We start from the raw sequence: 56,896 nt of genomic DNA on the forward strand, positions 1-56,896 counted from the left end.
CCGTCCGACCAACAATGCATGTACCGCCTCCTCCGCATGCACCGCGTTTGCGGCAGTGCGGCAAAACGCGAACGCCCGCGCAAGGCGGGCGTTCGCAAACACACCAGGCGTACCTCAGCCCGCGTCCAGCGCCTGCCGCAGCGGTGCCAGGAACGCCAGGGCCGCCTCGCGCGCGGCCTGCGGGCTGCCGGCCTCGGCCAGCGCCGCGACCAGTGCGCTGCCGACCACCACGCCGTCGGCATCGGTGGCCATGGCCTTGGCGCTGGCGGCGTCCTTGATGCCGAAGCCGGCCACCACCGGCACCGGGCAGCGCGCGCGCAACTGACGCAGGCGATCGCCGGCGGCGCGGGTATCCAGCCGGTCGGCGCCGGTGACGCCGGCGAAGCTGACGTAGTACAGATAGCCGCGCGCCGCCTCGCACAACAGGGCGATGCGCGTATCGCTGGTGGTCGGCGAGGCCAGCACGATCAGGTCCAGGCCGGCGTCGGCGAAGACCGTCAGCGTCTCGGCCGACTCCTCCGGCGGCAGGTCGACCAGCAGCACGCCGTCCACGCCGGCCGCCACCGCCTCTTCGGCGAAGCGCGCGGTGCCGTGGATCTCCACCGGGTTGAGGTAGCCCATCAGCACCACCGGGGTGTTGGCGTCGTCGCGGCGAAATGCGCTGACCGTCTCCAGCACGTAGCGCAGGCCGGCGCCACGCGCCAGCGCGCGCTCGGAACTGCGCTGGATGGTCGGGCCATCGGCCATCGGATCGGAGAACGGCACGCCCAGCTCGATCACGTCGGCACCGGCCTCGACCAGCGCATGCATCGCCGGCACGGTCGCCTCCAGCGATGGATCGCCGGCGGTGAGAAAGGGGATCAGGGCCTTGCGGCCTTGGGCATCGAGTCGGGCAAAGGTATCGGCGAGGCGGTTCATGGGGGACCTATGCGCCCCTCTCCCACCGGGAGAGGGGTTGGGGTGAGGGGAAGAGGCGAAGCGGTGCGGAATGTGAGTACGGGGGCTGCGCCCGCACCCTCATCCGGCGCTCCGCGCCACCTTCTCCCGAAGGAGAAGGACAAAGCGTTACAGCGTCAGCCCCTCGCGCGCAGCAATGGTGTGCACGTCCTTGTCGCCGCGGCCGGACAGGTTGCACAGCACCAGCGCGTCCTTGGGCAGTTCGCGCGCCAGCTTGATCGACTGCGCCACGGCGTGGCTGGACTCCAGCGCGGCGAGGATGCCCTCGGTATGCGCCAGCAGGTGGAACGCGGCCAGCGCCTCGTCGTCGGTGATGCCCTGGTAGGTGGCGCGGCCGCTGTCGGCCAGGAACGCGTGCTCCGGCCCCACGCCCGGGTAGTCCAGGCCGGCGGACACCGAATGGGTTTCGATGATCTGCCCATCGTCGTCGCAGATCACGTAGGTGCGGTTGCCGTGCAGCACGCCGGGACGGCCGGCGGCGATCGAGGCGGCATGGCGGCCGCTGCCGATGCCGTCGCCGGCGGCCTCGGCGCCGTAGATCTTCACCGAGGCGTCGTTGAGGAAGGCATGGAACAGGCCGATGGCGTTGCTGCCGCCGCCGACGCAGGCGCTGATCGCATCCGGCAGGCGGCCGTAGTCGGCCAGCATCTGCGCGCGCGCCTCGCGGCCGACGATGGCGTTGAAGTCGCGCACCATGCGCGGGTACGGATCGGGGCCGGCGACGGTGCCGATGATGTAGAAGGTGTCCTGCACGTTGGTCACCCAGTCGCGCATCGCCTCGTTGAGCGCGTCCTTGAGCGTGGCCGAACCGGAATGCACCGGCACCACCGTGGCGCCGAGCAGCTTCATCCGGTAGACGTTGATCTTCTGCCGCTCGATGTCGGTGGCGCCCATGTACACCACGCACTCCAGGCCCAGCCGCGCGGCCACGGTGGCGCTGGCCACGCCGTGCTGGCCGGCGCCGGTCTCGGCGATGATGCGGGTCTTGCCCATGCGGTTGGCCAGCAGCGCCTGACCGATGGTGTTGTTGATCTTGTGCGCGCCGGTGTGGTTCAGGTCCTCGCGCTTGAGCAGGATCTGCGCGCCGCCGACTTCGCGGCTGAGCCGCTCGGCGTGATAGATCGGGCTGGGCCGGCCGACGTAATGGGTCAGGTCCTTGTCGTAGGCGGCGATGAAGGCCGGATCCTGGCGCGCGGCGTCGTAGGCGGCCGCCAGCTCCTGCAGCGGGCCGATCAGGGTCTCGGCGACGAAACGGCCGCCGTAGCGGCCGAAGTGGCCGGCGGCGTCGGGATAGGCGTGGAAGTCGCTGACGGGAACAGAGGACATGGCGCAACCGGGGGCAACAGGACAGGCCTGCACTTTAGCGCACACGTCGGCGCACAAAAACCGATAAAGTCTGACGCGATCCGTCAGGAAAACTCACATGACCAGCCTGCGCCGCCTGCCCTCGCTCAACGCTCTGCGCGCGTTCGAGGCCGCCGCGCGGCTGCGCAGCGTCGGCGCCGCGGCGGCGGAACTGCACGTGACCCATGGCGCGGTCAGCCGCCAGGTGCGGCTGCTGGAACAGGAACTGGGGTTGCCGCTGCTGCAGCGCGACGGCCGCGGCATCCGCCCGACCGCGGCCGGCACGCGCCTGTGCGAGGCGGCCGGCGCGGCGTTCGCGCAGTTGCACGAGGCGGTGGCGGAACTGCGCCGCCCCGCGCGCCCGGCCGCGCTGGTGCTGGGCTGCCCCGGCAGCATCCTCGCCCGCTGGATGATCCCGCGGCTGCAGGTGCTGCAGCGGGACCTGCCGGCGCTGACCCTGCACCTGTCCGCGCACGAAGGCGACTTCGCCGCCGACCTGGACGGCCTGGACGCGGCGCTGCTGCTGGGCCAGGCGCCGTGGCCGGCGGACTGGCAGGTCCGCGTGCTGGCGCCGGAGCGGATCGGCCCGGTGCTCAGCCCCGCCCTGCCGCAGGCCCCGGCCCTGGCCACGGCCGCGCCGGCGGCGCTGCAAGGACTGCCGCTGCTGCATACGGTGTCGCGCCCACAGGCCTGGCCGGCCTGGGCCGAGGCGCAGGGGCTGGCGCCAGCGCAGTTGCGCTACGGCACCGGCTTCGAACATCTGTACTACCTGCTGGAGGCGGCGCTGGCCGGGATCGGCGTGGCGATCGCGCCGCAGCCGCTGGTCGCCGACGACCTGGCCAATGGCAGGCTGCTGGCGCCCTGGGGCTTCGTCGAAACCGGCGGGCAATGGGCGCTGTGCACGCGCCGCGATGTCCAGGATTCCCGAGTCGACGCGCTGGCGCAGTGGCTGACGCAGGAACTGCAGCGCTGACCGAGACGACGGCGACGCTGGTGCCGCATCGCACTCAGCAGTTGGTGTTCAACTCGTGGCAGTCGGCGCGGCGCACTTCCTCGACGAACTTGCGCATCTTGTGCCCGTCCTTGATCCCGGGCTGGCTCTCGATGCCGCTGGACACGTCCACGCCCCACGGCAGGGTGCCGATGATCGCGTCGAATACGTTGTCGCCATTGATGCCGCCGGCGAGCAGGAACGGCCGGTGCAGGCCGGTCGGCAGCCGCGACCAGTCGAAGGTCTTGCCCGAGCCACCGCTTTCGCCGGGGGCGTGGCTGTCGAACAGGAAGCCGGCGGCGTTGGGGAACTGCAGCTGCAGGGTGCGCGCGTTGATCTCGCCGCCCCCCATCGGCACCGCCTTTAGATATGGCAGGTTGAAGCTGCGGCAAAAGCCGTCGTCCTCGTCGCCGTGGAACTGCAGCAGGGTCGGACGCACCGTGCGCAACACCTCGCGCACCTCGTCCTTGGGGTTGTCGCGGAACAGCGCCACCACGTCCACCATCGGCGCGGCGGCCTGGCGCATGGCCCGCGCCTCGGCCGGCGCCACGCGCCGCGGGCTGCCGTGGGCGAACACGAACCCGATCGAGTCCACGCCCAACTCGCCTGCCAGGCGGATGTCGCCGGCGCGGGTCATGCCGCAGAACTTGATGCGGGTGCGATACAGCGTGCGATTCATAGCGTGACCTCGTCCGGAAGCGTCCAATGGGCGGGATAGAGGGGACCGACGAACACCAGGCCCTGCGGCGGCGCCGTCGGACCGGCGACGCGGCGGTCGCGTCCCGCGAGCAGTTCGCCAATCCAGGACACCGGCTTTTCGCCCGTTCCCACCATGACAAGGGAACCAACGATATTGCGCACCATGTGATGAAGGAATGCATTGGCCTGGACCTGGATCTCGACCAACTCGCCGCTGCGGCTCACCGCGATCGACTGCAGTTCGCGGCGCGCGTGCAGCGCCTGGCACTGCACGCTGCGGAAGGCACTGAAGTCCTGCTCGCCCAGCAGCGCCTGTGCAGCCGCGTGCATGGCCTCGGCCTGCAACGGCCGCCGCTCCCAGCTCAGGGTCTGCCGGTACAGCGCCGGGCGCACCTGGCGGTTGAGCAGGCGGTAGCGGTAGCGCCGTGCGCGGGCCGAGAAGCGCGCATGGAAGTCGTCGGCCACCGGCACGCACCAGCGCACGCACACCGAGGGCGGCAGCCGCGCGGTGGCGCCCAGCATCCAGCCGCGCGCCGGGCGCGGCGCGTCGCAATCGAAATGCACCACCTGGCATTCGCCGTGCACGCCGGCATCGGTGCGGCCGGCGCAGACCACGCTCACCGAGGCGTCGGCCACCGACGACAGCGCAGCCTGCAGCGTCGCCTGCACGCTGGGGCCGCCGCTCTCGCCGAGCTGCTGCCAGCCCTGGAACTCGCTGCCGTCGTACTCCACGCCTAGCGCGTAACGCATGCGGACCTCCGTCGCAGTGCGGCGTATCCCTCGGCGCGCGGTGCGGCCGACGCGCGCAGGGACCAACACGGGGCACCTGCAACGCCGCCGCGGCAGTGCTCCTGCCCGACCGGGAGCGCGCGCTCGGCGCGCGCCCGTCGCCGATGCGCGAGGTGCCGCGTGGCCGTCCCGAGCCAGGCCGGACGGCCGCGGCGAGCGCGCCGCGCGCCGCCTGCCGCCATCAGTCCAGCCGTCCCAGCAATTGCAGCGCCTCGGCGCGCGCGGCCGGGTCGCCGCTGGCCGCGACCTCGGTCAGCAAGGTGCGTGCGGTTTCGTTGTCGCCCAGATCCATGTACGCCGCCGCCAGTTCCAGGCGCTCGCGGCCCGCCGGTGGATACGGCGACGCTGCTTCGGCCGGTGCCGGTGCCGGTGCCGGCGCGACGGGCTGGTGCCAGGTCGGCTCCTGCCGGCCGCCGCCGGCGTCGCTGTCGGCACGGGCGTCGCTGGTCGCCACTGCGACCACCGGCGACGGCGGCCGCCAAGCCGCCTCGGCCGCGGAATCGGCGGCCGGGACGACCTCCGGATGGGCGTCGGACACGTCGGCGGAATGGACGTCGTCGTTGCCCGCGGACAGCGGCGCATCGGCCGGCGCCTGGCGCAGCGACTGCTGCGCCAGCACGCGCTCGAAGGCGGCGTCGTCGAGCGCGGCGTGGTGATCGGCGTGATCGGCGGCAGCGTGGTCGAGATGGTCGGCGCGCTCCCAGTCCTCCAGCGCCTCGTGGTCGCGGGCGACCGCCTCCTCCTCGGCCAGCGGCTCGGCCGGTTCCAGCGGCGGCAGTTCCGGCGCATCGACATCGCGGTGCGCGACCACCGGCACCGCGGCGCTCGCCGCCAGCGCCGCGTCGTCGTCGCGCGGCAACGGCGGCAGCGGCGAGGGCTTGCGCCGGCGCGACAGCAACCAGGCGCCGAGACCCAGCACCAGCAGGCTCAGCCCGCCCCACAGCCACAGCGGGAACCCGTCATTGGCCGGCACCTGGGTGGCCGCCGCCGCCGGCGCCGCCTGCCCGGCCTGGGCCAGGCGCTTCTGCGCCGCGGCCAGATCACTGTCCTTCAGCGCGATCAGTTGCTGCTGCTGGGCCTTGAGCTTTTCGAGCTGCTCCACCCGCGAGCGCAGTTCCTGGACCTCGGCATCGCGTGCCGCGAGATCTTCGCGCGCCTGCTGCAATTGTTGGGTCGCCACCATGTCTCCTTCGTCGCCGGCACCGGTGCCGGACTTCGTTCCCGCCTCGCGGCGCGTCGCCGGCACCGCCGGAGCGATTTCCAGGCGCGCGCCGGACGCCGCTGCCGGCGCTGCGGCGGCCGGCTTGGGTGCGGCCTGCGCCGTCGACGCATCCTGCTGCGCCTGGGCCGGCTGCGGCACCGGCGCGCGCGCCTGGCGCCATTGCGCCGCCTGCTCGCGCACCACTGCCTCGGCTGCGGCGGCATCCAGGCTGGCCAGGTCCTCCTCGCGCGGGGTGCGCAGTACCGCGCCCTGCTTGAGCAGGTTGAGATTGCCGCGGATGAAGGCGTCCGGATTGGCGCGCAGCAACGCGACCATGGTCTGGTCCAGCGAATGGCCGTTGCCGCGCGCCAGTTGCCCGGCGATCTGCGACAGAGTCTGCCCGGCGCGCACCGGCGCCAGCGCATCGCCGGGCGCTGCCGCGGGGGCCGGCGCCGGACGCGGCGCAGCGGCGGGCCTGGCGCTCGGCGCCGCCGGCGTGGCGGCGGCGGCCGGCGCTGGCGCCGCGGTGGACGTTTCGCGGGCGATGCGGTCGGACGGCTGCGCGGCGGCCGGCGCATCGATCGCCGGCGCGTCGATCGCCGCAGCGGTATTCGGTGCGTCGATCAGCGCGGAATATTCGCGAATCAGCCGGCCCTGGCCCCAATCGACCTCGATCAGGAAGCTCAGCGACGGCACGTCGACCGGCATGCGGCTGCTGACCTGGATCACCGCGCGGCCCTTGCGGGTCTGGGTGAAACGGAACTGCAGATCGCTAACCAGGCCCTGCGGGCGCTCCAGCCCGACCCGCGCGAAGGTCGCCGGCGAGGCCAGCGCCACCCGCGCCCGCTCCAGTTCGCCCGGCTCGTTGGAGATCACCGGGATCTCGGCAAGGAACGGCTCGCCCGGCTTGGACAGCACGCGGATATCGCCCAGGCCCAGCGCCAGCGCGGCCTGGCTGCAAGCCAGCAACAGCAGCGCCGCGGCGGCGCGACAGACATGGCGCAGCCCGCGCGCAGCGGACACCGCAGCGTCGCTGCGGCGATGGAACACACGTGGTTGTAGGCGCATCCCGCCCCTGCCCCTTGGAGTCATGTCCATCAATATATATGAAGCGGGGAGTGGGGATTTGGGATTGGGGATTCGTTGCGGGCATTGCAGCGGCGGGGCGTGCGCTCGCGGGTACGCGAGCGGCTTGCGGGATCAGTGACCGACAAGTACTGCAACGCCCCTTGTCCTGTAGGAGCGGCTTCAGCCGCGATGGCGTTCCCGGGAATGCTTCGTCGCGGCTGAAGCCGCTCCTACGGGGGTGCACCGGTCATCATCGCGCCCGCAGGGGCTGTCTTCGCAGCACGACGCGGACGTCGGACACGACAACGGCCAGGGCATGCGCCACTGGCCGTTGCGTGGTTGCCTGGAGATACCGCGCTCCGCAGCGCCGAAACGGCGCTGCGCGGCTCTTACGAATCCCCAATCCCGACTCCCGAATCCCGGCCCCTCAGCCCTCCTGGGCCACCAGCTCGGCCAACTGCACCGCATTGAGCGCGGCGCCCTTGCGGATGTTGTCGGCCACCACCCACAGGTTGAGGCCGCGCGGGTGCGAGAAGTCCTCGCGGATGCGGCCGACGAACACCGGATCCTTGCCGGAGGCATGGGTGACCGGGGTCGGATAGCCGCCGGCCTTGTGCTCGTCGACCACTTCCACGCCGGGCGCCTGACCCAGCAGGGCGCGCGCCTGCTCGACGGTGATCTTGCGCTTGGTCTCGATGTTGACCGCCTCCGAGTGCCCGAAGAACACCGGCACGCGCACCGCGGTGGGGTTCACCAGGATGCTGCTGTCCTCGAGGATCTTCTGCGTTTCCCACACCAGCTTCATCTCTTCCTTGGTGTAGCCGTTGGGCTGGAAGTCGTCGATGTGCGGGATCAGGTTGAAGGCGATCTGCGCCTGGAACTTCTGCGGCTCGATGTCCTGGAACGCCAGCAGCTGCGCGGTCTGCTTGCCCAGTTCCTCCATGCCCGAGCGGCCGGCGCCGGACACCGACTGGTAGGTGGCCACGTTGATGCGCTCGATGCCGTATTCCTTGTGGATCGGCGCCAGCACCGGCATCAGCTGCATGGTCGAGCAATTGGGATTGGCGACGATGCCGCGCGGGCGGTGCTTCAACGCGTGCGGATTGACCTCCGACACCACCAGCGGCACGTCGTCGTCGTAGCGGAAGGTCGAGGAGTTGTCGATCACCACCGCCCCGGCCGCGGCGAACTTCGGCGCGTATTCCTTGGAAATGCCGCCGCCGGCGGAGAACAGCGCGATGTCCACGCCGCTCGGATCGAAGGTCGCCAGGTCGAGCACGGTGACCTTCTGGCCCTTGAACTCGACCTGGCCGCCGGCCGAGCGCTCGGAGGCCAGCGGGTACAGCGTGGCGACGGGGAAATCGCGCTCGGCGAGGATGCTCAACATGGTTTCGCCGACGGCACCGGTGGCGCCGACGACAGCGACGTTGAAACGACGGGTTGCATTGCTCATGGAAGATTAGATCCGCAGAAAAAGAAGGGGAGGAACAGCCGCACTGCCACGTGGATTCGGGGAACCTGCCGTGCGCGTCGCGCGCGGCGCCGCAGGCTCCCTATCGTTTTTTGTCCGCGATCGCCCGCGCGCCGCCACCGGCCGCGGCGATCGCGTCCAGGTTCAGCGCATTGGGCGGGCGTCCGGCGTCGGCGCCGACGCCCAGCGCGGCGAGCAGGTTGTCCACCGCCAGCGCCACCATCGCGCGGCGCGTGGCCACGCTGGCGCTGCCGATATGCGGGGTCAGCACCACGTTGCGCAACGCCAGCAGCTCGGGACGGATCGCCGGCTCGCCTTCGAACACGTCCAGTCCGGCCGCGGCCAGGCGCCCGTTGGCCAGCGCGTCGGCCAGCGCGACTTCATCGACCAGGCCGCCGCGGGCGATGTTCACCAGGGTGGCGGTCGGCCGCATCTTCGCCAGTGCGGCGGCGTCGACGATGTGGTGCGACTGCGCGCTGTACGGCAGCACCAGCAACAGGTGGTCGGCGCGTGCCAGCAGTGCATCGAAACCGACGTACTCGGCGCGATGCGCACGCTCCACCTCGGCCGGCAGGCGGCTGCGGTTGTGGTACAGCACGCGCATCGAAAAGCCGGCGGCGCGGCGCGCGATGGCCTGGCCGATGCGGCCCATGCCGAGGATGCCGAGGGTGCTGCCGTGGACATCGGCGCCGAGCATGGTCTGGAACGACCACTGCTGCCACTGGCCCGCGCGCAGCCAGCGCTCGGCCTCGCCGACGCGCCGCGCGGCGGCCATTAGCAGGGCGAAGCCGAGATCGGCGGTGGTCTCGGTGAGCACGTCGGGGGTGTTGGTGGCGACGACGCCGGCCGCGCTGAGCGCGTCCAGGTCCAGATTGTTGTAGCCGACGCCGACGTTGGCGATGGCGCGCAACCGCGGCGCGCCGGCGATTTCGGCGGCGCCGATGCGTTCGTTGAGGGTGACCAGGGCGCCGTCCAGCGGCGCCAGTGCCGCGGCCAGGTCCTGCGGCGAATACCTGGTCACGTCCGCGGTGGTGGTCAGCGCGCAATACTCGCCGAGCCGTGCGACGACGTCGTCGAACAGCGGCTGGCTGACCCACACCCGCGGCCGCGACTCAGCCATCGCCACCGCCGGGGATGCGCGGGGTCACCGTGCCGACATCGCCGCATTGCGCGCGGTGGCGCAGCGCCTGGTCCATCAGCACCAGCGCCATCATCGCCTCGGCGATCGGGGTGGCGCGGATGCCGACGCAGGGGTCGTGGCGGCCGGTGGTGATCACGTCCACCGCCTGCCCGTCCACGTCCACCGTGGCGCCAGGCAGGCGCAGGCTGGAGGTGGGCTTGAACGCCACCGAGACGACGATGGGCTGGCCGGTGGCGATGCCGCCGAGCACGCCGCCGGCGTGGTTGGACTGGAAGCCGTCCGGCGCGATCAGGTCGCGGTGCTGGGTGCCCTTCTGGGTCACCGCGGCGAAGCCGTCGCCGATCTCCACGCCCTTGACCGCGTTGATGCTCATCATCGCTGCGGCCAGTTCGCCGTCGAGCTTGCCGTAGATCGGCTCGCCCCAGCCTGCCGGCACGCCATCGGCGACCACGGTCACGCGCGCGCCGATCGAATCGCCGGACTTGCGCAGTGCATCCATGTACGCCTCCAGCTCCGGCACCTGCGGCGCGTGAGGCCAGAAGAACGCGTTGTCCTCCACCGCGTCCCAGGCGAAGCCCTGCGGCAGCAGCGGCCCGAGCTGCGACAGGTAGCCGCGCACGCGCACGCCGTAGCGCTGTGCTAGCCACTTCTTGGCGATGACGCCGGCGGCCACGCGCATGGTGGTCTCGCGCGCCGACGAACGCCCGCCGCCGCGCGGATCGCGGATGCCGTACTTCTGCCAGTAGCTGTAGTCGGCATGGCCCGGGCGGAACTGCCGGGCGATGTCGGTGTAGTCCTTGCTGCGCTGGTCGGTGTTGCGGATCAGCAGGCCGATCGGGGTACCGGTGGTGCGGCCTTCGTAGACCCCGGACAGGATCTCGATGGCGTCGGCCTCGCGCCGCGCCGAGGTGTGCCGGCTCTTGCCGGTGGCGCGGCGCTGCAGGTCGTGGGCGAATTCGCTGGCGTCCAGTTCCAGCCCGGGCGGGCAGCCATCGACCACGCAGCCGATCGCCGGCCCGTGCGATTCGCCGAAGGTGGTGACGGTCAGCAGCTTGCCGAAACTGTTCGCGCTCATATCGCTTGCGTCACCGGTCCGCAGCCAGCGCGGCGATGCGTGCGTGGTGCGCGAGCAGTTCGCTGCGCTCCACCGCGAAGATGCCCATCTGCCCGACCTTGAACTCGACCCAGGCGAAATCCACTTCCGGCAGCAGCTGCGCCAGCGCGCGCTCGGACTCGCCGACCTCGCAGATCAGCAGGCCGTCCTCGCTCAGGTGCGCCGGCGCGTCGCGCAGGATCTTCAGCGCCAGGTCCAGGCCGTCGTCGCCCGCGCGCAGGCCCAGCTCCGGCTCGTGCGCGTATTCCGGCGGCAGCGCGTCGGTCTCGGCATGGGTGACGTAGGGCGGATTGGTCACGATCAATTCGTAGCGACGCCCGCCCAGCCCGGCGAACAGGTCGGACTTGACCAGTTCGACGTTGTCGGCCAGCAGCCGTTCCTTGTTCTCGGCGGCCAGGCTCAGCGCGTCGTCGCTGATGTCGACCGCGTCCACCTGCCAGTTCGGGTTGTAGTGGGCCATGGCGATGGCGATGCAGCCCGAGCCGGTGCACAGGTCCAGCGCGCGCTCGACCGGGCGCCCGGCCAGCCACGGCTCGAAGCCGGCCTCGATCAGCTCGGCGATCGGCGAACGCGGCACCAGCGCGCGCGCATCGCTCTTGAAGCTGAGCCCGGCAAACCAGGCCTCGCCGGTGAGGTAGGCGGCGGGGATGCGCTCGGCGATGCGGCGCTCGAACAGCGCCAGCACCTGCGCCTTCTCCGGCGTGGTGACCCGCGCGCTGCCATAGGCCGGGCCGAGGTCGTGCGGCAGGTGCAGCGCGTGCAGCACCAGTTGCGTGGCCTCGTCCAGGGCGTTGTCGTAGCTGTGGCCGAAGCTCAGCCCGGCGGCGTTGAAACGGCTGGTGCCGTAGCGGATCAGGTCGATGATCGTGTGGAGTTCGGCGGCCGCGTCGGCAGTCATGGCAACAGGCAAGGCAATTCGGCCCCCGATTATAGAGGCCCGGCCGCTATGATGAGCGTTCGTTGCATGGGAAATCAGTATGTTCAACCGCACCTTCGGCATCGTCCTGGTGGTTGCCCTGGCCGCCGGCCTGGGGCTGCTACTGGCCCAGAAGTACTTCGGCGGCAGCGCCGCCCCGGCCTGGCCGGAGACCCGCACGGTGCGCATGTACCCGCAGCCGCGCCCCCTGCCCGACTTCCACCTGCGCCAGACCGACGGCACGCCGCTGGTGCCCGGTGAGCTCAAGGGCCACTGGACCCTGGTGTTCCTGGGCTTCACCGCCTGCCCGGACGTGTGCCCGACCACCCTGGCCGACCTGGCGCGCGCGCAGAAGCAATGGGAAACGCTGCCGGACACGCTGCGCCCGCGCGTGCTGTTCGTCTCGGTCGACCCGCAGCGCGACACCCTGCCGCGGCTGGGCGAGTACGCGCACGCCTTCCACAAGGACACCATCGCCGCTACCGCCGACGTGCCCGAGCTGGAGCGCTTCGCTACCGCGCTGGGCTTCGTGTTCCAGAAGGTGCCGGGCAAGCATTACGCCGAGAACCCGAACGACTACAGCATGGACCACTCCGCCGCGATCGCGGTGCTCGACCCGCAGGGCCGCCAGGCCGGGCTGATCCGCCCGCCGTTCGACGCCGCGGCGATCGCCGCCGACCTGCAGGCGCTGACCAAGGCCACCGCCCCATGAGCCTGACCACCCGTTTGACTTACGTGTTGCCGCACCGGCTGCTGTCCTCGCTGGCGCGACGCCTGGCCTATTCGTCGCGGCCGGGGCTCAAGCAGTGGCTGATCGACACGGTGGTGCGCCGCTTCGGCGTGGACCTGAGCGAGGCCGCGCAGCCGGATGCGACCGCCTACCCGACCTTCAATGCCTTCTTCACCCGTGCGCTGAAGCCGGGCGCGCGCGTCGCCGATCCCGATTCGCAGGCGCTGCTGATGCCGGCCGACGGCCGCATCAGCCAGCTCGGCCGGATCGAGGATGGGCGCATCTTCCAGGCCAAGGGGCAGTCGTTCACCGCCGCCGAGCTGCTCGGCGACGACGCGGCGGCGGCGCCGTTCGCCAATGGTCTGTATGCCACCGTGTACCTGTCACCGCGCGACTACCACCGCGTGCACATGCCGTGGACCGGCACCCTGCGCGAAACCGTGCACGTGCCGGGGCGGCTGTTCAGCGTCGGCACCGACGCGGTGCGCACCGTGCCGCGCCTGTTCGCGCGCAACGAGCGCCTGGTCTGCCATTTCGACACCGACTTCGGCCCGATGGTGTCGGTGATGGTCGGCGCGCTGCTGGTGTCCGGCGTGGAAACCGTGTGGAGCGGCGTGGAGATCCCACGCTACGCCGATCGCATCACCCGCAAGGATTGGCGCGGCAAGGGCATCACCCTGCAGCGGTTTGAGGAAATGGCGCGCTTCAACTACGGCTCCACGGTGATCGTGCTGCTGCCGCCGGGCGTGGCCGCGTTCGATCCGGCGCTGAAGGCGGAATCGCCGGTGCGGCTGGGGCAGGCGCTGGCGCGGTTGGTGCGCTGAGGTGCGGGGGCCGCGCTGCGGCCCTTTCTTTTGAGGAGCGCCTTGTTGGAGGGACTTCACTCCCGACGCGCTGGCGGTGAGAAAACCCGGGCTTGAAATGGGTGCTGAAAAGCCACACGCGCCAGCACTGCGGTCGCCGTACCCTCATCCGGCGCTTCGCGCCACCTTCTCCCGAGGGGAGAAGGGATTGGTCAGCGCTTGTCCCTAACAGCCAGTGCTGCGGCGACCACTACTGTGGGAGGGACTTCAGTCCCGACGCATTGCCGCTGAAAGACAGCGAGCTCGCGATGGATGGCTGAAAAAAGCCGCGCGCGCTGGCACTGCGGCTGCCGCACCCTCATCCGGCGCTACGCGCCACCTTCTCCCGAGGGGAGAAGGTATTGGTCAGCGCTTGTCCTAACAGCCAGTGCTGCGGCGACCACTACTGTGGGAGGGACTTCAGTCCCGACGCATTGGCGGTGGACGGGCCACCTACCTGCAATGGATGACGGTAAAACCACACGCCTAAGACTGCGAGTGGCCCCACGCGCATCCGGCACTGCGCGCCACTTTCCCCCGAAAAGGGGGCCATGGTCCCGGCGGGAGAAGGAACAGCCTACTTCTCGCAGCCCACCAGCTTCAACGACTGCCCCGGCTTCAGCGCATAACCCGGCGCACGCAAGCCGTTGGCCTTGGCCAGTTCCTTCAGGTCGCAATCGTGGCGGTCGGAAATCCGCCCCAGGGTGTCGCCCTTGGCCACGCGATAGTTGCGCACCTGCTTCTGCTTGGGTTTGGCCGGCGCGGGACGGCCGGTGGCCACCGTGGTCGGCACGCCGGCGACCGGGCTGACGTCGCCCACCGCCACGTTGCCGGTGAGGTCGGCGGCCGGCGCCGGGCCGCCGCTGCGCACCGCGGCGGTGACATCGGCGGTGATCAGCGCCCGCGCCAGGTCGGCGCGCGGGCCGCTGACGCAGTAGCGGTTGTACAGGCCGACGATCTTGGTGGTGGCGTTGATGGTCACCCCGGCCGGGATCCAGCCGTCCGGCTCGTAGCGCGGGTTGAGGTTGCGCAGCGCGCGCATGTAGCCGTCGCGGGTGCCGTCGCTGCCCAGGCAGATGGTCAGTTCGTAGATGGTGGTGGACTTGGCCAGGCGCAGCGTGGCCGGCTGCGCATTGATCTTGGGGAAGGCCACGCCGTACTGCTGCGGGTGCAGGAAAATCCACGCCGCGGCGATCACCATCGGCACGTAGTCCTTGGTCTCGGCCGGGAACTGGTTGTACACCGAGGCGTCCCAGAAGCTGCGCCCGGGCATCTGGTTGAACACGCGCGCGGCGCGGCCTTCGCCGCCGTTGTAGCCGGCCAGGGCCAGTTCGACGCTGCGGTTGAGCTCGGCCATGCGCTCGTTGATGTAGACCGCACTCGCCTCGGCGGCGCTGCGCGCGTCGTAGCGGGTGTCGAAGCCGGTGCCGTCCGGGCCCAGGCCGAAGCGGCGCCCGGTGGCCGGCATGAACTGCATCAGCCCGGCGGCGCCCACCCGCGAATTGGCGTGCACGCGGCCGTTGGATTCCTTGGCGATGATGCCGAACAGCAGCGCTTCCGGCAGGCCGCGCTTCTCCCATTCCGGCCACATGACCGCGCGCAGGTTCTGGTAGTTCTCGTAGCTGCTCATCAGCGCCGGGCGCATGTCGGTGAGCCAGCGGCGGATGCCGGCCTGCACCGCCGGGTTGTACTCCACCATCGAATCGAAGGCGTGGCGCTTGTCGTTGAGCAGGCGCGCCGCACGCGCGGCTTCCGGCACGTCCGCGGCCAGCGGGCTGATGTGGTCGGGGTCGGCCTGCAGCGGCGCGGAATCGTCGTCGGCGGCATCGGTGTCGCTGGCCTGGCCCTGCGCATCGGCCTTGGCCTTGAGCAGGCGCTTGTACGCGCCCAGGTAGGTGCCGACCTCGCAGCCGCGCTGCTTGATGCAGGCCTGGATCACGTCCTCGATGTCCTCCAGCGCGGCGTCGCTTTCCTGGGTGCCCTTGGGGTCGCTGTTGCCGACCAGCACCATGGCGTCGTTGTAGCGCTTCTCGGCGGCGGCCAGGCGCTGGTCGAGGACGGCGATGGCGGCCTGGTCGCGGGCGGACACGCGGGCATGGGCGGCAGGAGCGGTGCAGGTCAGCGCCACGGCAGCCGCGACGGGCCACGCGTGGGTGAAGCGGAACGGAAGGGGCATGGTGGGACGCGGCGACGGAAAGGCCGCAGGGTAGCCCCCGCCGTCGCGTCGCGGCAAGGTCGCCGCGGCCGCGACCCGGCCCGCGGCGGGCCGACGTTCATGGCCGGCGGGCATCCCGCGCTGCAGCACGGGCATCGCGTGCGAACCCGGGCAACGCTGTTTGCGGCGGCACGCGCCGGCGCTGCCGCCGCGAACGGCCGGACACGGCAAAGGCCGCTTTTCGCGGCGCTGCCGGCCGCTGTACGGCGGCGCGGGCGCGCCCAGGACAACGCGGACGCGTTCGGCCTTCCGCGAACGCTCTAGAATCCAGCCATCTCATTGCGGACCCCGATATGGACCCGATCCTGCTAGGCAAAGGCGTGACCGACGACATCGCGGTGCTGCTGCAACCGCGCCTGGGCAACCGCCACGGCCTGGTCGCCGGCGCCACCGGCACCGGCAAGACCGTGACCCTGATGACCCTGGCCGAAGGCTTCTCGCGGATCGGCGTGCCGGTGTTCCTGGCCGACGTGAAGGGCGACGTGGCCGGCCTGGCGATGCCCGGCGACGGCAGCGAGAAGGTGCTGCAGCGCGCCAGGGACATCGGCGTGACCGACTACGCGCCGGCCGCCAACCCGGTGGTGTTCTGGGATCTGTACGGCCAGCTCGGCCACCCGGTGCGCACCACCGTCAGCGAGATGGGCCCCACCCTGCTGGCGCGCGTGCTGGAACTGAACGACACCCAGGCCGGCGTGCTCGACATCGTGTTCAAGCTGGCCGACGACCGCGGCCTGCTGCTGCTCGACCTGGACGACCTGCGCGCGCTGCTGGCGCTGGTGGTGGAAGAGCGCAAGGACATCTCCACCGAATACGGCCTGGTCAGCGCGCAGTCGGTGGCGGCGATCCAGCGCGCGCTGCTGCGCCTGGCCCAGGACGGCGGCGAAGGTTTCTTCGGCGAGCCGGCACTGGACCTGGCCGAACTGATGCGGGTCGACCACGACGGCCGCGGCGTGATCGGCATCCTCGCCGCCGCGCAACTGGTGCTCAAGCCGCGGCTGTACTCGACCTTCCTGCTGTGGCTGCTGTCTGAACTGTTCGAGCGGTTGCCCGAAGTGGGCGACCTGGACAAGCCCAAGCTGGTGTTCGTGTTCGACGAGGCGCACCTGCTGTTCGACGACGCGCCGCCGGCGCTGGTGCAGCGCATCGAGCAGGTGGTGCGACTGATCCGTTCCAAGGGCGTGGGCGTGTACTTCTGCTCGCAGTTCCCCGACGACGTGCCCGACAGCATCCTCGGCCAGCTCGGCAACCGCGTGCAGCACGCGCTGCGCGCCTACACGCCGCGCGACCAGAAGGCGGTGCGCACCGCCGCCGAGACCTTCGTGGCCAATCCCAAGCTGGACGTGGCCAAGGCCATCTCCCAGCTCGGCACCGGCGAGGCGCTGGTGTCCACGCTGCAGGACAAGGGCGTGCCATCGCCGGTGCAGCAGACCCTGATCGCGCCACCGCGCTGCCGCATGGGCGCGATCACCGAGGCCGAGCGCGCGCAGGTGCGCGCCGGCAGCCCGGTCGGCGCGCGCTACGACACGCCGGTCAATCGCGAATCGGCGGCGGAACTGCTGGCGCGCCGCGTCGAGCAGAGCGCCGACCGCAGCGCCGCGCCGCCGGCACGCACCCGCGAACAGGACGAGGCGCAGGACAGCGGCTTCGGCCAGGCGGTCAAGGACGCGGTGTTCGGCACCAAGCGCCGCCAGGGCATGCTGGAGGCGATGGCCAAGCAGACCTCGCGCACCATCGGCAACCGCATCGGCCAGCAGATCGTGCGCGGCATCTTCGGCAGCATCTTCGGCGGAAAGCGCTGAGCGCGGCCGACGCCAAAGCAGGCTCCAGCATGGACAGGAACGCGATGAGCGCCTTGCAATGATGTCGCGGCCAGACAAGCCGACAACGCTCCAGGGAAGCTGCCACTGCGGCTGCCTGACCGTCGCGTTCTCGACGGATCAAGCGGCCGGGGACATCCATCCGCGCGCGTGCGACTGCAGCTTCTGCCAGAAGCATGGTGCGGCATACGTTTCCGATCCCGCCGGCACACTGCGGCTGACGGCCACGCATGCCGAGGCCGTGCATCGTTATCGCCAGGGCGCAGAGGCCGCCCAATTCCAGCTGTGCCGCCAGTGCGGGGTGCTGGTCGCGGTCACGTTCGAGCATCAGGGGCGGCTTTACGGTGCCGTCAATGCCGGCTGTCTGAACAAGACGCCGGCGCTGGGGGCTGCAGTGCCGGTGTCCCCGCAATGGCTGGATGCTGAAGCAAAAATGGCCCGATGGCGGCAGGCGTGGGTGCCGGACGTGCAATGGGTCATCGCTGACACCTGAGCATGCCTGGCGCACACGGTCGCCACCAGTGATCGACAGGCCCGGCGTGTAGAACACTGGATACGCGGTTAGGCGCGGCCTTCGATCCTGGCGATGCCACGCGCAGAGACAAGGAACCGACAACGCCACGCTAGGCCAGCAGCCCGTGCAGCTTGGCGTACTGCAACAGCATGATGGTCTTGGCGTCGGCGATCTCGCCGCTGTCGATCATCGCCAGCGCGGCATCGAGCGCCAGCTCCAGTACCTCGATCTCCTCGCCCTCGGCAGCAATGCCGCCGCCGGCGCCGACCTTGTCGCGGTCGACGTATTCGCCGACGAAGAAGTACAGCCGCTCGGTCACCGAACCCGGACTCATGAACGCCTCGAACACCTTGCGCACGTTAAGGAAGAATCCAAGCGAAGCTCCAAGGGGGAATGGGGGAATGCGCAGCGCGTGTGCACGACCATCGGCATGGCATTGCGCTGTCCACGCTCGGGCGCAGTGTAGCGAGCCGGCGCACGGCGACGGCGGCGTGGAACGCGCGTTGCGCAGTCGACCACACAATGGCTGCAGGCAACCCAAGGGCCCCACCAGAGGTTTGCCCGGCGGCCCACGATTGCGCGCGCCGCGGCCGACCCGCACAATCGTCGCACTTCGTAGACAGGGGGCGTCATGGAAGACCGTCGTCGCGCGGGCGCACGCCGCGCACATCGCAGCACACCCGAGCCGTTCTGGGCGCGCACCCGCGCCATCGCGCTGTATCCGTTGCACGGCGGCGCCCTGTACGCGCTGATCGCGCTGACCCTGTGCAGCCTGCTGGGCCTGCTGCCGGGCATCGGCTGGATCCTGGGCATCGTCACCACCCTGGCGATCTACAAGTACGCCTTCGAGATCCTGCGCCACACTGCCGACGGCTACCTGGACGCGCCGGAACGCGGGTTCGACATCGGCGACGGCGTGGTCGTGCGGCTGTTTGCGCTGATGATCTTGCTTGGCGTGGCCGTGTTCGCGGCGCTGCTGCTGACCGGGCCGGTCGGCGGCCTGCTGATGCTGCTGGCGGTGGTGCTGCTGCAGCCGGGCTTCCTGATTTCCCTGGCGATGGACGGCAGCCTGCGCCGTGCGCTGAACCCGGCCGTGTCGATTGGCCTGGCGCTGCGCATCGGCTGGCCGTACCTGGCCGCGTTCGGCCTGCTGTTCGTGATCCAGGCCAGCGCGCTGGGCGCCGCCGCCTGGCTGCAGCGCGCCCTGCCGCCGCTGGTCGCCGACCTGGCGGTCACCGTGGTGACGATCTGGGGCCTGTTCGCGGCCTTCCACCTGATGGGCCATCTGGTCTACCAGTATCACGCGGTGCTGGGCTACGAACCGGCCGCCGACGCGGCAGGTGCGTTCGGCCGGCACGATCCGGACCAGCGCGTGCTCGACGAGGCCGAACACCTGGTGCGCGACGGCCATACCGAGGACGCCCTGCAGGTGCTGCGCAGCGAAGTGCGCAGCCGCGCGGTGAACCTGGGCGTGCACGAGCTGTACCAGCGCCTGCTGCGCGGCAGTGCGCGTCACGACGAACGCCGCGAGCATACCCGCCAGTACATCCACCGGCTGCTGCAGGAAAAGCAGGAACGGCGCGCCCTGGCGCTGCAGCGCGAAGCGCTGGACACCGATTCCGATTTCGCGCCGCTGCTGCCGGAACAGGCCACACTGCTGGCCGAACGCGCGCAGCTGGCCGGACAGTTCCGGCTCGCCGCCGACGGCCTGCAGGCCGCGCTGCGTGCCTGGCCGAAAGCGCCGGAACGCAGCGCCTGGTCGCTGCAGGCGGCGTTGCTGCTGGCCGAACGCTTCGGCGAAGACGCGCAGGCCCGCGAGCTGCTGGAGGACGCGCTGAACCGCTGCGACGACGAGGTACAACGCGGCAAGCTGCAGGCGGCGTTGCGCGCGGTGACGATCGCGCCGGTCTAGCGCCGGTCGCGCGGGGCGCGCCACCATGCTCCGCTTCCGTGCCGGGCCGCACCCTCACGCGTTGGCAAGCAGGAACCGCGCCTTGTCCGCCTGCGGCAGGTCCGGATAACGCGCGACCAGCGCCTGCAGCACGCGCCGCCACTCCGCCGTGGCCTGGCGTTCGCCATGGCCCAGCGCCAGCCGGAACCAGGCCTGCGCCTGCTGCTCGCGTGGCGAGACCGCATCCTGCGCCAGCAATGCCTCCACCTCGGCCAGCATCCCCAGCGCCATCCAGCGCGCGAACACCGCCGCACGCGTCGACGCATCCAGATCGCCGGCCGCGGCAAGCACTGCCGCCTGCTGCTGCGCCTCCTGCACGGACGGCGCCGCCAGGCGCAGCACGTCCAACGCGCGCAGCCGCGCCGTCGCGACCTGGCCGGCGTTGGCGGCCAGGCGATAGCGCGCCAGCGCCACATCGAAGCGCTGCGGCGCTTCGGCAGCCAGCGCGTCCAGCAGCGCGCCGGCCTGGAGGTGTTCCATCCGCCCCAGATGCGCCTGCGCGCGGTCCCAGCGGTCGTCGGCCGGCATCCCGTCATCGTCGCGCAGAAACGCCTCGCGCGTCTGCCCGGTGGCCACCAGCACCGCGCCGAGCAGTGCGCCGACCACCAGCCCGCCGGCATGCGCGTCGAAGCCGATGCCGGCATCGCCGTTGCACAGCAGGTTGTACAGCTCCCAGCCCAGCCACAGCGGCAGCAGCACGATGGCCGGCGCCCGCACATAGTCGAACAGCACCGCCACCCAGTAGAAGAAGCGCACCGGACGCCGCCCCCACACCACGCAGAATGCGCCCATCAGCGCGGCGATGGCGCCGGACGCGCCGAGACCGGCGCCGGCCTCGCCCCAGCGCCACCACAGGCTGGCCGCGCTGGCGCCGAACGCACCGAGCAGGTACACCGCCAGGAACCGCCAGCCGCCGATCGCGCCTTCCAGCAGCGTGCCCAGCGCCAGCAGGAACAGCATGTTGCCGATCAGGTGCATGGCGTCGGCATGCAGGAACGCAGCACTGAGCATGCGCGCCGGCGCCCATTCCGAGCTGCGCTGCACATGGCGCAGGGTGAACACGCGCTGCAGCAGCGCGTCGTAGTGCGCGCGCAGCGGCGCCCAGGCTTGCTGCGCATCGGCGTCCGCGAAGACGCTGCCATCGCGCATGGCCTGCACGAAGCGCACATCGTGCAGGGTGGCGGTGCCGACGAAGGCCGTCCGCTCTGCCGCTGGCATCTGCTGCAATTGCGCGAGCGGCGCGCGCTGACCGCTGCGTTCCAGGTAGCGCGCATAGGCCGGCGTTTCCAGCGCGCCGAGTCCGGAGTCCGTGTAGTAGTGCTGCGCCTGCCGCAACGGCGTCGCGTCCTGGCGCTGCCAGCCGACGTAGACCGCGACATTGAGCAGGATCAGCAGCAGCGTGACCAGCGGAAGGTTGTCCCGCGACAGCGGCTTGTGCAGCGGCAGGATCAACATCGGGCGACGTCCATGTGCGGGGCGGCGCCAGCTTCGGCCATCGCCTGCGGGTGCGCAAGCCGCAGCCACGCGCTAGCATCGCCACCCCGCTCCACCGCAGTCGTACCGATGAGCCGTTGGCGTCCCCCTGCCGAAAAAAGCACCGCCCTGATCACCCCGGAAGGCCATGCCCGGCTCAAGGCCGAGCTGGACGAACTGTGGCGGGTGCGCCGCCCCGAGGTGGTCAAGGCGCTGGCTGCGGCGGCGGCCGAGGGCGATCGCTCGGAGAACGCCGAGTACACCTACCGCAAGAAGCAACTGGGCGAGATCGACCGCCGCGTGCGCTACCTGAGCAAGCGCCTGGAAGCGCTGCGCGTGGTCGCCGAGGCGCCGTCCGACCCGCAGGCGGTGTTCTTCGGCGCGCACATCGAGCTGGAGGATGCCGACAGCGGCGAACTGCGCCGCTATCGCATCGTCGGCCCGGACGAGACCGACGCGGCGCGCGGCTGGATCAGCATCGATTCGCCGCTGGCGCGGGCGCTGCTGAAGAAGCGCGTCGACGACGAAGTGGAAGCGCAGCTACCCGGCGGCCGCCACAGCTTCGTGGTGGTGGCGGTGGACTACGCCACGCCGTGAGCGCGCGGCGCCAGGGCGCCACGCGTGCCGCCGTCTGCGACCTCAGAGCACCCGCAGATCGAGCGGCTTTGCCGACGACGCCTGCGCCGGCAGCCCATCGCCGAACAGGTCGTGCTCGTCGCTATCGATGATTTCGACCTGCACCAGGTCGCCCGGCTTCAGCCCGAGTTCGCCGCCGTTCTGGATATGCACCAGGCCGTCGATCTCCGGCGCATCGGCCTTGGAGCGCGCCACCGCGATGCCGTCTTCCAGCAGGTCGACCAAGCATTCCTGCACGCTGCCGATCTTGGCTTCCAAGCGCGCGGCGGAAATCGCCGCCTGCCGTTCCATGAAGCGCGCCAGCCGCTCCTGCTTGAGTTCTTCCGGCACCGGATCCGGCAGCGCGTTGGCGCTGGCGCCTTCCACCGGCGAATAGGCGAAGGCACCGACGCGATCGAGCTGCGCCTCGTCGAGAAAATCCAGCAACTGCTCGAACTCGGCGTCGGTCTCGCCGGGGAAGCCGACGATGAAGGTCGAACGCAGGGTGATCTCCGGGCACAGCGCACGCCAGCGCTGCACGCGCTCCAGGGTGCGCTCGACCGCGCCCGGCCGCTTCATCAGCTTGAGGATGCGCGGGCTGGCATGCTGGAACGGGATGTCCAGGTACGGCAGCAGCTTGCCCTCGGCCATCAGCGGGATCACGTCGTCCACGTGCGGGTACGGATACACGTAGTGCAGGCGCGCCCACGCGCCCAGTTCCGACAGACCCTCGCACAGCGCCTTCATCCGCGTCTGGTAGCTGCGGCCGCGCCACTCGCGCTCGGCGTACTTCAGGTCCACGCCATAGGCCGAGGTGTCCTGCGACACCACCAGCAACTCGCGCACCCCACCCTTCACCAACCGCTCGGCCTCGCGCAGCACCTCGTCGACCGGGCGCGACACCAGGTCGCCGCGCATCGACGGAATGATGCAGAAGCTGCAGCGGTGATTGCAGCCTTCGGAGATCTTCAGGTAGGCGTAATGCCGCGGCGTCAGCTTGACCCCGATGTCGTCCTCGCTGCCGCGCGCGCGCGGCAACAGGTCCACGAACGGATCGTGGCGCGGCGGCAGCGCCGCATGCACCGCTTCCATCACGCTCTGGTAGTCCTGCGGACCGGAGACCGCCAGCACGTCCGGATAGGCCGCGCGGATCTGCTCCGAACGCTTGCCCAGGCAGCCGGTGACGATGACCTTGCCGTTCTCGGCCATGGCCTCGCCGATCGCCTCCATCGACTCGGCCACGGCCGAATCGATGAAGCCGCAGGTATTGACCACCACCACGTCGGCCGCGTCGTAGCTGGGCACGATCGCATAGCCCTCCACGCGCAGTTGGGTGAGGATGCGTTCGGAATCGACAAGGGCCTTCGGGCAGCCGAGGCTGACGAAGCCGACTTTGGGGGTCGCGAGAGACATTGGGGCCGGGGTCCGGGGGCCTGGGAGAAAAACAGCGCGCGAAGTATACCGGGCCGGGGCCGCCGGCGCGGCCCGGCCCCGGTGTGCGCCCGCTCACCCCGGCTTAGCCTGGGCCATGGATAATCCGCCGCTTCCCCCACGCCACAGGAACGCCGCTATGGGTCACTGGACCACCCTCGACACCGCTCACGGCCAGGTCTCCGCCTGGCATGCCCTGCCCGAGGGCACGCCGCGCGGCGGCCTGGTCGTCATCCAGGAAATCTTCGGGGTGACCGACTACATCCGCGAGGTCGCCGACCGCTACGCCGCCCACGGCTATGAGGTGCTGGCGCCGGCACTGTTCGATCCGGTCGAGAAGGACGCGCAGCTGGCCTATGACCAGGACGGCGTGCGCAAGGGCCTGGAGCTGGTCGGCGCGCTCGGCTTCGACCGCGCCCTGGACATCGTGCAGGCGGCCGCGCAGGCGCTGGCGCCGGCCGGCAAGGTCGGCACCCTGGGCTACTGCTGGGGCGGCAGCGTCGCGCTGCTGTCGGCGCTGCGCCTGGGCCTGCCGTCGGTGAGCTACTACGGCGGCCGCAACACCCAGTTCCTGGACGAGACGCCGAAGGCGCCGGTGCTGTTCCACTTCGGCGCGCAGGACGGCAGCATCCCGGCCGAGTCGATCCAGCAGCACCGCGAGAAGCTGCCGCAGATGCAGACCTTCGTGTACCCGGCCGGGCATGGCTTCGACCGCCATGTTGATCCGAACCACTACGACGCCGACAGCGCCGAACTCGCCCGCGAACGCAGCCTGGCGTTCCTCGCCGAGCACGTGGGCTGAGCCGCGGCATGACCGACTTCGTCCTCGACCCGCGGCTGCAGGCCGACAGCGCGTTCGTCGCCGACGGACCGCTGTCGCAGGTGCGACTGATGGACGACGCGCGCTTCCCATGGCTGCTTCTGGTGCCGCGAGTGCCCGAGGCCAGCGAGTGGATCGACCTCGACGGCGGCCAGCAGCGCCTGCTGCTGGCTGAGATCAACCAGCTCTCGCAGCTGCTGCGGCAGGAGCCGGGCGTGCACAAGCTCAACATCGGCGCACTCGGCAACGTGGTGCGGCAACTGCACGTGCACGTACTGGGGCGGCATCCGGGCGATGCCGCCTGGCCCGGCCCGGTGTGGGGCAGCGGCACCGCACAGCGGCTGCCCGCCGAAGAACTACAGGCGCGTGTTGCGGCGTGGCGCCAGCGGCTACGATAGGCGCCCTTTTTACGGAAGCCGCGCCTCCATGAAATCCAATGTGATCGCCGCCATCGTGCTGATCGTGATCGGCCTGGTGTTCCTGGCCAACAACCTGGGCTGGACCAACCTGAGCCTGGGCCGGCTGATCGCCACCTGGTGGCCGGCGATCCTAGTCGCGGTCGGCGTCGGCATGCTGTTCGGCCGCGGCAAGTAGGTGGAGCCGGGATTGGGGATTTGGGAGTGGGGATTCGCGAAAGCGATCCCCCAATCTTAGCTGCTACGTCGCGCTAGCTGCTTTCGGGAGCGGCCCCTGCAAACGCGGGGGCGCCGTGTTGCGACTGCGGACTCAGCGGCGGACGTTGACCACGCGGGTGCCGGCGATCAGGTCGTGCAGGCAGCGCTTGTCCTGGCGGAAGATGAACAGCGTGTCCACCAGCACATAGATGCTGCCCAAGATCGGCACCAGCGACAGCAGCTGGGTCGGCAGATACCGCAACGCGATCAGACGCCAGAACGGCGGCTGCCCGCCGTCCAGGTCGGCGATGCGGATCCACAGCAGCTTCTTGCCCCAGGTCTGGCCGCTCTTGGCCAGCGGGTAGCCCTGCACCAGCAGGAAGATCACCATGCCCAGCACGCCGTAGCCGAACGTGGTCAGGAACGGCAGCTGCACGCCGCTGCGCGCGGCCTCCATGATCTTGCCGAAGTAGCCGGTCAGCGCCGCGACCGGCAGGAACGTCGCCAGCGAAATCACGCCGTCGATCAGTGCCGCACCGAGGCGCTCGCCACGGCCAGCGAGGACCTCGCCGCCGGCGGTGCCCGGCAGCGCTGGCGGCAATGCCGCGTCGGGGGCCTGGTAGGGATTGGGGTCGTTCATTGCGCGCTCCTTGTGCGGCCGGAAGGAAGGGGATGGAAAGTCAGGTCCTGGGCAGGGTCACGCCGGTCTGTCCCTGGTACTTGCCGCCGCGATCCTTGTAGCTGGTCTCGCAGACGTCGTCGGCATCGGACTGGAAGAACAACATCTGCGCCACGCCTTCGTTGGCGTAGATGCGCGCCGGCAACGGCGTGGTGTTGCTGAACTCCAGGGTCACGTGGCCTTCCCACTCCGGCTCCAGCGGGGTCACGTTGACGATGATGCCGCAGCGCGCATAGGTGCTCTTGCCCAGGCACACCACCAGGGTGTCGCGCGGGATGCGGAAGAACTCCACCGTGCGCGCCAGCGCGAAGCTGTTGGGCGGGATGATGCACTCGTCGGCCTCGATGTCGACGAAGCTCTTGGGGTCGAAATGTTTGGGGTCGACGATGGTCGAGTTGATGTTGGTGAACACCTTGAACTCGCGCGAGCAGCGCACGTCGTAGCCGTAGCTGGAGGTGCCGTAGCTGACGATGCGCTGGCCGTCGACCTGCTTGACCTGACCCGGCTCGTAGGGCGCGATCATGCCGTGCTGTTCGGACATGCGGCGGATCCAGCGGTCGCTCTTGATGCTCATGGGGCTTTCCTGATGCGGTGGCGGCGGCCGCAGCCTGCACGCCGGGAACGCAGCCGGCAAAGGGGCCGGCCGCAATGACCGGCGATTCTACCGGTCGCGGGGCGTTCGCGGCAGGCGCCGCGTGCCGCTCAGCGCAGGGCCGCGGAGATCGGGATGGCCGCGCGCGGGCGCTTGCGCAGTTCTTCGGTCAGCCGCTGCGCGGTGGCCAGGTAGGCCTGCGTCGCGGCCGAGTCCGGTGCCGCGGCCACCACCGGGGTGCCGGCGTCGCCCTGCTCGCGGATCGCGATCGCCAGCGGCAGCGACCCCAGCAGCGGCACACCGTACTGCTGCGCCATGCGCTGGCCGCCGCCCTCGCCGAACAGGTGCTCGACATGGCCGCACTGGCTGCAGGTATGCACCGCCATGTTCTCGACGATGCCCAGCACCGGCACCTCGACCTTCTCGAACATCTTCAGCGCCTTCTTCGCGTCCAGCGTGGCGATGTCCTGCGGGGTGGTGACGATCACCGCACCGGCCACCGGGATCTTCTGCGCCAGGGTCAGCTGGATGTCGCCGGTGCCGGGCGGCAGGTCGATCAGCAGGTAGTCCAAGTCGTCCCACAGGGTATCGGCGAACAGCTGGGTCAGCGCCGAGGTCGCCATCGGGCCGCGCCAGATCATCGGCGTGTCCTGGTCCACCAGCAGCCCGATCGACATCGCCTCGATGCCGAAGGCGCGCATCGGCTCGATGCTCTTGTCGTCCGGACTGTCCGGGCGCCCACTCAGGCCGAGCATGGCCGGCACGCTGGGGCCGTAGACGTCGGCATCCAGCACGCCCACGCGCGCGCCCTGGCGCTGCAGGGCCAGGGCCAGGTTCACGGCGGTGGTGGACTTGCCCACCCCGCCCTTGCCGGAGCCGACGGCGATGACGTTGCGGATGCGCGGGTGCGGGGCGAGCTTGGGCTGGACGGCGTGGGCGGGGAGACGCGGGCGTTCGGTCATCGGAAAACTCAACAGGAAGCGTCGGCAGCGCACACGGGCATGCGCAGGACAGAAAGGAACATGGACCGCGGCAGGAATGCCGCTGGCAGCGGCAGCGGCGCGGGCCGCACAGACATGACTATACAAGTGCCTCGCCACACGGTCCCGCGCTGCCGCCGCCGCTGGCGCGCGCGCCGGCCGATCTTGCGCAAATGGCGCCTGGCACCGACGGCCGTCGGGCGTTTCGCCCCTGACCATGCGCGCCACGAACACCGGCCCACACAGGCACAGGATCGCCTTGCACGATGCCGGCGTCCCCAGTGCGCCCACCCAACGCCCCACGATGGCGAATCGCACTCACCGAAATGGTGCGTCAGCGGCATCGCCTCCCTGGCGACGATGCCGACGCGCGCCAGTCGGCGCGGGCCTTCCGGGGCACAGCCGGCTCCGAGACGTCCATGTTCAGCAACCTGCACAACAAACGCCCCGTAATGGTGCATAGCAGCGCGAAATTTGTCTACACAGGTGCCAGTACCCGGCGTTCGCCGACATTTCCCGCCTGATCGCGGCACTTTTCGTCCGTAGACGAAAAAAGTGACACCCATGTACAAACGGTGTTAAGTCCGTGTTACGTTTGGGTTGGTCGCAGGATGCGATCCCACTTTCAAGGCACATGTCGCGGCACGAGGCCCCTCGCCTTATCGATTGATTTTCGGGGATAGAGAAAGATGACTGCTCGTCATACTCGTAGTTTCAAGCACAGCCACCTGAGTGCCGCACTGGCCTCCGCCATGCTTGTCCCGGCCGCGTTCGCCGCCTTCGCGCAGGACGCCACGACCGACGGCAAGACCGACAAGGCGACGGATCTGGAAAAGATCACCGTCACCGGCTCGCTGATTCCGCAGACCGAGATCGAGACCGCCACCCCGGTCACCACGATCAATGCCGAAGAGATCAAGGCGCGCGGCTTCAGCACCGTCGCCGACGTGCTGCAGAAGAGCTCGTTCGCCACCGGCGGCGTGCAGGGCGGTCAGAGTTCGGGCACCTTCACCCAGGGCGCGAAGACCGTCAGCCTGTTCGGCCTGCCGCCGGGCTACGTGAAGTACCTGATCGACGGCCGCCCGATGTCGAACTATCCGGCCCTGTACAACGGCAGCGACACCTTCAACAACATCAGCGGCATTCCGATCGACCTGGTCGACCGCATCGAAATCCTGCCGGGCGGCCAGTCGTCGCTGTACGGTTCCGACGCGATCGCCGGCGTGATCAACGTCATCCTCAAGAAGAAGATGGACGGCGCGGTGTTCAGCATCCGCGGCGGCGGCTTCTCCGAGGGCGGCGGCAGCAACTTCCGCGCCACCTTCGCCGACGGCTGGACCTCGGCCGACGGCCGCACCAGCATCCTGGGCGGCGTGCAGTACGAAGAGAAGGATCCGATCTGGGCCTACCAGCGCGACGAAACCAAGCAGTTCAACACGCAGGGCTACACCGCCCAACTGCCGAGCCGCGACTTCCTGGTCTACAGCCCGTTCACCAGCTACAAGTTCCTCGACCCGAACAACTGCAACAACGTGTCCGGCCTGTTCGGCGGCACCATCGCCAAGCAGCAGCGCCGCGGCTTCGGCGACGAGTACTACTGCGGCTCCAAGTACACCCCGGGCTACCGCACCCTGGATGCCGGCAACAAGTCGCTGCAGGCCTACATCCACGGCACCCATGACCTGAACGACAACGTGCAGCTGTATGGCGACGTGCTCTACAGCCACGACGAGGTCAAGTACAACGCCGGCTCCAACTACATCTGGTGGGGCACCGCCGCCGACTTCGGCTACTACTACGATCCGAACGTGGGCGACCTGCTGAACCTGCAGCGTTCGTTCGCCCCGGAAGAAATGGGCATCAACGGCATCAAGGACACGATGAGCCGCGACAAGAGCGACTCGGTGCGCGTGACCTTCGGCGCCCAGGGCCAGCTCGGCCAGTCGAGCTGGGACTACGATGCCGGTGTCACCTACACCCAGTACAAGCTGGAAGAGCGCCAGTTGGTCCGCTACAAGAACGCGATCGACCAGTTCTTCGTCAACCGCGTGCTGGGCCCGCAGCTCGGCCTGGATCCACTGTACGGCGCCTATCCGGTGTACTCGCCGAACTACGCGGCGTTCTACTCGCCGATCAGCCAGGCGGACTTCGCCAGCTTCACCGGCCAGGCCACCAACAAGAGCAAGACCTCCGACGGCATGATTCGCCTGCAAGCCACCAACGCCAAGCTGTTCAGCCTGCCCGGCGGCGATGCGGGCCTGGCCGTGGTCGGCGAGTACGGCAAGCAGAAGTGGGACTACGATCCGGATCCGGTGATCCTCAACGGCGAAGTCTGGGGCCTGACCTCGGTGGCCGGCGGCGGCCAGCGCGACCGCTACGCGCTGACCTCGGAACTGCGCATGCCGGTGTTCGACCCGCTGACCATCACCCTGGCCGGTCGTTACGACGCGTTCAAGGCCAGCGGCCGCACCATCGACAAGCCGACCTACAGCATCTCGCTGGAGTACCGTCCGTTCGAGACCCTGCTGCTGCGCGGCAAGTACGGCACCGCGTTCCGCGCGCCGACCCTGTCCGACCTGTACCAGGGCCAGAGCGGCTACTACAACAGCGTCATCGACTACTACCAGTGCGCGCGGCGCGGCTACCTGCCGGGCAACACCGACAACTGCCCGGCCGCCTACTCGAGCCGTCAGTTCCGCGGTACGCAGTCCGGCAACCTGGACCTGAAGCCGATCAACGCCGACGTGTGGAGCGCGGGCTTCGTGTGGTCGCCGGTGGACCGCATGGCGCTGACCGTCGACTACCTCAACTGGGACATCAGCGATGAGGTCACCCAGCAGAGCGCCAATGCTCTGAGCCTGCAGGATTACCGCTGCCGCGCCGGCATCGACGATGCCAACTCCGCGCTGTGCCAGGCCACGTTCGCCCAGGTCACCCGCAACACGGCCGGCCAGATCACCAACATCTACACGCCGAAGGTCAACGTCTCCAACCAGAAGCTTGAAGCGGTCACCGCCTCGTTCCGCTATGGCTACGACTTCGGCCGCTGGGGCGACCTGAGCACCATCGCCAGCTACAGCGAGAACCTGCGCCACAAGTACGTGCGCTACGCGGGCGACACGCCGGTCGACCTGCTGAACGATCCGTACTGGAGCACCGACCCGAAGCGCAAGGCCGACGCGTCGCTGACCTGGGACATCGGCAAGTTCTCGACCACCTGGTACGCGAGCTGGTTCGACAAGACCCCGAACTACGCCGCCACGATCAGCGCCGATGGTTATGCGGCTCCGCGCGCCGGCAAGCTGCCGTCGCACATCACCCACAACGCCAGCGTGACCTACAAGGCGTTCGAGGGCCTGGAGCTGTCGCTGATGGTGACCAACGTGTTCAACAAGATGCCGCCGTTCGACGCGTCCTACCCGGGCAGCGCGCAGTGGGCGTACAACGAATACAACTTCGATGTGTACGGCCGTGCGTACTACCTGGAAATGCGTTACTCGTTCGGCAAGTAAGAACGCGCGCATGCAATGAAAGAACCCACCCGCAAGGGTGGGTTTTTTTATGCACGATGGATCGTGGACCGGCGGTCCTGCCCTCGCATGTCGCAGCCGGCAGGCAGCGCGATCGTCGGGATCGTCACGCCGCGGCATCACTCCGGCGCGTCGGCGCCATGGATTGGACGCGGCCCCGCTCATCCAACCGCATGCGTGACGGACGAGTCACGCGCCCCGTGCGCGCGTCAGCGCCGGTGCGCGACAAGGCACGCGCAGGCATCGCGATGCGCGGCCAGGACCGTGGCGAGCAACCGCGCGCCGGGCCGCCGCGACGCTACGGATAGAACCCCGACAACAGCGCCTTCAGCTCGTCCAGATCCTCGCCGTAGCGCTGCCAGCGCCCCATGTAGGAACGCGTCATCGACGTGCGCACCTGCACCACGCTGGCGGTGGCCACCGGCGCCTGGTTCTGCTCGAAATGCAGGCAGGCGTCGTCCCAAGGCAGGCCGCAGAACTCCAGCAGGCGGCGCGTGGTCGGCTCCTGCGCGGTCACCAGGTCCTCGTAGTCGACCTGCAGGATGCGCTGCGGCAGCACCGCGTTCCAGTGCGCCATCAACCGGTCGAACATCAGGAAGTAGCGGCCGACGTCCATCAGGTCGAAGGAATAGTCGTAGTACGGCGATGACAGCGCGAACAACTGGCGGAAGTTGCTCAGACAGGTATCCATCGGGTCGCGCCGCAGGCACACGATCTTCGCCCTCGGCAAGGCTCGCGCGATGTGGCCGGCGTAGAGGAAGTTGTGCGGCAGCTTGTCCACGAAGCGTGGCTTCAGCGCGGTGCCGGGGCGCGTGGATTCGACATAGCCACGGCCGAGCGCGCGCCAGTCCAGTCCCTGCACCTGGCTCAGTGTGGCGACGTCGAGGATCTCGGGCGACGGCGTGCCGGTCAGGCGCTTGAGCACCACCGAGAAGTTCTGCAGTTCGCCCGCCGAGTGCACCTGCGGATGGCTGGACAGGATCCGGTCCACCAGGGTGGTGCCGCTGCGCGGCATGCCGATCACGAAGATCGGCTCCTCACTCTCGAAGCCCGCCACCGGCGCATCGTCGGCGCGGAAGGTCCGCTCCAGCGCATCGAACAGGCGCGCATCGCGCTCGGAGGTGTAGCCGCGCGCCCGCTTGTGCACCGACTTGCCCTGCACATAGCCACGGAAGGCCGCGCGGTAGTCGCCCAGATCCTCGTGCTCCTTGGCCAGCGCCAGGTTCAGGTACAGCACCGCGTCCGGATCGTCGCCGGCCGACGCCAGCGCGGCCTCGAGCAGGGCCAGGTTGTTCTCTTCCGGCGTCCACTTGCGCAGCTGCGACAGCGACAGATACACCTTCCAGTAGCGCGGCTCCAGCGCCAGGCAGGCGCGGTACTCGGCCTCGGCCTCCTGCAGCCGGCCGGAGAACAGCAACGAGGTGCCCAGGTTGTAGCGGAAGCTGGCCTGCTGCGGTGCCGCCTGCACCGCACGCGTGAATGCCTGCAGCGACGCAGCGTGTTCGTTGACCTGGCTGTAGACCACACCCAGCGTGTCCAGGGTATGCGCATCGGTGGGTTGCAGCGCCATCGCATGATCGGCGAAACGGTGCGCATCCTGCAGGAACCGACCCATCGCCAGCACCCGCGCCAGTTGCGCCGCGTAGTCGGCGCGCTCGGGATTGAGGGTCGCGGCCTGGTGCAGGTGCATGGCCGCGACCTGCATCTGCTGCAGCTCCAGCGCCGCCACGCCGGCGACGAAATGCACGCCCGGATGCTGCGGCAAGGCCTGCAGCAGATGTTGCGCGATCCGCTGCGCCTGCGGCCAGTCGCTGCGATTGAGCGCGGCGATGGCCTGGTTGTAGAGCTGAACCTGTTCGCTCATGGATGCGCCCGATCTCCCCTGGAAGGCTGGCCGCGTCGGCACGCAGGCACGCGCGGCGGTCTCCGATTATGACTGCAGCGCAGCATTCGCGTGCATGCGCAGCGGTCGCTGCCGACCGCCTGTGCGCAGCCGAAGCGCTGGCGAACAGGACGCGAGCCGGCGCCGAGCAAGCCGAAACAGCAGCGCGACAAGGAGTTACGTGAGGGAGCGCCGCAGCGAAGGCCACCCGGACGCGCCTCTACAGCAAGTCAGCTGCACCCACATGTCATGTAACGAAAATTTTTCGTTACTTTTCCGATTTGTTCATGCTACGGTCAAGAAACGTGAAACGGACCTCACGCTCTCTACACGTACCTGTCCAGGAAGGGACCTGGGTACTGCACATGCATCTAGGGGAAATTTGTCAATGTCAGTCAAAGCACCGACTCCCAAGCGGAGTCTTCTGGTCGTTGCTGTGTCCGCCATTCTGGCCCTGCCCGCCGCATCGGCGCTGGCGCAAAGCCAGCCCGCGAGCGAGGAATCGGAGACGGAACAACTGACCGAGGCCACCGGCGCCAAGGCGCGCACCCTCGAGAAGGTGACGGTGACCGGCTCGCGCATCCAGCGCACCGAGGTCGAGGGCCCCTCGCCCGTCACCATCATCTCCGCCACCCAGATCGAGCGCGAAGGCTTCAACACCGTCTTCGACGCGCTGAGCACGCTCACCCAGGCCTCCGGCTCCACCCAGAACGAGCTGTTCCAGGGCGGCTTCACCCCCAACGCCAGCGTGATCAACCTGCGCGGTCTCGGCCCCGGCCGCACCCTGCTGCTGATCAACGGCCGCCGCGCCGCGGACTACCCGCTGCCCTACAACGGCCAGAGCAACTTCGCCAACTTCGGCAACATCCCGGCCGCGGCGGTCGACCGCATCGAGATCCTCGCCGGCGGCGCCTCGGCCATCTACGGCTCCGACGCGGTCGCCGGCGTGGTCAACGTCATCCTCAAGACCAACTACGAGGGCGACCTGGTCAAGCTGCGCGGCAGCACCCTGACCCGCGGCGGCGGCGACACCGGCGACTTCCAGTGGATCGGCGGCAAGACCGGCGACCGCTGGAGCCTGACCTATGCCTTCGAGTACACCGCCGGCGAGCCGCTGTTCGCCTACCAGCGCGACTTCATGGATTCGTCGCTGGACAACCCGTTCCCGCCGGCCTTCGTCGGCATCCAGCCGACCGGCACCATGCGCGTGCGCCGCCGTACCGGCTCGACCACCAACTCCTACTTCGCGCCGCCGGCCGGCGCCTGCGAGCAGTTGGGCGACGAGTGGGTGCGCTGGAACTACCGCACCGCCAGCGCCAGTGGCGCCATCACCAACCTCGGCCAGGCCTGCGGCACCTTCAAGGACCCGGCCTACCAGACCATCCGCAACCAGAACAACGACCTGTCCGGCTACGCGTACGGCACCTTCGATTTCGAAGGCGGCCTACAGGGCTGGGCCAGCCTGCAGGCCTGGTCCTCCGAGTCCAAGTACACCGCGGGCACCCAGTTCTGGTCCGGCCGCACCAATGGCGCGCTGTGGTTCGATCCCGGTTTCAATGCACTGGTCGACGCGCAGCGCGTGTTCGCCCCGCAGGAAGCCGGCGGCGTCGAGCATCTGATGGCGCGCAACAAGGAGAAGTCCTACGACTTCGCCGCCGGCCTGCGCGGCAAGCTGGGCGAGCGCTTCGACTGGGACCTGACGCTGTCGCGCGCCGAGTACAAGGTGAAGGTCGATCGTCCGCGCCTGATGGCCTCGGCGGTCAACGATTACTTCCTCGGCCAGCAGTTGGGCACCCGCGTGGTGGGCGGCGTCACCTATCCGGTGTATCGCCTGAACCAGCAGCGCTACTACAGCGCACTGACCCCGGACCAGTTCGCGGCGCTGAGCACCACGGTCAAGACCGACGCCAACTCGCACGTCAACCAGGGCAGCTTCGTGCTCTCCGGCGACCTGTTCGAACTGCCGGCCGGCGCGCTGGGCTTCGCCGGTATCGTCGAAGCCTCGCAGCAGGAGTACAAGCTCAACGCCGACCCGCGCATCCTGCCCGACTACACCGGCACCGACCGTCCGTACAACCTCACCGGCACTGGCGGCGGCGGCAAGCGCGACCGCTACGCACTGGGCGTGGAACTGTCGATTCCGATCCTCAGTTCGCTGAAGGCGCACCTGGCCGGACGCCTGGACAAGTACGACGACGTCACCGCGGTAGACGACGCCAAGACCTGGAACGCCGGCCTGGAGTGGCGCCCGCTGGACAGCCTGCTGCTGCGCGGCTCCTACTCCACCAGCTTCCGCGCGCCGGACCTGCACTACGTGTTCGCCGATCGCAGCGGCTCGTTCACCAGCATCTTCGACACCCGTCGCTGCCTGGAAAGCGGCCGCGCCGCGGCGCAGTGCCCGACCTCGGACACCACGGTGAACTACACCGCGTACGGCGTGCGCCAGGGCACCACCGACCTGTCCGAGGAAACCGGCACATCGTGGACCGCCGGCTTCGTGTGGGACGTGCTCGACGGCCTGTCGGTCACCGCCGACTACTACGACATCCGCCTGAAGAACGTGGTGGCCGACATCACCTCCACCTACATCCTCGACGGCGAAGCCGGCTGCGTGACCGGGCTGACCCGCAACCGCAACCCGTTCACCCTGGGTGCGCCGGGCTCGGCGTTCTGCAACGACATGCTGTCGCGGGTGACCCGCCTCAGCGCGCCGGGCACGCCGAACGACGGCCAGATCACCGAGATCCGCCGCGGTCCGATCAACCGCGCCTTCCTCGGCACCAAGGGCATCGACGCGTCGCTGGACTACCGCCTGGACACCGACCGACTGGGCGACTTCCGCTTCCAGGTGGGCTACTCGCACACCCTCGAGCAGAAGTCGGCCGAGTTCAAGGGCGACCCGGTCCTCGACTACCGCGACGACCTGAGCAACTTCGACTTCCGCAGCCGCATCCGCACCACCGCGACCTGGCAGCGGAACGACTGGCAGGCGGCGGTGTTCATGCTCCGCTACGGCAGCCTGCCGAATTGGCAGGAGACCGGCCGCATCGCGCCGTACTTCATCTGGAACGCCAACGTGGGCAAGAAGCTGACCGACAAGCTGACGGTCAACTTCTACGTCAACAACGTGTTCGACAAGACGCATCCGAAGGACAGCGGCTACAACACGTATCCGTACTTCTGGCGCGCCTACAGCCCGTACGGCCGCGAAGTGGCGGCGGAGTTCCAGTACCGCTTCCGCTGAGCCGCGGCACGCGCACTGGAGATCAGCGAGAGCCCGGCATCGGGCTCTCGCTGTGTGCAATCACGCAAAAAGGATGCTCGTGAAACGACTCGTTGCTTTCTGCGCGCTGGGGCTGTGCCTGCACGGCAGTGCCGCCGCGGCCGCGCCCCCGCCCATTGCGGATTTCGTCAAGCGCCCCACCTACAGCGCGGTCAAGATCTCGCCGGACGGCGAGTACCTGGCCCTGACCGTGGACCGCGGCGAACAGGACGTGCTGACCGTGCTCGGCACGCGCGACCTCAAACCGATCAAAATCAATGTACTGCCCGACGGCAAGAGCGTCGGCGCGTTCTACTGGACCGGCCGCAAGCGGCTGCTGTTCACCGCGGTCAAGAAGGTCGGCGCGTTCGAGCGGCCGATGGGCACCGGCGAATGGTTCGCGGTCGACGCCGACGGCGGCCAGCCGCGCACCCTGATCGAATACGGCACGCAAGGCGTGACCCAGCGCGGCAAGAGCGTGGGCCGCGAATCCTTCGCCCTGCTCGATACGCTGCGCGACGACGAACAGAACGTGGTCATGCAGGTGCGCTACCCGCGCTCCTCGGAGGGCGCCGGCACCGAGGTGGTGCTGATCGAGACCCTCAGCGGGCGGCGCAAGTCGCTGGGCCGCGCGCCCAAGGCGAACTGCTCCATCGCCCTGGACGCCGCCAAGCAGCCCGCCTTCGCCACGTGCCAGAGCGACAAGGATGAGGACACCGGCTACGACAGCCACAGCGAGGTGTATGCGCTGAAGGACGGCAAGTGGGAACTGATCAACGCCAGCAAGGCCGATGGCGCGCGTCTGGACATCGCCTGGTCCACTGCCGACGGCCGCGTCTACGCCACCCGCGACGACGGCAAGGCGCCCGGTGCGTTCGGCTATCTGGATCCGCAGAGCGGGCGTTTCGTTTCGTTGTTTCAGGATTCCACCAGCGAGGTCGCGCGCACCATCACCGCCACCGACGGCTCGGACACCGCACTGGCCGTCGTCACCGAGGCCGGCGCGCCGCAGGTCAGGCTGATCGACGAGGCGCATCCGGACGCGGCGCTGTACGCCAGCCTGGCCGCGGCCTTTCCGGGCCAGTACGTCGACTTCGCCAGCGCCACCCGCAGCGGCGACACCGTCGTGGTCAGCGTGCGCAGCGACCAGAATCCGGGCGAGCTGTACCTGTACGAACGCGCCACCGGCAAGGCGCGTTTCCTGATGAAGAGCCGGCCGTGGATCGATGCGGCGAAGATGGCCACGGTCATGCCGATCCAGTTCACCGCCCGCGACGGCCTGCGCATCCACGGCTACCTCACCGTGCCGGCCGGGGCGCAGGCGAAGAACCTTCCGCTGATCGTCAACGTGCACGGCGGGCCGATGGGGCCGCGCGACAGCTGGGGCTTCCATTCCGAGGCGCAACTGTTCGCCAGCCGCGGCTATGCCACATTGCAACTCAACTACCGCGGCTCCGGCGGCTTCGGCAAGGCGTTCATGGACCGCGCCTACGGGCAGTGGGACGGCGGCATCATGAACGACATCGTCGACGGTACGCAGTACGCCATCCAGCAGGGCCTGGTCGACAAATCGCGCATCTGCATCTACGGCGGCAGCTTCGGCGGCTACGCGGCGATGATGGCGCCGGTGCGCGCGCCGGGCCTGTTCCAGTGCGCGTTCGGCTATGTCGGCATGTACGACGCCAAGATCCAGTTGCGGCTCAGCGACACCAGCAAGAGCGAGAGCGGCAGGCGCTATCTGCTGCGTGCCTTCGGCAGCAGCAGTGCCGAGCAGGAGCGGATGTCGCCGATCAACCACGTGCAGGCGCTGACGTTGCCGATCTACCTCGCCGCCGGCGCCCGCGACGACCGCTGCCCGCCGGAGCACACCGAAGCGCTGGCCAAGGCGCTGCAGGCGGCCGGCAACCCACCCGAGGGCATGATCGTGCAGTCCGGCGAAGGCCACGGCTTCTACAAGGAAGACAACAACCTCAACCTCTACACCAGGATGCTGGGGTTCTTCGACGCACATCTGGGCGCTTCCGCGCCGCAGGCCGGCGCGCCCTGACCCGCCACGCAGACAACGCCACGGCGCGCCGCCGTGGCACGCGCGGCGCACTGCACGCACCGCGCCTTTCCCTCGCCCTGGTCGTCATGCCAGGGCTTTTTTTGCCACTACCGTCCGCCGCCGCGCAACAGTGCCATCGCCGCATTGTGACCGGGCGCGCCGGTCACGCCGCCGCCGGGATGGGTGCCGGAGCCGCACAGGAACAGACCAGGAATCGCACCGCGGTACGCCGCCTGGCCGAGCATGGGGCGTGCGCTGAACAGCTGGTTGAGGCTCAACGCGCCATGGAAGATGTCGCCGCCGATCAACCCGAAGGTGCGCTCCAGGTCCAACGGGCTCAGCACCTGCCGGCCCAGCACCGAAGCGGCGAAGCCCGGCGCGTAGCGCTCGACGGTGGCGATCATCAGGTCGGCGACCTCCTCGCGGTGCGCGTCCCAGCTGCGCCCGTCCGGCAACTGCGGCGCCACGTGCTGGCAGAACAGGCTGGCCACGTGCTGGCCCGGCGGCGCCAGGCTGTCGTCCAGGGTGCTGGGAATCAGCAGTTCGACGATCGGTTCGCGCGACCAGCCATGTCGGCGCGCGTCCTGGTAGGCGCGATCCATGTAGTCCAGGCTCGGCGCCAGCACGATGCCGGCGGTGAGATGGTCGCCCGGCCCCGGCAGCGCGCTGAAGCTGGGCAGGCGCGACAGCGCCACGTTCATGCGAAACGTGCCCGACCCGCAGCGCCAGTGCGCCATGCGCGCACGCGTGGCGGCCGGCACCTGCGCCGGATCGAGCAGGCGTTCGTACAGCAGTTTGGGGTTGACGTTGGCGACCACGTGCCGCGCCCGCAGCCGCTCGCCCTGCTCGGTGACCACGCCGACCGCGCGCCCATCCTCGACCAGGATCTCGCGCACGCCGGCATCGGTGCGGATCTGCGCGCCGGCGGCGGTCGCGGCGCGCGCCATCGCCTGGGTGATCGCGCCCATGCCGCCCAGCGCATGGCCCCAGGCGCCCTTGACCCCATTGCTCTCGCCGAACACGTGGTGCAGCAGCACGTAGGCCGATCCCGGGGTGTACGGGCTGGCGTAGTTGCCGACGATGCCGTCGAAGCCGAACAGCGCCTGCGCCGCATCGCTCTCGAACCAGCGCTGCAGATACTCGGCGGCGGAGATGGTGAACAGGTCCAGCAGGTCCTGGCGCAGTTCCGCGTCCAGCGCGTGCAGGCGGCGGCCGAGGCGGCCGGCGCGCAGCAGTTCGGGCAGCGCCTGCAGCCAGCCGCCGTCGGTGACGTTCGGCGGCGGCTGCAGCGCCAGCGCGCGCAGCACGTCGGCGATGCCCTCCAGCCGCGCCTCGTAGGCCGGCAGGCGCGCGGCGTCGCGCGCGGAGAACTTGGCCAGTTCGGCCTGGGTGTGGCCGGCGCCGGTCAGCAGATAACGTCCATCCGGCAACGGCAGGAAGTTGTTGCGTCGGCGCGGCACGATGTGCAGGCCGTGGCCGGCCAGATCCAGGTCGGCGATCACCTTGGGCTGCAGCAGCGACACCGTGTAGGACGCCACCGAGTTGCGGAACCCGGGATGAAACTCCTCGGTCACCGCGGCGCCGCCGACCACGCCGCGCCGCTCCAGCACGGTCACCTTCCAGCCGGCCCGCGCCAGGTAGGCGGCGCAGACCAGGCCGTTGTGGCCGGCGCCCACGATCAGGGCATCGCATGGCGATTCACGGGTCATGGCCGCATGGTAAGCCAGCGCCGGCGCCCTGCCGACCGGCAGGCAATGCGGCCGTCCCACGGCCCAACGCGCGCGGCCGTCCATGACCTTCGACACCCCTGAAACCTCCCGCGGCGGCGTAGAGTCTCGCCACGGCCCGGACGGGCCACCTTTTTATCCACGTCGGCCTGGAGCCTGCCTGTGACCCTTCGCAATCCCAAGATGTTGCTGTTGACCCTGGCCGTGAGCGCCGCGCTGACCGGCTGCAACAAGCCCGAGAACGCCGCGCCCGCCGCCGACGCCGCCAAGCCCGCGCCGGCCGCCGCCCCGGCCGCAGCGCCCGCCGAGCTCAAGCTCGACACCAGCAAGCTGCCGGCCTACAACGCCTTCAGCATCAACGACCTCGACGCCGGCAAGAGCGCCTGCGACGACTTCAACGGCTACGTCAACGGCAAGTGGCTGGCCGCCAACGAGATTCCCAAGGACCGCAGCAGCTGGGGCGCGTTCTCGATCCTGGACGAGCGCTCGGTGGCCGTGCAGCACCAGTTGGCCGAACAGGCCGCTGCCGCCGCCAACCCGCAGGGCGTGGAGAAGATCGTCGGCGACTTCTGGTCCTCGGGCATGGACGAAGCCAAGATCAACGCCCAGGGCATCGCGCCGCTGAAGGCCGACCTGGCCGCGATCGACGGCCTCAAGGACGGCCCGGCGATCGCCGAGTACCTGCGCCAGAGCGCGGCCAAGGGCGAGAACGGCCTGTTCGGCTTCGGCGCGGAAGCCGACTTCAAGAATTCGACGATGAACATGGCCTACGCCATGCAGGGCGGCCTCGGCCTGCCCGACCGCAGCTACTATGTCGACGCCGACAAGCAGGACAAGCTCAAGGCCTACCAGGCGCACGTGGCCAAGGTGCTGGAGCTGGCCGGCGTGCCGGCCGCCGACGCGGCCAAGCAGGCGCAGGACGTGGTGGCGCTGGAAACCCGTCTGGCCAAGGTCTCCAAGTCCAGCGAGCAGCTCTCGCGCGACGCCGAGCTGGCCTACAACCCGGTCACCCCGGCCGAGGCCGACAAGCTGACCCCGAACTTCCCCTGGACCAAGTTCTTCGAATCGCAGGGCGTGGCCGTGCCGGAGAAGTTCTCGCTGGCGATCCCGGCCTTCCACCAGGAAGTGAGCAAGGCGCTGGGCGACACCGACCCGTCGGTGTGGCGCGCCTACCTGCGCTTCCACACCGTGGACAGCGCCTCGCCGTACCTGAGCGATGCCTTCGCGCAGGAAAACTTCGCTTTCTACGGCAAGGAACTCAACGGCCAGGCCGAGATGAAGCCGCGCTGGAAGCGCGTGCTCGGCAGCATCGAGAACGGCGCCGGCGAGGCGATGGGCCAGATGTACGTCAAGGTCGCGTTCTCGGCCGACGACAAGGCCAAGATGCAGCAGTTGGTGGAGAACTTGAGCCAGGCGCTGAAGGCGCGCCTGGAGAAGCTGACCTGGATGAGCGAGGAGACCAAGGCCAAGGCCCTGGAGAAGTGGAAGACCTTCACCCCGAAGATCGGCTACCCGGACAAGTGGCGCGACTACAGCAGCCTGACCACCAAGCGCGACAGCTACCTGGACAACGTGCGCGCCGCCACCGCGTTCAACTACAAGTACAACCTGAGCAAGATCGGCAAGCCGGTGGACAAGACCGAGTGGGGCATGACCCCGCAGACGGTCAACGCCTACTACAACCCGCTGCAGAACGAGATCGTGTTCCCGGCGGCGATCCTGCAGCCGCCGTTCTTCGACCCCAAGGCCGACGACGCGTTCAACTACGGCGGCATCGGCGCGGTGATCGGCCACGAAATGACCCACGGCTACGACGACCAGGGCGCGCGCTTCGGGCCGACCGGCAACTTCGAGAACTGGTGGACCCCGGCCGACGCGAAGAAGTTCTCCGCACTCACCGGCAAGCTGGTCCAGCAGTTCGACGGCTACGAGGTCGACGGCAAGCACGTCAACGGCAAGCTGACCCTAGGCGAGAACATCGCCGACCTGGGCGGCATCACCACCGCCTATGACGCGATGAAGAAGGCCACCGAGGGCAAGGACGACCCGAAGGTCGGCGGCATGAGCCGCGACCAGAACTTCTTCATCAACTGGGCCACCGTGTGGCGCACCAAGTACACCCCGCAAAACGCGATGGTGCGCCTGACCACCGACCCGCACGCCCCGGCGCAGTTCCGTGCGATCGGCGCGCCGTCGAACCTGGAGGCCTTCGCCACCGCGTTCCAGTGCAAGCCGGGCGCGCCGATGGTGCGCAGCGGCGACAAGCGCGTGGTGATCTGGTAAGCGGCAGCGTCACCGCCGTCCCGCGAGAAGGCCCGGCATGTCCGGGCCTTTTCTTTGCGTGGACGCCGATCTGCGGCAGCGGCGGCGATGCCGACCGCCCTGTGCGGCCAGCGGCGTCCGTGGTTGCCCAAGCCCCTCGCTGAATCCGGTTGGGCGGTGGACGCACGTCATCGCCACAGTTGCACACCGCGGCTTGTTAAACTCCGCCGACTTTAATCCTGACCGGATGCGTTCCCGATGCCCAATGCCCGTCCGCTTGCCCTCGCCGTCGCCCTCGGCCTGATCGCCCTCGCCTCCGCCGCCGATGCCGCGCCCAAGAAGAAGCGCGCCGCCGCGCCCAAGGCCCCGCCGATCAGCGCCGCCTGCAGCGACTTCTACGACGATGCCAACGCCGATTGGCTCAAGCAGAACCCGGTGCCGCAGACCGGTGCGGTCACCGCGCTGGGCCAGCTCGCCGAGCGCGCGCAGCAACAGCAGCGCGACCTGCTCGATGCGTCCATGCAGTCGCCGCAGAACGCGGTGCAGAAGGCGCTGGGCGACTTCTGGGCCAGTGGCCTGGACGAGGCCGCCGTCGAGAAGGACGGCTCCAACCCGATCGCGCCGCTGCTCGGCCGCATCGATGCGATCAAGAAGGCCAAGGACGTGCCGGCCTCGATCGCCGCGCTGCATCAGATCGGTATCCCGGTCGCGTTCAACTTCGGCGCCGACGTCGACCTGAAGGCGCTGGACCGCCACATTGGCTACTTCATGCAGGGCGGCATGGGCCTGCCCGACCCGGCCTTCTACACCCGCACCGACGCCGACACCATGGCGCTGATGGGCCGCTACCGCACCTACGTCAAGCAGATCCTGACCCTGACCGGCACCCCGGCCGACCGCCTCGAGGCCGACGCGCAATCGGTGCTGCAGATCGAGACCGCGCTGGCGCGCAGCGCCAAGTCGCTGGCCGGCATCAACAACCCGTTCAACAACTACGCGCCGATTTCGACCAAGGAGTTGAACAAGCAGTACCGCAACCTGCAGCTCGACGCCTTCCTCAAGGCCCAGGGCGTCAACGACGACCTGGTGTCGATGGCCGACCCGGACATGTTCAAGCAGCTCGACGGCATGATCGTCAGCATCAAGCCCGAGCAGTGGAAGGCCTACCTGCGCTGGCGCGTGGGCGATGCGATGGCGCCGTACCTGTCCAAGAGCTTCCGCGACGCCAGCTTCGAGTTCCGCGGCCGCGTGCTGCAGGGCCAGGTCGCACCGCCGCCGCGCTGGGCGCAGGTGCTGGACGCGATCAACGTCGCCGCCGGCCCGATGCTGGGCCGCGAGTACGTGGCACGCTACCTGTCGGCCGACACCCGCCGCCAGGCCGAGACCATCGCCGACCAGGTGCGCGACGCGCAGATCGCCGCGATCAAGCGCAGCACCTGGCTGAGCGAGCCGGCGCGCACCGAGGCGCAGGCCAAGCTGGCCGCGCTGAAGATCGAAGTCGGCGCGCCGCGCCGCGACCTCGACTACACCCTGCAACCGATGGGCCGCGGCAGCTTCGGCGGCAACATGCTGATCGCCTCCACCTGGCGCCACCGCGAAGAGATGAAGCGCATCGGCAAGGGCAACGCCGACCGCCGCTGGGACGTGCTGCCGCAGCAGCCGGCGCTGACCTACGACATCGCCCAGAACCGCCTGATCGTCACCGCCGCGGTGCTGCAGCCGCCGGTGTACGCGGCCGGCGGCGACGCCGCGGCGCTGTACGGCGCCTACGGCGCGATGGTCGCGCACGAGCTGATCGGCGCCATCGACAGCAAGGGCAGCCAGGTCGACGCACAGGGTCAGTTGCGCAACTGGTGGACCCCGGAAGACAAGAGCGCCTGGAACGCGCTGGCGGCCCGTACCGCCGCGCAGTACGGCGCCTACGACTTCCCCGGCGTGAAGGGCGCCAAGGTCAACGGCGCGCTGACCCAGGACGAGGACCTGACCGACATCGGCAGCGTCGAACTGGCCTGGCAGGCCTACAGCGCCGCGCAGCCAGCGGCCAACGAAACCGACAAGCAGGCGTTCTACAAGGCCTGGGCCGGCCTGTGGGCGCAGCAGCTGTCGCCGAACGAAGCCGTGCAGCGGGTCACCGCCGACGTGCACGCGCCCGGCCGCTGGCGCACCAACGGCGCGCTGGCCAACCTGCCCGCCTTCGCCGCGACCTTCACCTGCAAGCCGGGCCAGCCGATGGTGCGCAGCGAGGCCGAGCAGATCCACCTGTGGCCGTGAGCCGGTGCCGGCGCTAGCCGCCGGCCAAGCACACAGCAAGACGGCGCGGGCAACCGCGCCGTCTTGCGTTCAGGGATGGGAAAACGTGTCGTCGGCGCCTGCGCTGCGCAGGCGGCTGTCAACGCGAGGGCGCTGCGCGCGCGGCGATGCCTGCGCGCGGAGGCCTGCGTGCGCTCAGCGCACGATGCGCGGACGCGGCGGCTTGCGCTTGCCGAACGGCGGCTGGCCGCGCCAGTAGCGGATCATCAGCCAACCGAACAGCATGCCGCCCAGATGCGCGAAATGCGCCACGCCCGGCTGCCAGCCGGTGAAGCCCATCAGCAGTTCCAGCGCACCGAACACGATCACGAAGGTGCGCGCCTTCATCGGGATCGGCGGGAACAGCAGCACCACCCGCTGGTTCGGAAACAGCATGCCGAAGGCCAGCAGCAAGCCAAAGATGCCGCCCGAGGCGCCCACGACCGGAAGCGCCTGCATGCCGTTGCTGACCATCCACCAGCCGACCAGCAATTGGCACAGGCCGGCGCCGGCTACGCAGACCAGGTAGTAGGTCAGGAAGCGCTTCTCGCGCCAGGTCTGTTCCAGCGGACCGCCAAACATGTACAGGGCAAGCATGTTGAACAGCAGGTGCATGAAGTCGTCATGCAGGAAGCCGTAGGTCAGCAACTGCCAGACCTGGAAATTCTGCCCGGGCGAGAACGCATCGAAGGCGCCGATCGGCCACAGCATGAAGGGCTCGAACGTCGCATCGCCCAGCAAAAAGGGTTGCTGCAGCAAGAACACCACGACATTTGCGATCAGAAGCGCTTTAGTGACGGGCGGGAGTCTGGGAAACATGGTTGGGTCCGTGGCAACTGCCTCCATCATAGCCGCTCGTTAGAGCATGCACCCCAACCAATGCAGCGGCATGCCATGACCAACGATGCTCTTCCAAGAGGTACTGCGAGCGCGGTGCGCCGAAGAGACAGACGAGGGCGCGGGAGAAGCCTCGCGCAGTCAACATGCAGCATGCGCTTCGCGCCCGTACCCTCACCCCAACCCCTCTCCCGCAGGGAGAGAGGCTTGAACCTCCTTCTCCCTCCGGGAGAAGGTGCCCCGAAGGGGCGGATGAGGGTACGAGCGCAGCCTCGTGCAGTTGAAACACCACATGCGCTTCGCGCCCCTACCCTCACCCCAACCCATCTCCCAGAGGGAGAGGGCTTGGCATTCCCTTCTCCCTCCGGGAGAAGGTGCCCCGAAGGGGCGGATGAGGGTACGAGCGCAGCCTCGCGCAGTTGAAACAGGACATGCGCTTCGCGCCCTACCCTCACCCCAACCCCTCTCCCGCAGGGAGAGGGGCTTGAACCTCCCTTCTCACACCGGGAGAAGGTGCCCCGAAGGGGCGGATGAGGGTACGGGCGCAGCCTCGTGCAGTGAAACACCGCATGCGCTTCGCGCCCTGCCCTCACCCCAGCCCCTCTCCCGCAGGGAGAGGGGCTTGAACCTCCTTCTCCCTTCGGGAGAAGGTGCCCCGAAGGGGCGGATGAGGGTACGAGCGCAGCCTCGTGCAGTTCAAACACCGCATGCGGCTTCGCGCCCTACCCTCACCCCAACCCCTCTCCCGGAGGGAGAGGGGCTTGAACCTCCCTTCTCCCACCGGGAGAAGGTGCCCCGAAGGGGCGGATGAGGGTACGGGCGCAGCCTCGTGCAGTGAAACAACGCATGCGCTTCGTGCCCCTACCCTCACCCCAACCCCTCTCCCGGGGGGGCGAGGGGCTACGCCATTCACAGCCGGCCTCTTCTGCTTTTCGAGACACGGGCGGCCGCAGTTCTGGTGCGCTTCGCTACCTAGGCCCCCACACCTCCGCATCGAGATCCCGCGCCGGCTTAGGCGCACGCTTCACCCGCCCACCCTGCACCGCCACGCCTTCGGCGCGCAGGCGTTGGCATTGTTCGCAATAGCCGCGCGAGCCTTCGGGAAACGCGATGCGGCCGTCGCTGCGCAGCACCCGGTGCCAGGGCAGCGCGGCGTCGGTGTTGCCGCCGAGCAGGCGCGCCACCAGGCGCGCGCGCCCCGGCAACCCGGCCAGCATCGCCACCTCGCCATAGCCGCGCACCTGGCCCGGCGGGATCGCCCGGATCGTCGCCAGGATCCGCGCGTGTGCGTCGGCAACCGCCGTCGTCGCGGCCGGCACCGACGCATTCGCTGCGGGCGGCCGCCGTGGACTCATGCCGCCGGCCTCGCCCGCACCGGCCGCGACACCAGCAGCACCCCGCCCAGCACCAGCACGGTGCCGGCGATCTGCCACGGCCCCATCGCCTCGCCCAGCAGCAGCACGCTGAGCACGATGGTCGAGACCGGGCCGAGCATGCCGATCTGCGACGCCAGCGCCGAGCCGATGCGCTGCACCGCCAGCATCGTCGCCAGCACCGGCACCGCCGTACACAGCGTGCCGTTGAGCAGCGACAGCGCGTACACCGGCGCCGGCAGGGCCAGCGCGTGGAGCGGCCGCAGCAGCAGGAACTGCGCGATGCACAGCGCGCAGGCGACCAGGCTGGCGTAGGCGGTCAGCCGCACCGCGCCGACCCGCGCCACCAGTTGGCCGCTGCCGACCAGGTAGGCCGCATAGGCCAGCGCGCTGCCGAACACCAGCAGGCTGCCCCAGGCGGTGCGCGCGCCGCCGATGCGCAGGTCGTGGCCGAACGCCAGCAGCACGCCCAGATAGCTCAACGCCAGCGCCCACAACTGGCGCCGCTGCGGACGCCGCCGCCACAGCAGCACGCCGATCAGCAGCACCAGGGTCGGGGTGAGATAGAGGATCAGCCGCTCCAGGGTCGCGGTGATGTAGGCCAGGCCGAGGAAATCCAGGAAGCTGGCCAGGTAATAGCCGAGCACACCCAGCGCGACGATCCGCCAGCGGTCGCCGGGCTGCAGCGGCGGCGCGCGGCGCGCCGCCCACAGCGCCATCGCCGCGAAGCACGGCAGCGCCACCAGCATGCGCAAGGCCAGCAGGGTCACCGCATCGACGCCATAGCGATAGCCCAGCTTGACGATGATGGCCTTGCCGGAAAACGCGATCGCGCCGCCCGCGGCGAGCAGCACGCCGCCGAGGCTGGCCTGGGTGGCGGAGGAAGCGACGGGGGCGGACGTGCCGGGCGCGCTCATCGCGCAGCGCCGCGACAGGGAGAAGAGGACACGTGCATGCCGCCATTCTACGGCGCGACGGCCAACCCGCCGTCGGATCGCCGCGGCTTCAGCGCATCAGTACCACTTCCTCGGCCGAGGTCGGATGGATCGCCACGGTGTCCTCCAGTTGCTGCTTGGTCACGCCCAGCTTCAACGCCACCGCGAACCCCTGCAGTATCTCGTCGGCACCATCGCCGAGTAGATGGAAGCCGACCACGCGTTCGTCGGCGCCAACGCACACCAGCTTGAACAGGCTGCGCTGCGGCGAGTCGGCCAGCGCCTGCAGCATCGGCCGGAAGTTGCTGCGGTACACAGTCACCGCATCGGCGCCGTAGCGTTCGCGCGCCTGCTCCTCGCCCAGCCCCACCTGGCCCAGCGGCGGGTGCGAGAACACCACGCTGGGCACGTTCTCGTAGTCCAGCCGCGCCTGCGGTCGGTCGCCGAACACGCGATCCATCAGCTTGCGCCCGGCGGCGATCGCCACCGGGGTCAGGCCGACCTTGCCGGCCACGTCGCCGATCGCGTACAGCCCCGGCACGTCGGTGTTCTGGTAGTCGTCCACCACGATCTCGTGCTTGTCGCCCAGGCGCACGCCCAGCGCTTCCAGGCCGAGGTCGCGTGTGTTGGGGCGGCGCCCGATCGCGAAGAACACCTTGTCGACGATCTCGCCAGACTGCCCCTGCGCATCGACCACGCACAGGTCCTCGCCGCTGCGGCGCAGGGCGCTGGCGCGATAACCGAAATGCAGGCGCACGCCCTGGTGACGCAGATTGTCGGCGAGCTGCCGCGCCAGTTCCGCGTCGAACCGCTCCAGCAGGCGCTCGCCCTGCACGTACAGCTCCACCCGGCTCCCCAGCGCCTGCAGCAGTCCGGCCAGTTCCACCGCGATGTAGCCGCCACCGACGATCGCCACCCGCGGCGGAGCCTCGCACAGGTTGAAAAAGTCGTCCGAGACCAGGCCCAGTTCGGCGCCTTCGATCTGCGGCCGCAGTGGATGCGCACCGGTGGCGATCACCACGTGCTTGGCGCTGACCCGCACGCCGTCGTCGCATTCGACGGTGTGCGCATCGACCAGCCGGCCGCGCCGCGGAATCAGCACCACGCCGTCGGCATCCAGGCGCCGCCGGTAGCTGGCGTGGATGTTGCCGATGTAGCCCTGGCGATGCGCCACCAGCTCGGCCCAGGACAGCGTGGCCTCGGGAATGGCGAAGCCGACCGCGCGCGCCAAGTCGATGCGCTCGACCAGGTCCGCCGCCAGCCACATCGCCTTCTTCGGCACGCAGCCGACATTGACGCAGGTGCCGCCGAGCGCGCTCGGCTCCAGGATCGCCACCCTCGCGCCGTGGCTGGCGGCGCGGAACGCGGTGGCCAGGCCACCGGAGCCCCCGCCCAGCACCAGCAGGTCGTAATCGCGGATCGGCCCGCTCACGGCGCACGCTCGGCGCGCGGTGCAGTGGCGTCGCTGGCGAACCCGTATCCGCTTCTCACATCGTCCATCGGCTGTCCTGTCGCATGTCTCGGTCGCCGCGGAGCATGCCATGGGCGGCCGCGCGGCAGATGTGAGGACGCCGCCGCAGCGCCTGTCTCAGGCAGCATCGCGTCGCCGCATCGGCTGCCAGCGCAGGTAGCTGGCCGACCGCCACAACCACTCCACCGGGCCGAAACGGAACCGCTGCAGCCACCAGTGCGACAACGCCACCTGCAGCGCGAACAGCGCGACCGCGAACGGGATCTGCCAGGCGCGCGGCAATCGCTCGAAGTAACCGAAGCCATAGCCATAGAACAGCGTGGTGCACACCAGCGACTGCAGCAGGTAGTTGCTCAGCGCCATGCGTCCGGCCGGCGCCAGCCACTGCAACGCCGCTGCGGCGCGCACCAGCCAGGCCGCATAGCCCAGCGCCATCAGGCCACCGGCGACGCTGGCGAGGGCGTAGGCAAACGTCAGCCGCAGATCCAGTCGCGCCGGGTCCATCCACGGCTCCAGCCGGAAGCTCAGCAGCATCAGCCCCAGCCCCAGCGGCAGCACGCCCCAGCGCAGCACCGCCAGCAGCCGCGGGAAGCGCTGCGGTTGCGCGGCCAGGCCGCTGCGCACGCACCAAGCGCCGAGCAGGAACATGCCGAAGATGGTCGGCGCATTGAACAGCAGCCCGCTCAGCGATTCGACCAGGTCGCGCGCGCGTTGCGCGGTGGCCTGGACGTAGCTGCCGTGGCCGAACACCTCGCGCTGCTGCGCCAGCGCCGCGGCGCCGTGCTGCGCCTGCTCGGCCATCTCGCGTTGCCACTGCGCCGCACTGTGCGGATCGGCCTGCGCCGCCCAGGCGGCGGCGCCGATCAACAGCCACAGCGCCGGCGCGAACAGGTACACCACCAGCGCCATGCCGGGCAGCCAGCGCGTGGGCGCCTCGCGGAACGCCAGCAGCATGAACGCCAGCAGCGCGTAGCTGACCAGGATGTCGCCGGACCACAGCAGCACGGCATGCAGCAGACCGATCAGCAGCAGCCCCGCGCTGCGACGCAGGAAGAAGCCACCGAACGGCCGTCGCGCGATCTCGGCGCGCTGCGCCATCACTGCGAAGCCCATGCCGAACAGCAGCGAGAACAAGGTGTAGAACTTGCCCTGCACCAGGATGTAGACCAGTGCGTCGGCGATGCGGTCGGCGCCGCGCAGCGTCGGATCCAGGCCGGTCATCGCTGCGTCCAGCGAACCGACGAAGCCCTCGATGTTCATCAGCAGGATGCCCAGCAGGGCGAAGCCGCGCAGCACGTCCAGCGTGGCGATGCGCTCGGCGGGCGCGACGGGCTGCAACACGGGGGCGGAGGAAGCCAAGGCGGGCACCGGACGGAAGGCCGGCGAATGTCCCCTCGCCGCGATCAGGAAGGCCGCCGGCGTCCGCGGCGGCGCGACGGCGCCGCTGCGCGCGGCGCCAGGGCTGGCGGCACCGGCGCGACCGGTACCGCCATCAACGCACTCAGTGGTGGTGGCCGCCGTCGCCGTGCACGTGGCCGTGCTCGATCTCTTCGGCGCTGGCCTCGCGCACGTCGACGATCTCCACGTCGAAATGCAGGTCCTTGCCGGCCATCGGGTGGTTGAGGTCGACGTCGACCACGCTCATGCCGACCTTCTGCACGGTGACCGCGCGCGGGCCGAAGTTGGTCTGCAGCACCACCTGGCTCCCCGGCTGCAGCTTGGCCGCGCCGAAATGCTTCTTCGGCACGCGCTGGCTCAGGCCCTCGCGGTATTCGCCGTAGGCGTCCTTGGCCGCCACGTCGACGCCGAAGCTGTCGCCGGCGGCCTTGTCCATCATCGCGTTCTCCAGGCCAGGGATGATGTTGCCGTGGCCGACCAGGATCACCAGCGGATCGCGGTCCTTGGAGCTTTCGATCGGCGCTTGACCGACTTCCGAAACGGTGTAGTGGAAACGGACGACGCGGTCTTTTTCGATCTTCATGTGCACTCTGCGCTGTGGCTGCCGGGGGCAGACGGGATGGGCGGCTTGTCGGCCGCCGGGAGCGCCGCCATGATGGCGGCCTTCTGAGGTCGCGCATTATCCCGGCTCCATGCACAACACGCCAGTTTCGCCGCGCGGCCGCCGCGCGTTCCCGTGGTGGCTTCCGCTGCTGTGCGCCGCGGCGCTGGCGGCCTGCGGACGCCACGAGGTCCGCCACACCCGGCCGGCACCGGTGACGGTGCGCGAGTGGCCGCAGGTGGCACCGGCCGACCCGGGGGCGGCCAACGCGGTGCTGATGCGCGCGCTGGGCCTGGTCGGCACCCCCTACCGCTACGGCGGCAACACCCCCGAGTCCGGCTTCGACTGCAGCGGCCTGGTCGCCTATGTCTATCGCGACATGCTCGACCTGCGGCTGCCACGCACCTCGCGCGAACTGGCCGCGGTGCAGGGGCCGCGGATCGATCCGCAGCGCCTGAGCACCGGCGACCTGGTGTTCTTCGGCAGCGCCGGGAATGTGACGCACGTCGGAATCTATGTCGGCGAAGGCCGTTTCGTGCATGCCCCCAGCACCGGCGGAACCGTCCGCCTGGATTCGCTGGATGGGGCCTACTGGCGAGACCATTACACCGGTGCGAAACGGGTTTTGCGTTGAACTGTGATTTCACCCACATTCATAATTACGAAATTTTAACCTTATTTGAACTTCCTATTTCTGTCTACAAGGCATGATCCCCCATCGTTTTATTTTGTGATCCAAGCGTGACGACCGAAGCCCAGACCTCTCCAGGCAAGCCCGCCGTTCCCCGCCGGACCGCTTTCCGCCTCTTCTGCACCGCCTCGCTCTGTTTCTCGGCCCTCCCGGCCCTGGCTCAGACCGCTCCCGCCGACACCGTCGTCCCGGAAGCGATCGCGACCGTCGCCCCCGCCCCGGCCCAGGTCGGCGCCGCGGCGACCACCGCCCCGGCGACCGCACAGACCTCCACTTCCATCGCCTCGGCCAAGCCGGCCGCCGCCGCCCAGGCGCCCGCGCCGACGCGCAGCAAGGCCGACGCCGCTGCCAGCGCCACGCTGGCCGCCCTGCTGCCGCACCTGGCCGCCAACGACACCATTCCACTGATGGACCGCTCGGCGATGTTCGCCGGCGACATCAGCCGCCTGCTGGCCAACTACGACGTGTCCCAGCCGGTTCCGCGCGAAGGCGTGGTCCCGGGCGGCGACAAGGTCCAGTCCGTGCTCAAGCGCGCCATGGCGCTGCTGGGCACCCCGTACCGCTGGGGCGGCGAGGACACCGAGGGCTTCGACTGCAGCGGCCTGGTCGGCTACGTGTTCCGCACCGCGCTGGGCATCGAACTGCCGCGCGTGTCGCGCGAAATGGCCCGCGAGGCCAACGCCCAGCTGATCAAGGACCGCGATGCGCTGGCCCCGGGCGACCTGGTGTTCTTCGGCCGCAAGGGCCGCGTCGACCACGTCGGCCTGTACGTCGGCGAGGGCCGCTTCCTGCACGCCCCCAGCCGCGGCAAGGACGTGCGCGTGGACACGCTGACCTCCGGCTACTGGGGCGAGAAGTTCGTGCAGGCGCGCCGCGTGGCGATGTAAGCCACCCCCGTCTGTGCGCAATGCGAAGAAAGGCCGCTGGCGACAGCGGCCTTTCTTATTGCGCCCGGGTGTCGCCGGATTGCCGCTGCGATGCGACGCTGTCCACCGGCTACGTCATTGCCGCCCCCGCCTTGCCCGACGGCACGATACGCTGGCCTGCCTCGATCGCGTCACCGGAATGTCGATGACACCACCTCCCTCGCCCGTCCTGCGCCCCTGCCACGCCCATGACCACCGTCACCAGGCCGCATACTGGCGGCATCGGCAGGCGCTGCGCTGATGCTGCTCACTCCCGCCCTGCCCACGCCCGCCCAGGCACTGGCGATCGCGCAGTCGCTGCTGTCCACCCGCTATGCCGGCGCTGCCTTCGGCTTCGCCGCCGGCTCGATCCTGCGCGGCGAAGGTACGCACCTGTCCGACATCGATCTGGTGGTGGTCTACGACAGCCTGCCGGCGGCACGTCGCGAATCGTTCCTGGCCGAGGGTGTGCCGGTCGAAGCCTTCGTGCACGATCCGGGTACGCTGGCCTGGTTCGTCGATGACGATGCGGCCCGCGGCCGTCCCAGCCTGCTGCACATGGTCGCCGAGGGCACCATCGTCGGCACCGCGACCGAATCCGCACGCAGCCTACAAGGCCAGGTCGCCGCGCGACTGCAGGCCGGGCCGCTGCCGCTGACGCCGGCGCAACGGGACGCGCTGCGCTACGAGATCACCGACCTGATCGACGACCTGTGCGGCGAACGCAGCGCCGCCGAGATCGTCGCGATCGGCGCATTGCTGCATCCGCGCCTGGCGGAACTGGCGCTGCGCGGACGCGGCCATTGGTACGGCAGCGGCAAGTGGGTGCCGCGCCTGCTGGCACGGATGGATCCGGCGGTGGGCGCGCGCTTCGAGCAGGCCTTCGCCACGCTGTTCGCCAGCGCCGACTGCGCGCCGGTGCTGGCGCTGGCGCAGCAGGAACTGGCCGCGCACGGCGGCCGCCTGTTCGCCGGCGACTGCCGCACCGCGCCGGCGGACTGGCGCGCCTGAACCAGCGCGCGGGCGCGCGCCCTCAGCCGTGGTAATGCGCGATGGTGTCCTCGATGCCCTTGCTCAGCTCCATCACCTTCTGCGCGTACTCGGCCAGGCGATGGTCTTCCGGGGTATCCGGATGCCAAGCCGGGACCGCAGTCGGGCGGCCTTCGACGCCGTCCAGGGCCACGAACACGATGATGCAATGCGTGCACAGACGCGGCTCGCCGCCCATCGGATCGCGGGCGCGCACCTCGATGGCGAAATGCATGCTGCTGGTGCCGGTGTGGACCAGCTTGGCGCTGACCGTGACCATGTCGCTGATGCGGATCGGCGAGACGAAGCGGATGCCGCCCACCGCCACGGTCACGCTGTAGTGGCCGCTCCAGCCCACCGCGGCGGCGTAGCCGACTTGGTCGATCCACTTCATCACCACGCCGCCGTGAACCTTGCCGCCGTAGTTGACGTCGATCGGTTCGGCCAGGAAGCGGAAGGTCAGTTCGCGTTGCGTGCCGCTCATCGGGAGTCCATGCAGGGGAAGAAGGCGGCAGTCTGCCATGCGCCGACGCCGCCAATCGCAATGGCGCCGCAATGGCCTGCGGCCACGGCAGCGCTGTGCCGGCCGGCCGATGGGGTCGACTACGCCGCGGCCAGCGCCAGGTTGTCGCGCTTGCGGATGCACAGCCACGGGAAATGCGGCTGGCGCCAGCGCAGTGCGCGCAGGCAGCGTACCGACAGCCGTCGGGGGTCGAACAACCGGCGCAGCACGATGCCGTCCAGCACTGCGTCGGTGTGCTGGTGGTACTGCTGCGCCAGTTCGGCGCAGCCCAGGTCGCTGAAGTAGCGCAGGCTGCGCGCGGCGCTGGCCCGGGCCTGCTCGGCGTCGGCGTAGAACGGGCTGTCGAGGATGTGCAGTTCGCCATCGTGCTGCAGCAGCCGCAGCAAGCGTGCGATCAGCGCACGCGGATCGGCGAAGTACTGGATGCAGGCAGGCACCACCACGACATCGAACCGCTGCGCCGGCAGCGGCAAACGCAGGATGTCGCCGGCGACGAAACTCAGCTGCGGCGCGTCGGCGAACACCCGCGCCGCCTGGGCAAGTTCGGTGCGATTGACGTCCACGCCGCAGACCTCGCGCTGCAGGCCGCTGGCCAGGCGATGCGAGAGCCAGCCGTTGCCGCAGCCCAGTTCCAGTAGCGGCGCGTCGCCGCCGCGCGCGCGCAGGTGGCGCAGCAGGCGCCGGCACGATTCGGCACGCACCCGCCATTCGTGGCTGGCGCCGAGCGCGCCGGGCGGCTGCGGCAGCGTGCACACCTGCGCGTCGCTGTAGAGCCGGCCTTCGCGGCGGCGCACCTCCAGGTAGCGCTGCTCGAACGGGTCGTCCGGCAGCGCGTCGTGCACCAGCACGCCCTCGCGCAGCGTCAGCCCCGGCAACTGTCGCAGCTGCGCACGCAGGCTCTCGGCGGCCGTGCTCACGGCAGCATCAACGCACCTGGCCGGAGCCGTCGACCGGCGGATCTTCCAGGCCGACATTGCTCGATGCAGCTTCGTAGATGCTGCGGTCGAGCAGGCCGGTCTCCTTGGCCACCAGCACCGGCACCAGCATCTGCCCGGTCACGTTGGTCATGGTCCGCATCATGTCCAGCACGCGGTCGATGGCGTACAGGTAGCCGATCACCTCCAGCGGCAGGTTGGCCGCGCTCAGCACCACCGTGGCCATCACCACCGCGGTGCCGGGCACGCCGGCGGTGCCGAAACTGCCCAGCACCGAGGCAATCAGCACCACGAAATACTGGTTGGCGGTCAGCGGCACGCCGGTGTACTGGGCGATGAACACCGCGCACAGCGCCGGGAAGATCGCACCGCAGCCGTCCATCTTGATGCTGGCGCCCAGCGGCACGGCGAACGCCGCGTAGTCCTTGTTGACGCCGAGGTTGTGGGTGATCGAGCGCAGTGCCACCGGCATCGCAGCGAAACTGGACGAGCTGACGAAGGCCACCTGCATGCCCGGCGCGGCACCGCGGAAGAACTTCCAGGGGTTGAGCCCGTGCACCAGCAGCAGGCTGCTGTACACCACCACGATGTGGATCGCGCAGGCCAGGTACAGCGCCAGCACGAAATTGCCGAACGGCAGCAGCTTGCCGAAGCCGTAGCCGCCGACCAGTGCGGCGATCAGGCCGAAGGTGCCGAGCGGGGTCATCTCCAGCACGAAGCGGGTGACCTGGATCATGATCTCGCTCATCTGCTTGGTGAGCTTGCGCGCCTCGGCCACGCGCTCGCCGAGCTTGACCATGGCAAAGCCGAGCAGCGCGGCGAAGAAGATCACCGGCAGGATCGAACCGCGCCCGGCCGCCAGCACGGTCTCGCCGGCGGCGTTGGTCTTGGTGCCGATGCCGGTGAGCGCGTAGAACGGATTGGACGGCACCACGTCCAGCAGCACCTGCACCGGGCTGGGCACGTCGCGCGGGGTCCAGGCACTGTCCACGCGCAGGCCCAGGTGGCCGGCACCCGGCTGCAGCACGGTGCCCACGGCCAGGCCGACACCGACCGCCAGCGCCGCGGTGACCACGAACCACAGGAAGGTGCGCCCGCCCAGCTTGGCCACCGACTGCTGCCCGTGCAGCGCCGAGATCGCGTTGATGACGGCGAAGAACACCAGCGGCACCGCGATCATCTTGATCAGGGTGACGTACAGATCGCCCAGCGGCTTGAACCAAGTCTCCGCGGTCGGCCCGAGTGCCCAGCCCGCCAGGGCGCCCAGCAGGAAGCCGGCGACCACGCGCTGCCAGAACGGAATGCGTAACCAGGCCGTCACCAGTTTCATCGACGCTGTCCAGAGAGATCGGGGGGTTTCGCACGATAGCGCACCCCGGCAGCAGCGACGACGCCATGGCTGGAAAGGCGCGATGTCATCGGCGTGCCTTGTCGCAGCCGGCATAATGCGGGGGACTTCGTTGTTCAGGACCCGTTCTGCGTATGCGCCTTCCCGTTTCCGCCCTCGCCGCCGCCTCCACCCTGCTGCTGGGCGCCTGCGCCAGCGCGCCGCGCGCGCCAGCCGCCAGTGCCAACGTCGCGCCGATCGTCGTCCCCGCCGTGGCCCATCCGGCCGGCGAAACCCCGGCCTGGTGGTACCGCAGCGGCGCGGCCAAGGCCGCCAACAACGGTGCGATGCGCGGCAAGGCCAAGAACGTCATCCTGTTCCTGGGCGACGGCATGAGCCTGACCACGGTCGCCGCCGCACGCATCCTCGACGGCCAGCGCAAGGGCGCTTCCGGCGAAGAGAACCAGCTGTCGTGGGAGGCGTTCCCGGCCACCGCGCTGAGCAAGACCTACAACACCGATTCGCAGACGCCGGATTCGGCCGGCACCATGACCTCGATCACCACCGGGGTGAAGACCCACATGGGCGCGATCGGCGTGTCCGCCGGCAAGCGCGACGCCTGCGCCGACAGCCTCGGCAAGCAGTTGCTGAGCTGGCTGGAACTGGCCGACAGCGCCGGCATGGGCACCGGCATCGTCACCACCACCCGGCTGACCCACGCCACCCCGGCCGCGACCTACGCGCACGTGCCCGAGCGCAACTGGGAAAGCGACGCCGACCTGCCGGAGAAGGCGGTGGCCGAAGGCTGCCGCGACATCGCCCAGCAGATGGTGAGCGCGCGCTTCGGGCGCGGCCCGCAGGTGATGCTGGCCGGCGGCCGCGGCCAGTTCACCACCGTCGAGCAGCGC

At 69.6% G+C, this 56,896-nt stretch carries 45 protein-coding genes and 1 pseudogene (1 of these 46 only partly in view); 19 read left to right on the forward strand and 27 right to left on the reverse strand.

Features of this window, described 5'->3' with window-relative positions:
* Window positions 1-114: 114 nt before the first annotated feature.
* Together trpA and trpB are read right to left on the reverse strand one after the other, a co-directional pair.
* Window positions 115-918: a tryptophan synthase subunit alpha gene (gene trpA / locus AC1PK7_RS14720; protein WP_481098612.1), complete on the reverse strand. Its 804-nt coding sequence runs from the start codon at window positions 916-918 to the stop codon at window positions 115-117.
* A 147-nt stretch (window positions 919-1,065) separates the two neighbouring features.
* On the reverse strand, window positions 1,066-2,283 hold the full coding sequence (gene trpB / locus AC1PK7_RS14725; protein ID WP_481098613.1) for a tryptophan synthase subunit beta: 1,218 nt from the start codon (window positions 2,281-2,283) through the stop codon (window positions 1,066-1,068).
* Window positions 2,284-2,380: 97 nt separating this feature from the next.
* On the opposite strand from trpB, the gene AC1PK7_RS14730 reads away from it, so the two are divergent.
* Window positions 2,381-3,274, forward strand: coding sequence for a LysR family transcriptional regulator (locus AC1PK7_RS14730; RefSeq protein WP_420007455.1), 894 nt, complete (start codon window positions 2,381-2,383; stop codon window positions 3,272-3,274).
* A 34-nt stretch (window positions 3,275-3,308) separates the two neighbouring features.
* Here AC1PK7_RS14730 and AC1PK7_RS14735 read toward each other — a convergent pair whose 3' ends face one another.
* The 7 genes from AC1PK7_RS14735 to prmB form a co-directional block, all read right to left on the reverse strand.
* On the reverse strand, window positions 3,309-3,971 hold the full coding sequence (locus AC1PK7_RS14735) for a phosphoribosylanthranilate isomerase (protein ID WP_019801754.1): 663 nt from the start codon (window positions 3,969-3,971) through the stop codon (window positions 3,309-3,311).
* Window positions 3,968-4,741 (reverse strand): tRNA pseudouridine(38-40) synthase TruA, encoded by a 774-nt coding sequence (gene truA, locus AC1PK7_RS14740; RefSeq protein WP_481098614.1) that lies wholly within the window; start codon window positions 4,739-4,741, stop codon window positions 3,968-3,970. Before truA ends, AC1PK7_RS14735 begins: the two co-directional genes overlap by 4 nt.
* Window positions 4,742-4,961: 220 nt before the next feature.
* Window positions 4,962-7,049: a motility hub landmark protein FimV gene (locus AC1PK7_RS14745; protein WP_481098615.1), complete on the reverse strand. Its 2,088-nt coding sequence runs from the start codon at window positions 7,047-7,049 to the stop codon at window positions 4,962-4,964.
* Window positions 7,050-7,476: 427 nt separating this feature from the next.
* Window positions 7,477-8,502 carry an aspartate-semialdehyde dehydrogenase gene (locus tag AC1PK7_RS14750; RefSeq protein ID WP_420007458.1) on the reverse strand — a complete coding sequence of 342 codons (1,026 nt, stop codon included), beginning with the start codon at window positions 8,500-8,502 and terminating at the stop codon, window positions 7,477-7,479.
* A gap of 100 nt (window positions 8,503-8,602) precedes the next feature.
* Window positions 8,603-9,640, reverse strand: a complete 1,038-nt coding sequence (locus AC1PK7_RS14755) for a 2-hydroxyacid dehydrogenase (RefSeq protein ID WP_481098616.1) — start codon at window positions 9,638-9,640, stop codon at window positions 8,603-8,605.
* Entirely contained in the window at window positions 9,633-10,736 is a 1,104-nt protein-coding gene (aroC, locus tag AC1PK7_RS14760) for a chorismate synthase (RefSeq protein WP_481098617.1), read from the reverse strand. The genes AC1PK7_RS14755 and aroC overlap by 8 nt, the downstream gene beginning before the upstream one ends.
* A gap of 10 nt (window positions 10,737-10,746) precedes the next feature.
* Window positions 10,747-11,673, reverse strand: a complete 927-nt coding sequence (gene prmB / locus AC1PK7_RS14765; protein ID WP_153751851.1) for a 50S ribosomal protein L3 N(5)-glutamine methyltransferase — start codon at window positions 11,671-11,673, stop codon at window positions 10,747-10,749.
* A 79-nt stretch (window positions 11,674-11,752) separates the two neighbouring features.
* On the opposite strand from prmB, the gene AC1PK7_RS14770 reads away from it, so the two are divergent.
* Together AC1PK7_RS14770 and asd are read left to right on the forward strand one after the other, a co-directional pair.
* A complete protein-coding gene (locus AC1PK7_RS14770; RefSeq protein WP_010340523.1) occupies window positions 11,753-12,403 on the forward strand; it encodes an SCO family protein in 651 nt (216 codons plus the stop codon).
* Window positions 12,400-13,245, forward strand: coding sequence for an archaetidylserine decarboxylase (gene asd, locus AC1PK7_RS14775; protein WP_481098618.1), 846 nt, complete (start codon window positions 12,400-12,402; stop codon window positions 13,243-13,245). The genes AC1PK7_RS14770 and asd overlap by 4 nt, the downstream gene beginning before the upstream one ends.
* Window positions 13,246-13,840: 595 nt before the next feature.
* Here the strand turns inward: asd and AC1PK7_RS14780 are convergent.
* The gene (locus AC1PK7_RS14780; RefSeq protein ID WP_481098619.1) at window positions 13,841-15,439 is read right to left on the reverse strand and encodes a transglycosylase SLT domain-containing protein; all 1,599 of its coding nucleotides are present in this window, start codon (window positions 15,437-15,439) and stop codon (window positions 13,841-13,843) included.
* A 332-nt stretch (window positions 15,440-15,771) separates the two neighbouring features.
* On the opposite strand from AC1PK7_RS14780, the gene AC1PK7_RS14785 reads away from it, so the two are divergent.
* Together AC1PK7_RS14785 and AC1PK7_RS14790 are read left to right on the forward strand one after the other, a co-directional pair.
* The gene (locus AC1PK7_RS14785) at window positions 15,772-17,277 is read left to right on the forward strand and encodes a helicase HerA-like domain-containing protein (protein ID WP_420007462.1); all 1,506 of its coding nucleotides are present in this window, start codon (window positions 15,772-15,774) and stop codon (window positions 17,275-17,277) included.
* A gap of 58 nt (window positions 17,278-17,335) precedes the next feature.
* Entirely contained in the window at window positions 17,336-17,788 is a 453-nt protein-coding gene (locus AC1PK7_RS14790) for a GFA family protein (protein ID WP_481098620.1), read from the forward strand.
* Window positions 17,789-17,918: 130 nt separating this feature from the next.
* Here AC1PK7_RS14790 and AC1PK7_RS14795 read toward each other — a convergent pair.
* A pseudogene (locus AC1PK7_RS14795) lies at window positions 17,919-18,170 on the reverse strand (NUDIX hydrolase); the annotation flags it as partial.
* Between the two features lie 270 nt (window positions 18,171-18,440).
* Here AC1PK7_RS14795 and AC1PK7_RS14800 point away from each other — a divergent pair.
* On the forward strand, window positions 18,441-19,721 hold the full coding sequence (locus tag AC1PK7_RS14800) for a hypothetical protein (RefSeq protein WP_481098621.1): 1,281 nt from the start codon (window positions 18,441-18,443) through the stop codon (window positions 19,719-19,721).
* 54 nt (window positions 19,722-19,775) lie between these two features.
* On the opposite strand, the gene AC1PK7_RS14805 is transcribed toward AC1PK7_RS14800, so the two are convergent.
* Entirely contained in the window at window positions 19,776-21,215 is a 1,440-nt protein-coding gene (locus AC1PK7_RS14805) for a rhomboid family intramembrane serine protease (protein WP_481098622.1), read from the reverse strand.
* A 108-nt stretch (window positions 21,216-21,323) separates the two neighbouring features.
* Between AC1PK7_RS14805 and greB the strand changes: the two genes are divergently transcribed.
* A complete protein-coding gene (gene greB, locus AC1PK7_RS14810) occupies window positions 21,324-21,830 on the forward strand; it encodes a transcription elongation factor GreB (protein ID WP_019801381.1) in 507 nt (168 codons plus the stop codon).
* 42 nt (window positions 21,831-21,872) lie between these two features.
* On the opposite strand, the gene rimO is transcribed toward greB, so the two are convergent.
* Window positions 21,873-23,261, reverse strand: coding sequence for a 30S ribosomal protein S12 methylthiotransferase RimO (rimO, locus tag AC1PK7_RS14815; protein ID WP_481098623.1), 1,389 nt, complete (start codon window positions 23,259-23,261; stop codon window positions 21,873-21,875).
* Between the two features lie 157 nt (window positions 23,262-23,418).
* Here rimO and AC1PK7_RS14820 point away from each other — a divergent pair, with 157 nt between their 5' ends.
* Genes AC1PK7_RS14820 through AC1PK7_RS14830 form a run of 3 tightly spaced genes read left to right on the forward strand, consistent with a single transcriptional unit; the run spans window position 23,419 to window position 24,693 of the window.
* Window positions 23,419-24,081 (forward strand): dienelactone hydrolase family protein, encoded by a 663-nt coding sequence (locus AC1PK7_RS14820; protein ID WP_010340513.1) that lies wholly within the window; start codon window positions 23,419-23,421, stop codon window positions 24,079-24,081.
* Between the two features lie 8 nt (window positions 24,082-24,089).
* Window positions 24,090-24,497: an HIT domain-containing protein gene (locus tag AC1PK7_RS14825; RefSeq protein ID WP_481098624.1), complete on the forward strand. Its 408-nt coding sequence runs from the start codon at window positions 24,090-24,092 to the stop codon at window positions 24,495-24,497.
* A gap of 28 nt (window positions 24,498-24,525) precedes the next feature.
* A complete protein-coding gene (locus tag AC1PK7_RS14830; RefSeq protein WP_003467495.1) occupies window positions 24,526-24,693 on the forward strand; it encodes a LiaI-LiaF-like domain-containing protein in 168 nt (55 codons plus the stop codon).
* 132 nt (window positions 24,694-24,825) lie between these two features.
* Here the strand turns inward: AC1PK7_RS14830 and AC1PK7_RS14835 are convergent, their stop codons facing one another.
* The 3 genes from AC1PK7_RS14835 to apbC form a co-directional block, all read right to left on the reverse strand.
* A complete protein-coding gene (locus AC1PK7_RS14835; RefSeq protein WP_481098625.1) occupies window positions 24,826-25,353 on the reverse strand; it encodes an RDD family protein in 528 nt (175 codons plus the stop codon).
* A 40-nt stretch (window positions 25,354-25,393) separates the two neighbouring features.
* Window positions 25,394-25,966: a dCTP deaminase gene (dcd, locus tag AC1PK7_RS14840; protein ID WP_017911332.1), complete on the reverse strand. Its 573-nt coding sequence runs from the start codon at window positions 25,964-25,966 to the stop codon at window positions 25,394-25,396.
* A gap of 128 nt (window positions 25,967-26,094) precedes the next feature.
* The gene (apbC, locus tag AC1PK7_RS14845; RefSeq protein WP_420007470.1) at window positions 26,095-26,946 is read right to left on the reverse strand and encodes an iron-sulfur cluster carrier protein ApbC; all 852 of its coding nucleotides are present in this window, start codon (window positions 26,944-26,946) and stop codon (window positions 26,095-26,097) included.
* 770 nt (window positions 26,947-27,716) lie between these two features.
* Between apbC and AC1PK7_RS14850 the strand changes: the two genes are divergently transcribed.
* The gene (locus AC1PK7_RS14850; RefSeq protein WP_209248364.1) at window positions 27,717-30,476 is read left to right on the forward strand and encodes a TonB-dependent receptor plug domain-containing protein; all 2,760 of its coding nucleotides are present in this window, start codon (window positions 27,717-27,719) and stop codon (window positions 30,474-30,476) included.
* Between the two features lie 316 nt (window positions 30,477-30,792).
* Here the strand turns inward: AC1PK7_RS14850 and AC1PK7_RS14855 are convergent, their stop codons facing one another.
* Window positions 30,793-32,358, reverse strand: coding sequence for a tetratricopeptide repeat-containing sulfotransferase family protein (locus tag AC1PK7_RS14855; RefSeq protein ID WP_481098626.1), 1,566 nt, complete (start codon window positions 32,356-32,358; stop codon window positions 30,793-30,795).
* A gap of 454 nt (window positions 32,359-32,812) precedes the next feature.
* On the opposite strand from AC1PK7_RS14855, the gene AC1PK7_RS14860 reads away from it, so the two are divergent.
* Both AC1PK7_RS14860 and AC1PK7_RS14865 read left to right on the forward strand, forming a co-directional pair.
* Entirely contained in the window at window positions 32,813-35,620 is a 2,808-nt protein-coding gene (locus tag AC1PK7_RS14860) for a TonB-dependent receptor plug domain-containing protein (protein ID WP_481098627.1), read from the forward strand.
* Between the two features lie 73 nt (window positions 35,621-35,693).
* Window positions 35,694-37,685 carry an alpha/beta hydrolase family protein gene (locus AC1PK7_RS14865; RefSeq protein WP_481098628.1) on the forward strand — a complete coding sequence of 664 codons (1,992 nt, stop codon included), beginning with the start codon at window positions 35,694-35,696 and terminating at the stop codon, window positions 37,683-37,685.
* 107 nt (window positions 37,686-37,792) lie between these two features.
* Here AC1PK7_RS14865 and AC1PK7_RS14870 read toward each other — a convergent pair whose 3' ends face one another.
* Entirely contained in the window at window positions 37,793-39,394 is a 1,602-nt protein-coding gene (locus AC1PK7_RS14870; RefSeq protein ID WP_481098629.1) for a phytoene desaturase family protein, read from the reverse strand.
* Window positions 39,395-39,595: 201 nt separating this feature from the next.
* On the opposite strand from AC1PK7_RS14870, the gene AC1PK7_RS14875 reads away from it, so the two are divergent.
* On the forward strand, window positions 39,596-41,695 hold the full coding sequence (locus tag AC1PK7_RS14875) for a M13 family metallopeptidase (protein WP_481100902.1): 2,100 nt from the start codon (window positions 39,596-39,598) through the stop codon (window positions 41,693-41,695).
* A 237-nt stretch (window positions 41,696-41,932) separates the two neighbouring features.
* Window positions 41,933-43,945 (forward strand): M13 family metallopeptidase, encoded by a 2,013-nt coding sequence (locus AC1PK7_RS14880; RefSeq protein ID WP_481098630.1) that lies wholly within the window; start codon window positions 41,933-41,935, stop codon window positions 43,943-43,945.
* Between the two features lie 174 nt (window positions 43,946-44,119).
* Here AC1PK7_RS14880 and AC1PK7_RS14885 read toward each other — a convergent pair whose 3' ends face one another.
* The 6 genes from AC1PK7_RS14885 to AC1PK7_RS14910 all read right to left on the reverse strand — a co-directional run bounded on the left by AC1PK7_RS14885 (window position 44,120) and on the right by AC1PK7_RS14910 (window position 50,560).
* A complete protein-coding gene (locus tag AC1PK7_RS14885) occupies window positions 44,120-44,782 on the reverse strand; it encodes a rhomboid family intramembrane serine protease (RefSeq protein ID WP_481098631.1) in 663 nt (220 codons plus the stop codon).
* A 986-nt stretch (window positions 44,783-45,768) separates the two neighbouring features.
* Entirely contained in the window at window positions 45,769-46,155 is a 387-nt protein-coding gene (locus tag AC1PK7_RS14890) for an MGMT family protein (protein ID WP_481098632.1), read from the reverse strand.
* Window positions 46,152-47,090, reverse strand: coding sequence for a DMT family transporter (locus tag AC1PK7_RS14895; protein ID WP_481098633.1), 939 nt, complete (start codon window positions 47,088-47,090; stop codon window positions 46,152-46,154). Before AC1PK7_RS14895 ends, AC1PK7_RS14890 begins: the two co-directional genes overlap by 4 nt.
* Before the next feature lie 88 nt (window positions 47,091-47,178).
* Window positions 47,179-48,540 (reverse strand): glutathione-disulfide reductase, encoded by a 1,362-nt coding sequence (gene gorA, locus AC1PK7_RS14900; protein WP_481098634.1) that lies wholly within the window; start codon window positions 48,538-48,540, stop codon window positions 47,179-47,181.
* A gap of 156 nt (window positions 48,541-48,696) precedes the next feature.
* Window positions 48,697-49,938 carry a DUF418 domain-containing protein gene (locus tag AC1PK7_RS14905; RefSeq protein ID WP_481098635.1) on the reverse strand — a complete coding sequence of 414 codons (1,242 nt, stop codon included), beginning with the start codon at window positions 49,936-49,938 and terminating at the stop codon, window positions 48,697-48,699.
* Between the two features lie 142 nt (window positions 49,939-50,080).
* Complete coding sequence (locus tag AC1PK7_RS14910) at window positions 50,081-50,560, reverse strand: FKBP-type peptidyl-prolyl cis-trans isomerase (protein WP_481098636.1); 480 nt, start codon at window positions 50,558-50,560, stop codon at window positions 50,081-50,083.
* A gap of 109 nt (window positions 50,561-50,669) precedes the next feature.
* Between AC1PK7_RS14910 and AC1PK7_RS14915 the strand changes: the two genes are divergently transcribed.
* The 3 genes from AC1PK7_RS14915 to AC1PK7_RS14925 all read left to right on the forward strand — a co-directional run bounded on the left by AC1PK7_RS14915 (window position 50,670) and on the right by AC1PK7_RS14925 (window position 53,185).
* Window positions 50,670-51,212 (forward strand): C40 family peptidase, encoded by a 543-nt coding sequence (locus AC1PK7_RS14915; RefSeq protein ID WP_209031894.1) that lies wholly within the window; start codon window positions 50,670-50,672, stop codon window positions 51,210-51,212.
* A gap of 107 nt (window positions 51,213-51,319) precedes the next feature.
* Window positions 51,320-52,156: a C40 family peptidase gene (locus AC1PK7_RS14920; RefSeq protein WP_481098637.1), complete on the forward strand. Its 837-nt coding sequence runs from the start codon at window positions 51,320-51,322 to the stop codon at window positions 52,154-52,156.
* Window positions 52,157-52,435: 279 nt separating this feature from the next.
* The gene (locus AC1PK7_RS14925) at window positions 52,436-53,185 is read left to right on the forward strand and encodes a nucleotidyltransferase domain-containing protein (RefSeq protein ID WP_481098638.1); all 750 of its coding nucleotides are present in this window, start codon (window positions 52,436-52,438) and stop codon (window positions 53,183-53,185) included.
* 22 nt (window positions 53,186-53,207) lie between these two features.
* Here the strand turns inward: AC1PK7_RS14925 and AC1PK7_RS14930 are convergent, their stop codons facing one another.
* The 3 genes from AC1PK7_RS14930 to AC1PK7_RS14940 form a co-directional block, all read right to left on the reverse strand.
* Window positions 53,208-53,687: an acyl-CoA thioesterase gene (locus AC1PK7_RS14930; RefSeq protein WP_010341292.1), complete on the reverse strand. Its 480-nt coding sequence runs from the start codon at window positions 53,685-53,687 to the stop codon at window positions 53,208-53,210.
* Window positions 53,688-53,806: 119 nt separating this feature from the next.
* A complete protein-coding gene (locus AC1PK7_RS14935) occupies window positions 53,807-54,643 on the reverse strand; it encodes a class I SAM-dependent methyltransferase (RefSeq protein ID WP_481098639.1) in 837 nt (278 codons plus the stop codon).
* A gap of 7 nt (window positions 54,644-54,650) precedes the next feature.
* Window positions 54,651-55,991 carry a dicarboxylate/amino acid:cation symporter gene (locus tag AC1PK7_RS14940; protein ID WP_371184485.1) on the reverse strand — a complete coding sequence of 447 codons (1,341 nt, stop codon included), beginning with the start codon at window positions 55,989-55,991 and terminating at the stop codon, window positions 54,651-54,653.
* Between the two features lie 152 nt (window positions 55,992-56,143).
* Between AC1PK7_RS14940 and AC1PK7_RS14945 the strand changes: the two genes are divergently transcribed.
* On the forward strand, window positions 56,144-56,896 hold the start of the coding sequence (locus AC1PK7_RS14945; protein WP_481098640.1) for an alkaline phosphatase family protein. 954 nt of this gene lie beyond the right edge of the window; 753 of the gene's 1,707 nt are visible here — the first part of the coding sequence; the start codon lies at window positions 56,144-56,146; its stop codon lies off the right edge, out of view.

The organism is Xanthomonas sp. NCPPB 3174 (genome assembly GCF_056725205.1).

What these genes read in the sequence shown, in the direction of transcription:
- trpA (WP_481098612.1), bottom strand. Translation starts at nt 918, where the DNA reads ATGAACCGCCTCGCCGATACCTTTGCCCGACTCGATGCCCAAGGCCGC.
- trpB (WP_481098613.1), bottom strand. Translation starts at nt 2,283, where the DNA reads ATGTCCTCTGTTCCCGTCAGCGACTTCCACGCCTATCCCGACGCCGCC.
- AC1PK7_RS14730 (WP_420007455.1), top strand. Translation starts at nt 2,381, where the DNA reads ATGACCAGCCTGCGCCGCCTGCCCTCGCTCAACGCTCTGCGCGCGTTC.
- AC1PK7_RS14735 (WP_019801754.1), bottom strand. Translation starts at nt 3,971, where the DNA reads ATGAATCGCACGCTGTATCGCACCCGCATCAAGTTCTGCGGCATGACC.
- truA (WP_481098614.1), bottom strand. Translation starts at nt 4,741, where the DNA reads ATGCGTTACGCGCTAGGCGTGGAGTACGACGGCAGCGAGTTCCAGGGC.
- AC1PK7_RS14745 (WP_481098615.1), bottom strand. Translation starts at nt 7,049, where the DNA reads ATGCGCCTACAACCACGTGTGTTCCATCGCCGCAGCGACGCTGCGGTG.
- AC1PK7_RS14750 (WP_420007458.1), bottom strand. Translation starts at nt 8,502, where the DNA reads ATGAGCAATGCAACCCGTCGTTTCAACGTCGCTGTCGTCGGCGCCACC.
- AC1PK7_RS14755 (WP_481098616.1), bottom strand. Translation starts at nt 9,640, where the DNA reads ATGGCTGAGTCGCGGCCGCGGGTGTGGGTCAGCCAGCCGCTGTTCGAC.
- aroC (WP_481098617.1), bottom strand. Translation starts at nt 10,736, where the DNA reads ATGAGCGCGAACAGTTTCGGCAAGCTGCTGACCGTCACCACCTTCGGC.
- prmB (WP_153751851.1), bottom strand. Translation starts at nt 11,673, where the DNA reads ATGACTGCCGACGCGGCCGCCGAACTCCACACGATCATCGACCTGATC.
- AC1PK7_RS14770 (WP_010340523.1), top strand. Translation starts at nt 11,753, where the DNA reads ATGTTCAACCGCACCTTCGGCATCGTCCTGGTGGTTGCCCTGGCCGCC.
- asd (WP_481098618.1), top strand. Translation starts at nt 12,400, where the DNA reads ATGAGCCTGACCACCCGTTTGACTTACGTGTTGCCGCACCGGCTGCTG.
- AC1PK7_RS14780 (WP_481098619.1), bottom strand. Translation starts at nt 15,439, where the DNA reads ATGCCCCTTCCGTTCCGCTTCACCCACGCGTGGCCCGTCGCGGCTGCC.
- AC1PK7_RS14785 (WP_420007462.1), top strand. Translation starts at nt 15,772, where the DNA reads ATGGACCCGATCCTGCTAGGCAAAGGCGTGACCGACGACATCGCGGTG.
- AC1PK7_RS14790 (WP_481098620.1), top strand. Translation starts at nt 17,336, where the DNA reads ATGATGTCGCGGCCAGACAAGCCGACAACGCTCCAGGGAAGCTGCCAC.
- AC1PK7_RS14800 (WP_481098621.1), top strand. Translation starts at nt 18,441, where the DNA reads ATGGAAGACCGTCGTCGCGCGGGCGCACGCCGCGCACATCGCAGCACA.
- AC1PK7_RS14805 (WP_481098622.1), bottom strand. Translation starts at nt 21,215, where the DNA reads ATGTTGATCCTGCCGCTGCACAAGCCGCTGTCGCGGGACAACCTTCCG.
- greB (WP_019801381.1), top strand. Translation starts at nt 21,324, where the DNA reads ATGAGCCGTTGGCGTCCCCCTGCCGAAAAAAGCACCGCCCTGATCACC.
- rimO (WP_481098623.1), bottom strand. Translation starts at nt 23,261, where the DNA reads ATGTCTCTCGCGACCCCCAAAGTCGGCTTCGTCAGCCTCGGCTGCCCG.
- AC1PK7_RS14820 (WP_010340513.1), top strand. Translation starts at nt 23,419, where the DNA reads ATGGGTCACTGGACCACCCTCGACACCGCTCACGGCCAGGTCTCCGCC.
- AC1PK7_RS14825 (WP_481098624.1), top strand. Translation starts at nt 24,090, where the DNA reads ATGACCGACTTCGTCCTCGACCCGCGGCTGCAGGCCGACAGCGCGTTC.
- AC1PK7_RS14830 (WP_003467495.1), top strand. Translation starts at nt 24,526, where the DNA reads ATGAAATCCAATGTGATCGCCGCCATCGTGCTGATCGTGATCGGCCTG.
- AC1PK7_RS14835 (WP_481098625.1), bottom strand. Translation starts at nt 25,353, where the DNA reads ATGAACGACCCCAATCCCTACCAGGCCCCCGACGCGGCATTGCCGCCA.
- dcd (WP_017911332.1), bottom strand. Translation starts at nt 25,966, where the DNA reads ATGAGCATCAAGAGCGACCGCTGGATCCGCCGCATGTCCGAACAGCAC.
- apbC (WP_420007470.1), bottom strand. Translation starts at nt 26,946, where the DNA reads ATGACCGAACGCCCGCGTCTCCCCGCCCACGCCGTCCAGCCCAAGCTC.
- AC1PK7_RS14850 (WP_209248364.1), top strand. Translation starts at nt 27,717, where the DNA reads ATGCTTGTCCCGGCCGCGTTCGCCGCCTTCGCGCAGGACGCCACGACC.
- AC1PK7_RS14855 (WP_481098626.1), bottom strand. Translation starts at nt 32,358, where the DNA reads ATGAGCGAACAGGTTCAGCTCTACAACCAGGCCATCGCCGCGCTCAAT.
- AC1PK7_RS14865 (WP_481098628.1), top strand. Translation starts at nt 35,694, where the DNA reads ATGCTCGTGAAACGACTCGTTGCTTTCTGCGCGCTGGGGCTGTGCCTG.
- AC1PK7_RS14870 (WP_481098629.1), bottom strand. Translation starts at nt 39,394, where the DNA reads ATGACCCGTGAATCGCCATGCGATGCCCTGATCGTGGGCGCCGGCCAC.
- AC1PK7_RS14875 (WP_481100902.1), top strand. Translation starts at nt 39,596, where the DNA reads ATGTTGCTGTTGACCCTGGCCGTGAGCGCCGCGCTGACCGGCTGCAAC.
- AC1PK7_RS14880 (WP_481098630.1), top strand. Translation starts at nt 41,933, where the DNA reads ATGCCCAATGCCCGTCCGCTTGCCCTCGCCGTCGCCCTCGGCCTGATC.
- AC1PK7_RS14885 (WP_481098631.1), bottom strand. Translation starts at nt 44,782, where the DNA reads ATGTTTCCCAGACTCCCGCCCGTCACTAAAGCGCTTCTGATCGCAAAT.
- AC1PK7_RS14890 (WP_481098632.1), bottom strand. Translation starts at nt 46,155, where the DNA reads ATGAGTCCACGGCGGCCGCCCGCAGCGAATGCGTCGGTGCCGGCCGCG.
- AC1PK7_RS14895 (WP_481098633.1), bottom strand. Translation starts at nt 47,090, where the DNA reads ATGAGCGCGCCCGGCACGTCCGCCCCCGTCGCTTCCTCCGCCACCCAG.
- AC1PK7_RS14910 (WP_481098636.1), bottom strand. Translation starts at nt 50,560, where the DNA reads ATGAAGATCGAAAAAGACCGCGTCGTCCGTTTCCACTACACCGTTTCG.
- AC1PK7_RS14915 (WP_209031894.1), top strand. Translation starts at nt 50,670, where the DNA reads ATGCACAACACGCCAGTTTCGCCGCGCGGCCGCCGCGCGTTCCCGTGG.
- AC1PK7_RS14925 (WP_481098638.1), top strand. Translation starts at nt 52,436, where the DNA reads ATGCTGCTCACTCCCGCCCTGCCCACGCCCGCCCAGGCACTGGCGATC.
- AC1PK7_RS14930 (WP_010341292.1), bottom strand. Translation starts at nt 53,687, where the DNA reads ATGAGCGGCACGCAACGCGAACTGACCTTCCGCTTCCTGGCCGAACCG.
- AC1PK7_RS14940 (WP_371184485.1), bottom strand. Translation starts at nt 55,991, where the DNA reads ATGAAACTGGTGACGGCCTGGTTACGCATTCCGTTCTGGCAGCGCGTG.